The sequence below is a fragment of the Fontimonas sp. SYSU GA230001 genome (assembly GCF_040066175.1).
Taxonomy (GTDB): Bacteria; Pseudomonadota; Gammaproteobacteria; order Nevskiales; family Nevskiaceae; genus Solimonas.
In genome coordinates this window covers 1-50,626 of record NZ_JBEAAM010000027.1, presented here as the reverse complement: position 1 = coordinate 50,626, position 50,626 = coordinate 1, and the positions used below count along the sequence as shown (strand labels likewise).

Here is a 50,626-nt window from a genome sequence, read left to right as displayed (position 1 = left end):
AGTTGTTCCTTTCCATCAGCAAAGCCCAGCGTCCCGCCGCCTGACAGCCCCTCACTCAGACCCACCCTTCAGGCTCATCTCTGGATTGGAAAGGACTGGCCGCTCGCCGCCATCGTAGGACCGCTCGACGCAGCGAAAGTGCCGTCCACGTCGCACGTCGCTGTCAATGCGCGGCCGCGCTCGCCGGCCAGACCAGCGTCAGATCGACGTGGCCGCCGGCGGCGAGATTCACCTTGCGTTCGATGAGCCGCCCGCCGTCGGTCGTGGCCGCGACGTGGTAGCGCCCGGCGGGCAGATCGACGAACAGGTACGGCCCCGACGAGGTCGCGCACAGCACCGGCGTGCCGTCGTCGCGCCGGATCTCGACGAGGATGTGCGCGAGGAACTGGCTCTTGTCGCCATAGCTCTGCACGAAGGTCATCGCCAGCGGGTATTTCGCACGCTCGCCAAGCATCGCCCGTGCCTCGTCCACGCCGATGCCGCCGGTCACGAAGCGGACGGCGCCGAGCTGCTGCACTTCCGGCAGAGCCTGCGGCGCGGATTCCGGTCCCGGCGCCACGCATCCCGACGCGGACGGCGCCATTTGCTCACCGGCCTCGGCAACCGGCTCCTGCGCGAACGACACACACGACACGAACAACAGCCCAACCGGCCACGTCCAAATCCTGGTCCACATGATCTTCCCCTTATCTGCAGCACACCGCGACATCAGCGTGCGAGGGGCCGGCGATGGCGACATTGATCCACGTCAGTCTCCGCATCCGGTCGCGCCGGCGCGCCGCACGAAACCGACCGGCGTCGCCAGCGCAGCGCAGCCGGCTGCCCGTATCGAGCTGACTCAGATCAACGCAACCGGGGGGACGGCAACGACAAGATGCCGGCGACTCCGGCGCGACGTCGCCGGCGGATACGGAGAAGGCGCCATGCGCGTGGGCGAGTACTGCAATCGCGAGGTCATCGTCGCCGAAAGGACGACCGGGGTCATCGAAGCGGCGCGGCTGATGCGCCGCTATCACGTCGGCAACCTGGTGATCGTGGAGCGCGAACACGACATCGCGCGGCCGGTCGGCATCGTCACCGACCGCGATCTGGTCGTCGAAGTGCTGGCACAGGACGCCCCACCGGCGCAGCTGGCGCTCGACGACGTCATGAGTGCCCACCTCGCCACCGCTTCGGAGGACGACGACGTGCTCGAAACGCTACGCCGCATGCGTTCCCTGGGCGTGCGCCGCATGCCGGTGGTGGACGGGCGCGGCGCCCTTGCCGGGATTCTCGCCGTCGATGACCTGCTCGAACTGATGGCGGGTTCGCTGCACGAGATCGTCGGCCTGATCGCGCGCGAGCTGCGCACCGAGGAACAACGCCGCCCATGAACGACCTGCCGACCGCCGGCACGCATCCAGGCGAACCGCCCGCACTCGCCCCGGACCTGCTCTATCGCCACTGCGATCCCGCGGCACTCGACTTCCTGACCACGACCGATCTCGCCGATGTCGAGGATGCGATCGGCCAGCAGCGCGCGACCGACGCGCTGGAGTTCGGCGTCGGCATCCGCCACGACGGCTACAACCTGTTCGTCGTCGGCTCACCGGGCCTGGGCAAGTCGCCGACCGTGCGGCGCATGCTGGAACAGCGCGCGGCCGGCGCACCGACTCCGCCCGACTGCTGTCTGGTCCACAACTTCCGCACGCCGCACAAGCCGATCGCGCTGCTGCTGCCACCGGGCACCGGCGTGCAGCTGCAGCGCGACATGCGCAACCTGATGCGCGACCTGATCGCCGCGATTCCCGCGGCCTTCGACAGCGACGACTACCGCGCACGCACCCAGGAGATCACTGACGAGTTCAAGGATCGCGAAGAGCGGATCTTCGCGGCGATCGCCGAGGACGCGATGGGCCGCAACATCACGGTGATGCGCACGCCCGGCGGCTACACGATCGCGCCGATGAGCAACGGCGAGGTGATCGGTCCCGACGAGTTCGCCAAGCTCACGGATGCGCAGAAGCAGGAGATCGAGCGCAACTCCGAGGAAGTCCGCCAGAATCTGCGCCGCGGCGTGCAGGAGTCCAGCAACCTGCAGCGCGAACACCACGAGCGCATGGAGCGGCTCAACGGCGAAGTCGCCAGCCGCTGCATCGAGAGGCATCTCGACCCGCTGCTGCAGCGCTACCGGCCGATGGCGGAGGTCGGCGCCTACCTCGCGCAGGTGCGCGACGACATCGTCGAGAACGTCGATGACCTGCGCAAGTTCGCGGCCGAGAACAAGGGGCTGCCGCGCCCGGAGCAGCGGCTGACACCGTTCAACCGCTATTTCGTCAACGTGCTCGTGGACCGCAACGGCAGCCGCGGCGCGCCCGTGGTCTTCGAGGATTACCCGACCTACCAGAATCTCGTCGGCCGCATCGAGCACCTGGCCCACTTCGGCACGCTGCTGACCGATTTCACGCTGGTGAAGGCCGGCGCGCTGCTGCGCGCCAGCGGCGGCTATCTGATCCTCGACGCACGCAAGGTGCTGATGCAGCCGTTCGCCTGGGAGGCGCTCAAGCGCGCGCTGCGCGCACGCGAGGCGCGCATCCAGCCACTCGAGCAGATGCTGAGTCTCGCCAGCACCATCACGCTCGAACCGGAGCCGGTGCCGCTGGATCTCAAGGTCGTGTTGACCGGCGATCGCGCGCTCTACTACCTGCTCAGCGCGCTGGACCCCGACGTCGCGCTGCTGTTCAAGGTGCAGGCCGATTTCGCCGAGGACTTCGACCGCAGCCAGGACAACACCTCGCAGTTCGCGCGTCTGATCGCAACGCTGCAGCGCCAGGAGAAGCTGCGTCCGATGGATCGCGGCGCGGTGGCGCGCATGATCGAACATGCGTCGCGGCGCAGCGACGATGCCGAGAAGCTGTCTCTGCACCGCGAGGATCTGCTCGACAATCTGCGCGAAGCCGACTACTGGGCGCAGCGTGCCGGCAGCGATGTCGTGCAGGCGAGCCACGTGTCGCAGGCCATCGACGCGGCCGCGCGGCGCGCCGATCAGCTGCGCGAACGCATGCACGAATCGATCCTGCGCGACATCCGCCGCATCGCCACGAGCGGCAGCGCGGTCGCGCAGATCAACGGCCTGGCCGTCGTGCAACTCGGCAAGCACGCCTTCGGCCATCCGTCGCGCATCACCGCGACCGCGCGTCCGGGCGACGGCACCGTGATCGACATCGAGCGCGAGGCCGAACTGGGCGGCGCGATCCACTCCAAGGGCGTGCTGATCCTGAGCAGCTTCCTGGCGCAGCGCTACGGCCAGCGGCAGCCGCAGTCGCTGACCGCGAGCCTGGTGTTCGAGCAGACCTACGGCATGGTCGAGGGCGACAGCGCCTCGGCGGCAGAGCTGTGCGCGCTGCTGTCGGCGCTGTCCGGCCTGCCGCTGCGCCAGGACCTGGCGATCACCGGCTCGGTGGACCAGTCCGGCGCGATCCAGGCGATCGGTGGCGTCAACGAGAAGATCGAGGGCTTCTTCGACATCTGCAAGGCGCGTGGCCTGTCCGGCTCGCAGGGCGTGCTGATCCCTGCGGCCAACGTCAAGCATCTGATGCTGCGCGCCGATGTCGTCTCCGCGGCCCGCGACGGACGGTTCCGGGTGTGGGCCGTGGACCGCATCGATACGGCGATGCAGCTGCTGACCGGTGTCGAGGCCGGTGTGGCCGATGCTGACGGCGGCTTCCCGCCGGACAGCGTCAACGGCCGTGTGCAGCAGCGGCTGCGCGAGTGGGCGGAACTGCTGCAGCGCTTCGCCCACCCTCGCGAGACCGGACGAGACCATGTCCGAAGCGACGATCAGCCGGCGGACTGAGACTGCGGGCGACCCGGGCACGTGGTCGGCACGTGCCGTCACGCTCGCAGTCGATGCCGCCGAGCCGCCGCGGGATGCGATCGCGCTGGCGCTGCGCGTCGCCCGTCACTTCACGGCCGCGCTGTCCGGCGTGCTGGTCGAGAACGACGCACTGCTGCGCGCGGCCGGCCTGCCGTTCACCACCGAGATCAACCGCCACAGCGGCACCGAACGGCCGTTCGACGCCGGGACGCTGGAGCGACGCTACCGCCATGCGGCGCGCGAGCTGCACGACCTGCTCGGCGCGCAGGGCGCCACTGCCATCGACGTTCGCGCACGGCGCGGCGAGCCGGCTCGGGTCGTCAGTGAATGCTTCGCCGTCTCGGACATCCTCGTGATCGGTCGCACGCCACGCTCACGCTGGAGCACCCCACCCGAAACCGCACCTCTGCGCCTCGACCGGCTGGGCACCGATCGACGCCGTCTCGACGCGGTGGCCGCGGCGCTGCAGGCCGCCGGCCGGCCGTGGCCCTGGCAGACGCTGCGGCACGACCGCGACACGGTGCTTGCGGCGCAGCTGCGCGAACGCCGGCCATCCCTGGTGCTCGCGGACCTGGGCGAGTCCGGTGCGGACGAACAACTGCGGGCGCTGCTCGAAGCACTCGATTGCCCACTGGTGCTGCTGCGCTGACCTGCGTCGCGGGCAGGCACCCGGTGCTACCGACCGCCGCAGACTTCAACGACGCATTGCGCGATCCACTGGCCGAGCGCGTCGCGCCAGGTGCGCAGCTCGGTCGGCGTTGCGCCCTTGACCTCGGCCGCGGGACGATGGCGTGCGGGATCGAGCGCCTCGCCCCAGGCGGTCGCCGCGAGCTGCTGGCCGACGATCTGCACCTCGAAGCGCGAGAACAGCATGCGCCGGTTCGCCATCTCGAACACCAGCGCATTGAGCCAGTCCACCAACAGCCGTTCGCGATCCGCGCCGCGGCAGTCGATCGCCACCGGCTGCTGCGCGCGCACACCCGCGGGATCGGTGATGACCGCGGTGAGCGCAAGCGCGGCCTGCTCGAAGGCCTGCTCCAGGCTGTTGCCGATGCCACGCACGCCGATGTCGGCCCTGTGCTCGAAATGTTCCCAGCGCGGCAGTACGGCGGCGACGTCCGCGGCGCGCAGGTCCATCACGAGTGCGTCCCGCATAACTGCCACGCTGCATCCGCAACTGGCGCGATTCCCGCGACCGTCCGCACTGCCCGAGGCATCTGCTCGCTCCGCCGCCGCCCGATGACCACGCTGCGCCCATTGCGCAGTTTCATGCTCGCGCTGCCGGGCTGCCGGCACACTGACCTGCGTCAGCATGCGCGCAGCCGGCGCCGCTTGACGCAGGTCAAGGTGGCGGACCGGGCCGCCGCGTAGAAACTGCGCGACGGATATCCCCGCCTGCGTGTCGCCACCTGGCGCCCATGGAACCTGCCGCGACGTCTCAATCCGCGCCACCCCCGCGCCGCTGGCCGGCGATCGCGGCGCTGCTGTTCGCGCTGGTCTGGCTCGCCTGTGCGTGGAAGCCCTGGTTTCCACAGGACTGGGCGCTGGAGAACGTGCTGTCGCTGCTGACCGCGTGGTGGCTGCTGCGCCGCCACCGGCGCGCGCCGTTGAGCGACCTGTCCTATGCGCTGCTGCTGGCATTCGGCATCGCCCACGAAGTCGGCTCGCACTACACCTACGCCGAGGTGCCGTACGACGCATGGCTCCAGGCGCTGTTCGGTGCGCCGCTCGGCCCCGCACTGGGATTCGAACGCAATCACTACGACCGGCTGGTGCATTTCCTGTTCGGCCTGCTGTGCTACCGGCCGTTGCGGGAACTGCTGGCCAGCCAGCTGCCGACGACCTCGGCGGCGTCGCGCTGGGTTCCGGTCACGATTGCCGGCACGATCTCGCTGAGCTACGAGATCGTCGAGTGGTTCGCGGCGGTGCTGTTCGGCGGCGACCTGGGGCAGGCCTATCTGGGCACGCAGGGCGATGTCTGGGACGCGCAGAAGGACTCCGGGCTCGCCCTGCTCGGCGCGCTCGTCGCCGCCGCGCTCGGCATCGTGGCGGACCGGGTACGGCGGCATCTGATCCAGGTCAGTGCCGACGCGCAGCGACCGCCCTAGCGTGGATGCACACGATCCGCCGACCGAGAACCGCGATGGCCCAGACGCCCGCCGAGAAGTACGCCGAACTGTCGATCAAGCTCAAGCGGCGCTACCAGCGGCTGTGGCGCGAGGTCCGCAGCGAACTGGCGCGCGCCGACGCCGAGAACTACCAGGACACCGCCGGCGAGACGCACGATGCCGGCGACCAGTCGGTCGCCGACGTCGTGGTCGATGTCAATCTCGCCGACGTGCACCGCGACATCGGCGAGATGCGCGAGATCGAGGCGGCTCTGGGCCGGCTCGTGGAGGGCAGCTACGGCACCTGCATCGACTGCGGCGGCGAGATCCCGGTGCAGCGGCTCTACGCCAATCCGGCTGCGGCGCGCTGCGCACCCTGCCAGACCCGCTACGAACAGCTGCACGTGCCGTCGGTGGGTCCGAGTCTGTAGCGGAGTGCGGCGATGCGCTTCAAGAACCGCGCGGAAGCCGGACGCCTGCTCGGCGCGATTCTCAAGAACCACGTGCACAAGCCGGCGATCGTCTATGCGCTGCCGCGCGGCGGCGTGCCGGTGGCCATCGAGGTCGCGCGCGCACTCGATTTGCCGATGGACCTGGTGATTCCGCGCAAGCTCGGCCATCCGTGGCAGCCGGAGTACGCGATCGGCGCCGTCACCGAAACGGGCGAGCCGGTGTGCAACGAGGACGAACTGCGCCACGTCGATCGCGAATGGTTCAAGGCCAAGGTCGCCGCCGAACGCGCCGAGGCGCACCGCCGGCGCGCGCTGTATTGCGGCGGCCGGCCGCGCATGTCGGCCAGGGACCAGTGCGCGGTGCTGGTCGATGACGGCGTCGCCACCGGCCTGACGCTGCAGGCCGCGGTGCAGGAGGTCCGAGCCGACCATCCCGCGCGCCTGATCGTGGCCGTGGGCGTGGCGCCGGCCGACACCGCCGAGCGCTTCCGCACGCTGGTGGACGACTTCGTCGCCGTGCAGATCCCCGAGTACTTTCAGGGCGCCGTGGGCGCCTACTTCGAGGATTTTCACCAGCTCAGCGACGACGATATGCTCGATGCGATGAAAACGCTGCGCGCGAACACCGGGGGCGATTCGAGATGAGCGCAACCGCGACGGGCGTCCGCATCGAACTCGCCGACGCCACGCTGGCCGGTGATCTGGGCCTGCCCGATCGCGCGCGCGGCCTGGTGGTGTTCGTGCACGGCAGCGGCAGCAGCCGCCACAGCAGCCGCAACCGCTTCGTCGCCTCGACCTTGGTCGATCGGGGCTTCGCGACGCTGCTGTTCGATCTGCTCACCGAAGCCGAGGACCGCGATGACGAGACACGCTTCGACATCCCGCTGCTGACACGGCGCCTGCTCGGCGTCACCACCTGGCTGCGCAAACGGGACGACGTCGGCGCGCTGGCGCTCGGCTACTTCGGTGCCAGCACCGGCGCGGCCGCGGCGCTCCATGCCGCAGCCACGCTCCAGTCCGAGGTCCGCGCGGTGGTCTCGCGCGGCGGCCGCCCGGACCTCGCGCTCGACAGCCTGCCGCGCGTCACCGCACCGACGCTGCTGATCGTCGGCGGCGCCGACGAGGAGGTCATCCACCTCAACCAGCAGGCCTATGCCGCGCTGCACTGCCCGAAAGAACTGGCGGTCGTGGCCGGCGCGACCCATCTGTTCGAGGAACCCGGGGCGCTGGATCAGGTCGCCGAACTGGCCGGCGACTGGTTCGGGCAGCACTTCTCCGGAGTCGCGCGCCCAGGCTGACCGATGCCGGTGCGCAACGCCGACATCGCGGCGGTGTTCGACGAGATCGCCGACATCCTCGAAGTCGAGGGGGCCAATCCCTACCGCATTCGCGCCTACCGCAACGCCGCACGCACGGTCGGCGCCTACGGTCAGGACATCGCGGCGCTGCTCGGCGGCGGCGGCACGCTGCCCAAGCTGCCCGGCATCGGCGCCGACCTGTCCGCGAAGATCGCCGAGATCGCGGCAACCGGAACCTGCGCGCTGCGCGAACGCCTGCGCAGGGAAATACCGGCGACGCTGGTCGCACTGCTGCAGGTCGCCGGCATCGGACCCAAGCGCGCCAAGCTGCTCTACCACGACCTGGGCATCGAGACAGAGGCACAGCTGCTGGAGGCCGCGCGCGCCGGTCGCCTGCGGCGCGTGCACGGCTTCGGCGAGAAGACCGAGCGCAAGCTGATCGACGCGCTGCAGACCCGGCTCGCATCGGACCGGCGCGTACCGATCGGCCACGCCGCGGTGGCGGTCGATGACCTGCTCGCCGCACTGCGCGCCTGCAGCGGTGTGCGCAGCATCACCGTCTGCGGCAGCTTCCGGCGCATGCGCGACACGGTCGGCGACATCGACCTGCTGGCGGTCAGCGAACGACCCGCAGCGGTGATGCGCTGTTTCACCGGACACGCCAGCGTGCGCGACGTGCTGGCCCAGGGGCCGGCGCGCGCGACCGTGGTGCTGCGCTCCGGCCTGCAGGTCGATCTGCGCGCGATCGCACCCGAATCGGCCGGCGCGGCGCTGGTCTATTTCACGGGTTCCAAGGCGCACAACATCGCGGTCCGCCGCATCGCACAGCAACGCGGCCTGAAGCTCAACGAGTACGGAGTGTTCCGCGGCACGCGCCGCATCGCCGGCGAGACGGAAGCGTCGGTCTACCGCGCGCTCGGCCTGCCGCTGATTCCGCCGGAGCTGCGCGAGAACCGCGGCGAGATCGAGCTCGCCGCGCAAGGCCGTCTGCCGGAGCTGATCGGGCGCAAGGATCTGCGCGGCGACCTGCACGTGCACACGCGCAGCAGCGATGGCACCGCCGACCTCGCCGTCATGGCCGAAGCCGCGCGCAGCGCCGGGCTGGAATACCTGGCGATCACCGATCACTCCCGGCACCTGCGCATCGCGCACGGACTCGACGAGAAGCGCCTGCTGCGGCAGATGGCCGAGATCGACGCACTCAACGCGCGTCTCGAGGGCATCACGCTGCTCACGGGCGTCGAGGTGGACATCCTCGAAGACGGCCGCCTCGACCTGCCGGACCGTGTGCTCGCGCGTCTCGACGTCGTCGTCGGTGCCGTCCACGATCATCTCGGCCTGCCGCGCCGCCGGCAGACGCAGCGCCTGCAGCGTGCGCTCGCGCACCCGCATCTGCGCATCCTCGCGCACCCGACCTGCCGCCTGATCGGCGAACGCGAGCCGATCGACGTGGACATGTCCGTGGTCATCGCCTGTGCCGCCGAGCACGGCCGCTGGCTGGAACTCGATGCCCAGCCGCTGCGCATGGACCTGACCGACCGCGACTGCGAACAGGCACACGCGCAGGGGGTACGCATCAGCATCGCCAGCGACGCACACGGCCCGCGCGACTTCCTGTGGCTGGACTACGGCGTCGGCCAGGCGCGGCGCGCCGGCCTGCGCGCGAGCGATGTCGTCAACACCTGGCCGCTCGCGGCGCTGCGCAAGGCGCTGCGTTGATTGATCCAGGTCAGTGCGGGGCTGCCGGTGCTGCGCTGAACATCGAGGCGCAGCGCGGCCATGGGCTGTGCCGTTGTTCGTTTTCCGATTCCGGGAGGCTGCCATGTCGCATCACAAGCCCCATGCGCACCGGCGCACGCGCGCCGCCCGATCCGCAGCGACGCCGCCGGATCGCGTGGACGACACCGAGGCCTCGGCGCAGGCCACCGGGCCTGGCGCCCGGCCCGACGGCGAGCTGCGCGAACGCATGATCGCCGAGGCCGCCTACTACCGCGCGCTCAACCGCGGCTTCAACGGCGGCGACCCGAACGACGACTGGTTCGCGGCCGAGCGCGAGATCGACGAACGCTTCGGCATCGAGCGCTGACCGGGCGCAGGCCGCGCCACGTCCATCAGCAGCGCCGTTGCGCGACATGAACCGGTCGCCGACCGGCGTCAACGGAGAATCGACATGGCCATGAACAAGTTGCGGGACTATCTCGACGCACATCATGTCCGTTACGCGGTGATCAGCCATTCGCCGGCCTACACGGCGCCGGAGATCGCCCAATCGGCGCACGTTCCCGGCAAGCAGCTGGCCAAGACCGTCATCGTCAAGGTCGATGGCCGCCTGGTGATGGCGGTGCTGCCCTCGACCCAGCACGTGCACACCGAAGCGATGCGCAAATCCATCGGCGCGCAGGAAATCGTGCTGGCATCCGAATCCGAGTTCGCGGGCCGCTTTCCCGACTGCGAACCCGGCGCGATGCCGCCATTCGGTCATCTCTACGGCATCGAGGTGTTCGTCTCACCGCGCCTGGCCGAGGACGAGATGATCTGCTTCAACGCCGGCAATCACCGCGAGCTGATCCGCATGAGCTATGCGGACTTCGAGCGGCTGGCGCAGCCGGTGCCGCTCACGTTGTAGAAGCCGTCATTCCCGCGAACGCGGGAATCCAGGGTTCATGCCGTGTTCCCTGGATGCCCGCCTGCGCGGGCATGACGGCTACGTCAGATCTTCTCGACACGCACCGCAGTGCGCTTGTACTCCGGCGTGCCGACCAGGCGGTCGCGCACCGGCGAGGTCAGGCGGTTGACGAAACGCCGCGCGTCGTGGAAGGACGCGAACAGCTCCCCCGGTTTCACCGTCGCGCTGACCCGCAGCGGCAGCTCGACCGCACCGTGACGGCTGATCACGCGCACGGTCTGTCCGTCCACCAGCCCCATCCGCTGTGCATCTTCCTCGCCGATGTCGAGCACGTCGGTCGGCTGCAGCGCGGTCTGCGGCGTGCGCGCGCTCATCGTGCCGGCGTTGAAGTGATACAGCGTGCGGCCGGTGTTGAGCAGCAGCGGGAAGTCCGCGTCGCACTGCTCGGGGCTGGGCACGTGGTCGATCCGCCGCAGCGCGGCGCGTTCGAAGCCGGCGAATCGGTCGATGTGCAGCACCGGCGTGCCCGGATGCTGCTCGTCCGGGCACGGCCAGTGCGGATTCTCGCGTTCCAGCCGCGCATACGACAGGCCGGCGCCGCCGGGCCAGACCGCACGCACCTCGTCCCAGATCGCCTGCGGCGACGCGAAGTCGAAACCCGTGCCATCGCCGACACGGCGCGCGAGCTCACGCAGGATCCACCAGTCCGGCCGCGCCTGGCCCGGCGCGTCGAGCGCCTTGCGGATACGCTGCACGCGCCGGTCCGAGTTCATGAACGTGCCGTCGCGCTCGATCCACGATGCGGCCGGCAGGAACACGGTGCCGAATGCCTTCGCCGTCTCGTTCAGGTACAGATCCTGGACGATCAGCAGATCGAGCTTGTCCAGCGCCGCGGCGGTGGCCTGCGCATTGGCCAGCGTCAGGTAGATGTCGTAGCCGAAGGCCCATAGCGCGTGCAGGCGCCCGTCCGCCGCGGCGTCGATCATCTCCATCAGGTTGAGGCCGCGGCGCGCCGGCAGCGGTCGGCCCCACACGGCTTCGCAGCGCGGTGCGCCCTGCTGGAACGACTGACCACCGGGCAGTGTCGCCGGGTCACAGCCCATGTGCGCGCCGCCCTGCACGTTGTTCTGGCCGCGCAGCGGATTGATGCCCGCGCCGGGCCGGCCGAGATTGCCGGTCAGCAGTGCGAGGTTGATCAGGCACATCACGCCTTCGGCACCCTGCAGGTGCTCGGTCGTGCCCAGGCCGTGGAAGCACATCGCCGGTCCGTGGCTTGCGTAAAGCCGCGCCGCGGCGCGGATCTGTCCGGCCCCCACGCCGCAGCGCTGCGCGACCCGTTCCGGCGCGTAGTCGCGGATGAACGCGGAGAAGGCGTCGAAGTCATCGACACGCGCGCTCAGGTAGGCCGCATCGACCAGGCCCTCCTCGACGATGGTCGCGGCCAGCGCGTTGAGCAGCAGGACATTCGTGCCCGGCGTCAACGCCAGATGCAGCTCGGCGTAGTCGGCCAGCTCGATGCGGCGCGGGTCGATGACGATCAGGCGCGCACCGCGGCGCACCGCCTGCTTGATGCGCGCGCCGACCACCGGATGGCACTCGGTCGGATTGCAGCCGCACAGCAGGATCGTCGCCGCCTGCTCGATGTCGTCGAAATGATTGGTCGCCGCGCCGGTGCCGAGCATGTCCTTCAGCGCCTTGGCCGAGGGCGTGTGGCAGACGCGCGCGCAGGTATCGACGTTGTGGGTGCCGAGCGCGACGCGCGCGAGCTTCTGCATCAGGTAGTTTTCCTCGTTGGTCGCGCGCGCCGAACCGAGCAGGCCGATCGCATCCGGACCGGCACGATCGCGGATCGCGCGCAGCTGCGCGGCGGTGAAGTCCAGCGCCTCGTCCCAGGATACTGGCTGCCACTCACCCTCGCGGCGGATCATCGGCGTGGTCACACGGTCCGGCGCGGTCACGAATTCCCAGGCATAGCGTCCCTTCACGCACAGGTGCCCGCGGTTGACCGGCGCGTCCGCGGGACGGATCTGCACGATGCGGTTGTCGCGCGTGCCGACGTCCATCTGGCAGCCGACGCCGCAGTACACGCAGGTGGTGCGGGTCCAGCGCTCGGCGTTCTCGACGCTGCGCTTGTCGTGGAGCGCGCCGCTCGGGCAGGTATCGACGCAGGCGCCGCAGGCGACGCAGCCGGACTCGATCAGGGTCTGGCCGACGCGCGGCGCGATGCGTGTCTGCGGACCGCGCCCCCAGATCTGCCACACCGACTGGCCCTGCACCTCGTCGCAGATGCGCACGCAGCGGTCGCAGTGGATGCAGCGCGTCATGTCCACGCCCAGGTACGGGTGCGTGTCGTCCACGAACCGCGTCGCACCCGTGGGTACCGATCCGCCGACCTCGATGCCGTAGCCGGTCAGCAAGCGATGCAGCGGCAGCTGCGGTTCGGCCTCGACCGCCGCCGCCGGATAATCCACCGCCAGCAGTTGCAGGTTGGTGCGCCGCAGCCGTTCGAGCGCCGGCGTATGCGTATGCACGACCATGCCTTCCACGGCCGGCTCGGCGCAGCTCGCCACCGGACGCGCATGCCCCTCGACCTCGACCACGCACAGCCGGCAGCTGCCGTAGGACTGCAGGCGCGCGTCGTGGCACAGATGCGGCACGCCGACACCGGCCGCCTCCAGTGCCGCAAGCAGGGTCTGCCCGTCGGCGCAGACGACCTCGCGGCCGTCGATGGTCAGGCGAGGCATGCGCGCAGCTCCTGCGGAAAGTGGCGTTCCAGCGACATGGCGAACTCGGCGAGCCCGCGGCCGTGACCGCACAGGCTCGTCGCCGCCAGCGCCTCGATGCGCGCCGCGTACTCGCGCGCGTCGCCGCGCACGCCGCCCGGCTCGCGCTCGAACATTGCGGCGATCCGCGGCGTGCCGCGGTGACAGGGCACGCAGCGTGCGCAGGACTCGGACGCGCCGAAGCGGAACACCTGCGCGGCGATCTCCGCGATCGCGCTGTCGTCGGCAAAGGCGATGACGCCGCCGTGACCGACCGCGCCGCCCACCGCCGCCATCTCCTCGAAGCCCAGGCGCGTGTCCAGCAGCGCCGGCGGCAGCAGTCCGGCCAGCGGCCCGCCGACCATCAGCGCGCGCAGCACGCCGCGCCGCAGCCCGCCGCCGATGTCCTCGACCAGTTCGCGCAGCGGCAGACCGAATTCGACCTCGACCACACCCGGCGTGCAGAACAGCGAGTTCAGCGACAGCAGCTTGGTGCCGCGGCTGCGCGAGAAGCCGAGCGCGGCGTAGGCCTGCGCGCCGTGCTCGACGATCCACGGCACCGCACACAGGGTCTCCACGTTCTGGACCAGGGTCGGCGCACCGAACAGGCCGCGTTCGGCGACGCGCGGCGGCTGCAGCCGCGCCTGCGCGCGGCGGCCCTCGATCGAGTTCAGCAGCGCGGTTTCTTCGCCGGCGACATAGCTGCCCTGGCCGATCACCAGCCGCAGCTCGAAGCCGGCGAGCCATCCGGCCGCCTGCGCCTCGTCGATCGCGGCCGTCAGCACGCGGGCCGCGCGCGGGTATTCCTTGCGCAGATACACATAGCCGCGCGGCGCGCCGATCGCGTGCGCGGCGATGCTCAGGCCCTCGATCAGCCGGAACGGATCGTGCTCGATCAGCGCGCGGTCGGAATAGGCCCCGGCGTCGCCTTCGTCGGCGTTGGCAACGACCACCCTGTCGGCGGCGGCCTGCGCGGCCACCGCGGCCCACTTGCGTCCGGTCGGAAAACCGGCACCGCCGCGGCCGCGCAGACCGGACGCCTCAATGCACCCGATCAGCGCGTCGGCGGCCAGCGCCCGTGCGCGCTCCAGCGCGCGGCCACCGCCGAGCCGTCGATAGGCGTCTAGGTCGGTCGCGCCGCCGGCGAGGATGCGCTCCAGCAGCACCGGCGCGCGCGCGCGCACGCGGATCGGCGCTTCCGCGCCCGCCGCGTCGGCCGCGGCGGGCGCACGATGGCACTGACCCAAGCAGTACAGGCGCGGCTCGCGCTGCGCGGCCTGCCAGCGCGCGGGATCATCGGTGCGCGCGGCGAAGCAGGCCAGCCCCGCGCAGGCGTGCGGATGGCCCGGCCGCTCGTCGCGCAGGTGGTAGAAGCTGGCGACGTGCGCCGGCTCGCCGGTCGAGACCGTCATGGCCACAGGTCGCGAGCTAGTGACGCCGGCGCCGCATGCGGCCGGTCGGCCGCGCATACAGTGCCTCCACGGCCGGTGACTGCTCCAGCAGCTCCGCCGACAGCAAGGCCGGATCCGGCCGTGCCTCGGCCTCCGGCTCTGGCGCAGCGGTGTCGCCGCTGCGGCCATAGGGCTCGTTCCAGTCTTCCGGGCTCATGTCCGTCTCGGTCGCGCCCAGGTCATCGCGCGCGATGCCATCGAACGGTCCGGTCCAGTCCTGCGGCGCCTCGCAGCGCTCGAGCTCCTGGCCGACGAACTGCGCCAGGCGCAGCTCGTCCACCGTGCCGTCGAAGTACTGCACCTCGACCGCGCCGTCGCGCTCATCGACGGCCACCACGACGAACGCCTGCTCCGTGCCGGCGCGCCGGTACCACTGGCCCACTTCGGGGTAATCCTGTGCCATGGCTGCATGCTCGCTCGGATCTCCGCTCCGAACTTACGCCGGCCCGCGCGCGGCACGCGTTGATGCGGATCAACCCGCGCGCCGTGCGCGACCAAGCGCCCAGGCCCGGCGCATCCACTTGTGAACCTCGACCACGGCCAGCAGGACCAGCGCGAACGGCAGCAGGTCCAGCCACAGATCCAGCGTCAGCGGCTGCACCCCGAGCAGCGTGCTGAGGCCCGGCGTGTAGAGCGCGCCGACATGCAGGCCCTGCGCCGCCACGACACCGCACAGCAGGAGCGGATTGCGCAGCGGGCTGTGCGTGAACACCGAACGGGTCTCCGAGCGGCTGTTGAACACCTGCACGTTCTCGAACAGCACCATCAGCATCAAGGTCGCGTTGCGCGCCTGTTCGACGGCGTGCCCCTGCGCGAGCAGCAGCGCGTAGCACGCAAAGCCGAGACCGCCGATCACCGCGGCGGACAGCACGACGCGCTCGATCATCAGCCGGTTGAAAATGCGCTCACGCGGCGGTCGCGGCGGCTGCGACATCTCGTCTCCTTCGCCCGGCTCGAAGGCCAGCGAAACGTCCTGGATGCCGTTGGTGACCAGATTGAGCCACAGCAACTGCACCGCCAGCAGCGGCAACGGCAGGTTGGCGATCAGTGCCAGCGCGAACAGCGCGATCTCCGCCACGCCGGTGGAGATCAGCAGGAAGATCACCTTGCGGATATTGCCGTAGGCGATGCGGCCTTCCTCGACGCCGGCGACGATCGAAGCGAAGTTGTCGTCGGCCAGTACCAGGTCGGCGGTCTCGCGGGCGACGTCGGTGCCGCCCAGGCCCATCGCCACGCCCACCTCGGCGGCGCGCAGCGCCGGCGCATCGTTGACGCCATCGCCGGTGACGGCGACGAAGTGACCGGCTCGCTGCAGCGCATGGACGATCTCCAGCTTCAGCGCCGGATCGATGCGCGCGAACACCCGCGCCGCGGCCACGCTGCGGTCGAAGGCGGCAGGATCCGTCTGCAGCAGTTCCGCGAGCTGCACGCCGGTGACGACCTCCTCCGGCCGGCGCAGCAGCCCGAGCTCGGACCCGATTGCCGCAGCGGTCGCCGGATGATCGCCGGTGACCATCGTCACGACGATCCCGGCACGCCGGCAGGCCGCGATCGCCGCCACTGCCTCCGGGCGCAGCGGATCGGTCATCGCCACCAGCCCGACGAAGCACAGTCCACGCAGGTGCTCGGCGGACAGCACCTCGCCGTCGCCGAGTTGCAGCGGCGCCTCGGCGACCGCCAGCACGCGCCTTCCGGCCGAGGACAGCAGCCGCGCCTGTTCGAGGATGTCGTCCGCGACCAGCGGCGGCTCGCCGTCCACCGTCGCCATGCGCGTGCACATCGGCAGCACGGTCTCGACGGCGCCCTTGACGGCCACCCGCGAGCCGCCCGCATAGCGGTTGAGGCTGGCCGCGTAGCGGGACTCGGATTCGTAGGGGATGCGGGCGATCTCCGGGGCCAGCGCCAACGCCTCGCCGCGCCGCACGCCGGCCTTGTGCGCCAGCACCAGCAGCGCGACATCGACCGTGTCGCCGCGGCCGATCCAGGCGCCGTCGAGCTGGGCCAGCGCGGCTTCGTTGGCCAGCGCGACCGCGCGACACAGCCGGTCCAGCACCGCGGCGTGCTCGATCAGCTGAGCGCCACTCGGCAGCACGAAGGTGCCCTCGGCATCGACGCCCTCGCCGGTGACTTCCCACACCGGCTGGTCCGGCAGCTGCAGCTGGCGCACGGTCAGCTGATTGATCGTCAGCGTACCGGTCTTGTCCGAGGCGATGCAGGTGCACGAACCCAGCGCCTCGACCGCGACCAGGCGACGCACGATGACGTTGCGCCGGGCCATGCGGCGCATGCCGACCGCCAGCGCGATGGTCAGCGCGACGGGCAGACCCTCCGGAATCGCCGACACCGCCAGCGCGACCGCCATCGTGAATACTTCGGCCAGCGGCAGCCCGCGCGCGAGCGACACCGCCGCCACGGCCAACGTCGCCACGCCGACGGCAATGGCGATCAGCCGCGCGAAGCGCTCCATGCGCAGCAGCAGCGGCGGACTGGCCAGTGCCTGGCCGAGCACGGTCTCGGCGATGCGGCCCAGCTCGGTCGCCATCCCGGTGGCGACCACGACGCCGCTGCCGCGGCCGCTGGCGACCATCGTCCCCGCCAGCGCCATGTTGACGCGCTCGGCAACCGGCTGCGCGACATCCAGGACCACGTCCGCGGACTTGGCGACCGGCAGGGATTCTCCGGTGAGCAGCGATTCGTCGATGCCGAGGTTGTGTCCCGCCAGCAGCCGCAGATCCGCCGGCACGCGCGCACCCGGCTCCAGCAGCACGATGTCGCCCGGCACCAGCTGCTCGGCATCGGCGATCACGGTCTCCGCATCGCGCAGCACCAGCGCACGGGCGCTGATCAGCCCCTGCAGAGCCTGCGCGGCGCGCGCCGCGCCGTGCTCCTGCCACGCCCCGATCGTGGCATTGAGCAGCAGCACGACCAGGATGAATCCCGCGTCGGACCATGCGCCGGCCGCGAGCGACACCACCGCGGCCGCGAGCAGCACGTAGATCAGCGGACTGCGGAACTGGCGCAGGACGGTCGCAAGGAGGCCGGGCACCGGCGCGCGCGGCAGCGCATTGGGCCCGTAGCGCGACAGACGCGCACGCGCCTCTTTGCGATCCAGACCCTGCGCGGACGCGTGCAGCGCCTGCAGGATCTCCGTCGCCGCCCTGGCGTGCGGCGCGTCCACGGCGCGTTACTCGGGCATCGCCGGTTCGCGCGCTTCCTTTTCCGGCAGCTCGGTGATCGTGGCCTCGGTCAGCAGCAACACGCTAGCCACCGACACCGCGTTCTCCAACGCGATGCGCACGACCTTGGTGGGGTCGATGATGCCGGCCTCGTACATGTCCACGTAGCGGTTCGCGGCGGCGTCGAAGCCGGTGTTGTTGCTGTCGGCCAACATGCGCTGCACGACGACGCCGTCATCGACCGCCGAGTTGTCGGCGATGGTACGCGCCGGCGCTTCGAGCGCACGACGCAGGATCAGCAGGCCGGTACGCTCATCGCCGGTCGCCTCGGCTTCGAGCCTGGCGACCGCCGGCACCACGCGCAGCAGTGCGAGACCACCGCCCGGCACGATGCCTTCCGCGACCGCGGCCTTGGTCGCCGAGATCGCATCGTCGAGCGCGTCCTTCTTGGCCTTCATCTCCGCCTCGGTCGGCGCACCGACGCGGATCACCGCGACACCGCCGGAGAGCTTGGCCAGTCGCTCCTGCAGCTTCTCCTTGTCGTAGTCGCTGGTCGCCTTGTCGATCTGTGCGCGGATCTGCTGCATGCGCGCGTCGATCGCACGTTTGTCGCCGGCGCCGCCGATGATCGTCGTCGATTCCTTGTCCACCACCACGCGGTGCGCACGGCCGAGCTGACTCAGATCCACGCTCTCCAGCTGCAGCCCCAGATCCTCGGAGATCACCTGCGCGCCGGTCAGGATGGCGATGTCCTGCAGCATCTCCTTGCGGCGGTCGCCGAAGCCCGGCGCCTTGGCCGCGACGCTGCGCAGCACGCCGCGGATCTGGTTGACGATCAGCGTCGCCAGCACCTCGCCCTCGACCTCCTCGGCGATGAACAGGATCGGCTTGCCGAGCTTGGCGACCTGCTCCAGCAGCGGGATCACGTCCTTGAGCACGTTCATGCGCCGGTCGGTGACCAGCACCAGCGCCTCGTCGAGCACCGACTCCATCTTCTCGGCGTCGGTGGCGAAGTACGGCGAAACGTAGCCGCGGTCGAACTGCATGCCCTCGACGACATCCAGCACGGTCTCGGTGGTCTTCGATTCCTCGACCGTGATCACACCCTCGCCGCCGACCTTCTCCATCGCCTGCGCGATCAGCTCGCCGATCTCCGGGTCGTTGTGCGCCGAGATCGTCGCCACCTGCGCCTTCTCCAGCCGCGTCTTCACCGGCCGCGAAATGCCCTTGAGCGCCTCGACCGCCGCCTTGAGTCCGCGATCCAGCCCGCGCTTGAGATCGATCGCGCTGGCGCCGGCGACGACGTTGCGCACGCCATCGGCGAAGATTGCGTGCGCGAGGATCGTCGAGGTGCTGGTGCCGTCGCCGACCGCATCACCGGTCTTCTCGGCCGCCTGACGCAGCATCTGTGCGCCCAGATTCTCCTCGGCGTCCTCCAGGTCGATCTGCTTGGCGATGGTCACGCCGTCGTTGCAGACGATCGGCGAACCCCATTTCTTGCGGATCAGCACCGACTTCGATTTCGGCCCGAGCGTGATGCGCACGGCATCGGCGAGTTGCGTGGCCCCGCGCAGCACCTTCTCGCGGGCATCGCTGCGGAACAGGATCTTGGTATGCGCCATCGTCCACCTCCGTGGTGAGCGCCAAGATGCCGCCGCGCCCGACGGCCAGCGTTGATGCAGGTCAATCGCCGCGGGCTGCGCGGTTGAATCCGCCGAACCCGTCCCCAACAATGATCCAGCCCCCGCCGATGGCCCTGGTGTGAACGACACCCTCCCCTCCTCCGGGCCGGCCGTTCTGGCCGATCCGGTCCCCTTGTCGGATGCCGCGTTCCGGCTCGTCGCCGAAGGCGTGCGCCGGCTGTGGGCACGCATCGTCGCCGCCGACCCGGCGGCCGATAGCGGGCCGCTGCTGCTGAGCTACGACGTCCACCCGACGCCGGGCGGACCGGTGCTGATCGAGGTCAACACCAATGCCGGCGGCGTGCTGTCCGCGATCAGCGCCGCGCGCGCGGTCAACAACTGCTGCCCGGACTGCGAGCAGGACCGACTGCGCGCGCGCCTGCTCGAACTGTTCAAGCGCGATCTCCTCGGACCCGATCCGGACCACTGCGGCATCGTCGCCATCGTCGATGACCACCTCGCGTCGCAGCCGCTGCTCGGCGAGATGCAGGCGCTGGCCGCGCTGATGCGCCCGCACGCCGACGACGTGCGCGTGCTCGATGCCGGGGAACTGCGCTACGAGGGCGGCCGCCTGCGCCACGGCGCGACGGCCATAGACCGCGTTTACTGGCGCAGCACGGACTTCACGATCGAAGACCCCGAACACGCCGCCGTGCGCCGCGCGCTCGACGCCGGCGCGATCACGCTCGCGCCGTCGCCGGACGCCTGGCGCGCCATCGCCGACAAGCGCCGCTTCGTCGAGTGGTCGCACGCGCCCGAACTGTCCCGCGATGCCGGCAGCGGCCTGACGTTCCGCATCGCCCAGACCGTGCCGATGGCCACGCAAACGCTCGACGCCTGGTACGCCGAGCGCCGCGACTGGGTGTTCAAGCCGGTATCCGGGCACGCCAGCAAGGGCGTGTATGTCGGCAAGAGCATCAGCCGTTCCAGGCTCGCCGAGCTGCCGGCCGGGGACTACCTCGCCCAGCGCTACGCACCGCACCCGGTCATCGACCGCAACGGCCAGCCGTGGAAGTACGACGTGCGCTTCTTCGCCGACCGCGGCGAGATCATCGGCGCCGCCGCCCGCGTGTTCCAGGGCCAGGTCGTCGGCCTGCGCACCCCCGGCAGCGGCTTCGCACCGGTGCGCATCGGCGACACCTGCTGCCTGACCGGTGCACTACTGGACGTCGCTGCTCGATGAGTTATACCCCGTAATCACGGACGGTTTGAAAAGAGCTGAAGACATCGACTCTGACTCTGCGTCTCAGAGCCGCATTCCGGGGCGGTGGCGCGAAAGGACTCGCGGCGACGACCGCTACCGCACGGTGAAACGCACCGGCGGGGTCGTCAGCGGCGCGTCGCCGGCATCGACGCTGGCGTAGAGCACGTGTTCGCCGCGCACGAGCGGCCATGGCCAGCGCGGCTCGCGGCTCTCGCCGGCCAGCCGGCCATCCACATACCAGCGCACGCGCTGCGCGGGCTGCGCCCAGGCGAGTTCGAACTCGATGGCTTCGAGCACGTCGGGAATGCGCGGATCGCGGGCGAGCTGCAGGCCGTCGTAAGGCTGCACCAGCTGCGGCCGCTGCGGCAGGCGCGGATCTTCGGCGGCAGCCAGCGCCGGGACATCCGGACGCTCGGCGCGCACCGGCGCCGCCTCGCCCAGCCGCGCGAGCAAGCTGCGCGCGAGCAGTGCGGGTCCGCGTGCGCCGCTGACGCCGTCGGTGGCGCGGCCGGACAGATCGCCGATCCAGACGCCGACCAGGTACTGGCCGTTGTAGGCGAGGGTCCAGGCATCGCGGTAGTCGGACGAGGTGCCGGTCTTGACCGCGGTCAGTGCCGGATAGCGCAGCACGCCGCCGTCGCCGAACTCGAGCCGGCGCGCGGCCGGGTCGGACAGGATGTCGTTGATCGCGCGCGCGGCCGTTGCGGCGATCACGGCGCGTTCGACGCGCGGCTCGCGCCCGTCCTCGAACAGCGTCAGCGGCAGCCAGCGCCCTTCGCGGGCCAGCGCGCTGTAGGCCTGCACCAGTTCGTAGAGCGTCAGCTCGCCGTTGCCGAGCGCGAGCCCGTCGCCGTAGATCGCGGCGCCGCGGTCGAGGCTGGTCACGCCCAGCGCGCGCAGACGTTCGAGAAAGCTGCCGGCACCGACGAACTGCAGCGCCTTCACCGCCGGGATGTTCAGCGAGTTGCCGAGCGCCTCGCGCACACTCAGCTCGCCGTAATGGATGCGGCTGTAGTTGCGGTATTCATGCAGGCCGTGATTGACGCGCTCGGCCAGCGGCGCGTCAGCGACGCGCGTGTCCGGCCCCCAGCCGTGTTCGAAGGCCAGTGCATACAGCAGCGGCTTGAGCGTCGAACCGGGCTGGCGCGGCGCAGTCACGGCGTCGATGCCGACGGTGTCCGGATGGCGCGGATCGGCGACCACCCAGGCGCGCACGCGGTTGTCGTCGAGATCGACGACCAGCAGCGCGCCCTGCGCCGCTCCCTCGCCGCGCAGGTCACGCACGCGTTCTTCGAGAAAGCGCGCCGCGTCGGCCTGCAGCGCGGCGTCGAGGCTGCTGCGCAGCGGCTCGCGCAGCGGCAGACCGAGACGCGCGGCGCGTGCGCGCACCGCAGCCGCGAAATGCACCGCGCGCAGGTCGGCCGGTGCGCGCGCGAGGACCAGCGCCGGCACCGCATCGACGGCGTTCGCCGGCAGAACCCCCTGCTCCACCAGATGATCCGCGAGCCGCGTGACGCCGGCCGCCAGCTGCGCCGGCTCGCCGCGCGCGAGGCGCGAGGGCGCGCGCAGCAGCACCGCGAGCGCGAGCGTCTCCGCCGGCGCCAGCGTGTCGAGGCTGCGGCCGAAGTAGTACTGCGCGGCCTGCGCGACGCCGCGGCGGTTGGCGCCGTAGGGCACCTGGTTGAGATAGAACTCCAGGATTTCCGGTTTCGAGTAGCGCGCTTCGAGCCGCAGCGCCTCGAAGCCTTCGACCCAGCGCGACCACAGGGTGCGCGGCCGCGGATGCAGCAGGCGCACGACCTGCTCGCTGATCGTGCTCGCGCCGCGCAGGCTGCGCCCCGCCCGCAGGTTCTGCCAGACCGCGGCGGCGCGGGCGCGCCAATCGACACCGTGATGCGTCCAGAAGCGCCGGTCCTCGGCGCCGACCACGGCGGCGCGCAGCAGCGGCGGGATGCGCTCCAGCGGCAGGCGCGCCGGATTCCAGTCGCCGTCGTGGCGCAGCGGCAGCAGCTCGCCGCTGCGGTCGAGGATCGGCGGCGCGGCGCCCTGGTCGGGCGGTGCGAGGCGATCGGGCAGCGGGCGCTGCGCGATCAGCGTCGCCAGCAGCAGCGCGAGCAGCCCGACGCCGCAGGCACGCAGCAGCGCGCGGCTGCGCCCGGTCACGGCGCCGCCTCCTCGACGATCAGCCGCGCGGACACGCCGTTGCCGAAGACGTCCGGATCGTACATCTGCTCGGCGTGCGGACGGCCGATGGCAAATTCGCCGGTCGCCACCGCCTGCCCGACCCAGACCAGCCGGTGCCGGCCCTGCGGCAGCCACTCGGCGTAGTGGCGCACAGCGTCGAAGCGCAGCTCGCGGTGGTAGAACGGATACGGGTAGGCGCTGCCGGACGCGAGCGCCTGCGCATCGATCCCGGACGCCGTGGCCAGATCCGGGTTCAGCGGCTCGATGCCGCCGGGCACCGGGTCATCGACGACGACATAGGTCATCCACGCCGGCGCATCGACGGTGAGTTCGACCTTGAGCAGCTCGCCGCGCCGCAGCCGCAGCGGCGGCTCCAGCGTCTGCCACCGGCCGTCGCGCTGCACTGCGTAGCTGCGCTGCATGCCCAGGCCGGCACTGAGCGCAGGCCGGTCGTCGGCTTCGACGTACTGCACGCGCGTCGTCAGGTACGCACGCCCCTGCCCGTCGGCGGTGACCGCAACCTGCTGCGGCGCAGGTCCCGCCGTATCGAGTGGGTGTGTGAGCGTCTGCACCGGACCGGGCACGACGCGCACCGTGCCCAGCGCCGCATCGCCGAGCCTCGCGTCGATGCGCAGGTCCGGCGGCTCGGCCTCGTAGGCATTGGCGTAGTCGAGCAGCGCACGCGCGCAGAACAGGTTCTCCTGAGTGTTGGCCCAGTGCGTCTTGGTGCCGCGCGCGGACAGCACGTGGCGCACCAGCTTGAACGGCAGCTCGCCGAGGCCCGGACGCTCGTCGTCGGCGATCAGCGCCGACAGCGCCGCGCAGTTGGAGCGCATCGCGCTGCCGAGCAGCCAGTTCCAGTCCGCGTCGCGCTCGTCCTGCAGCGACATCCGGCCCGCGGACTCGTTGGCGCGCGACAGCACGCGGTTGCGCGCCGCCTGCGCCGCGGCGCCGCCGTTCTCGACCTGCTGCGCGGCGCGCAGGAACAGCGCCTCCCCGAACAGGCCCATGCGCGGCAGCTGCGGCGCATGGCGCGCGATCTCGCGCGCATCGACCGCGCCGCGCGCCGCCAGCGCGGCGAGCACGACCGCGCGCAGCTGCGCGCGCGCCTCGCCGCTGCCGTAGCCGATCGCCGCCGGCTCCTCGCGCAGCAGGCGTTGCAGATAGGCGTCGAGCTTGTCCCACACTGCCGTCGGCGGCCGATGGCCGAGTGCCTGCATCCAGCCGAAGGCCAGCCCGGTGAACGCGGACAGGTAGGGACTGACGTAGGCGTCGCCGGGGACGAAGAACGCCATGCCGCCGTTGGGCGCCTGGAACGCCGCGGCCTCGTCGAGCGTGGCCTGCGGCAGCGCATCGGCCTGCGGCCAGTCGAAGACGGCGCCGAAGCGCGCGCGCAGCGGTCCGTAGTGCGCCGCCATCACCGCCTTGCTCAGACGCTGCTCCCAGCACAAGTAGGGATAGTCGCGCAGGTAAGCGAAGGCGCCGTCGAGCGGACCGACCAGCGTCGGCGCGATCTGCAGCTCCAGGCGCCGCGACCGCGCGTCCGCCGGCACCGCGATCGCCTGTTGGATGCGCGCACCACCGGCCAGGCTGGCGAGATCGGCGGCGCTGGTCGACACGCGCGGCGCGCGCACCGGCACGGTGTGCGCGAGGGCATCGCGGTCGCCGGCGTCACCGGCACGCGCGGAAAAGCGCAGCGGTTCGGCGCCCACCACCTCGACCGGCAGGCTCACGGTCTGGCGCTCGAAGGACTCCAGCGTCACGCTCCTGCGCAGCCGGCCTTCGGCGCCGCCCTGCACGTCGATCTCGACGTCGAGCGTGCGCCGCTTCGCATCGCGGTTGAGCAGCGTGAACGCGGCGTCGAAGCGGTCGCCGGCCGCGACCAGGTTGGGCATGGCCGGACGCAGCTCGGTGGGCTTGGACACCTTCACGCCGTTCTGTCCGAGGCCCATGCGGTCGGTCGGCGTGGTCGCCAGCGCGAGCACGCGCCAGCCGGTGAGCTGGTCCGGCAGCGTGAACGAGAACCGCGCGCGGTTCTGCGCATCGGCCGGCAGTGCGGGATTCCAGTAGGCGACGAAGCGCTCGATCGAGCGCAGCGACAGATCGGCGCCGCCGTCGCCGCCGGGACTGGCGCCCTTCTTCTCGAACTTCTGCCGGCCGACCAGCCGCGTCAGCAGGCTGTAGTTGGCCAGATCGAGCGGGTCGAGCGTCGTGAAGCCCTTGAGCGGATCGAAGTGGTCGGCGCCGCCGCGGATCAGGTCGAACACCGCCTCGTCGAGCACCGCCACGGCGAACTCGATCGGCTGACCGTCCGCATGCAGCGGCCGCGCCTGCAGCGCGACCTCGACGGTCTCGCGCGGCCGGTAGAGCGCGCGCGCCGGCTCGACGTCCACGGCGATGCGCCGGTACGGCTCATCGACGGTGAGCGTCGCGTAGCCAAGGCGGAAGGTCGGCTTGCCCAGATCGACGGCGCCCTTGAGCGGCGGCTCGACGCGCGGCGAGACGACGACGACCGAGACGTAGCCGCCGGGCACGAACTCCGGCTTCACCGGGATCTCGATCACCGGCGCCGGGCCGCCGAGCAGCTGCACACGCTGTTCGAGCACGCCGTAGCGCTCGACGCTGATCAGCGCACGCGCGCCGGGGAACGGGTTGCGGACCATGAAGCGTGCGGTCTCGCCGACCTTCCAGCGCGCGCGCTCGGCGCGCAGCTCCAGGCTGTAGTCCGGCCGCTCCTCCCACAGCACTTCGCTGCGGCCCTGCGCGTAGAGCCAGCTGCGCGACTCGTGCAGCCGGTCCTGGCTGTCGCGCACCAAGGCGATCACGCGGTACTCGCCGGCGGCGTCCGGGATGAAGCGGCAGATCATGCCGTCGCGCGTCGAGCGGCCCTTGCAGGTTTCGACGCGGATCCATTCGTGGCTGTAGCGCGTCAGATAGGCGTTGCCGGCGCCCTTCACGCGCGCGCCGCGCGTATGCTTGCGCTCGATCTTGACGTAGTACGGCACGCCGGCCATCGGCGTGCCGCCGGCGTCGATCACCAGCGCGCCGACCTCGGCCGGCCGGCCCTCGCGCGCGACCCAGGTCTCGTCGCGCAGGCCGATGTAGCGGTCGCGGCCCTGGTACGGCAGGCTGCCGGTCGCGGCGATGCTGCGGCCGCGGTCGTCGAACACGCTGCCTTCGAGCACGATGCGGCCATGGCGCACGGCGCTGTCCGGCGGCACGGCCAGCGCGCCCTGCCACTGCCCCTGCGCGTCGAGCCGGTCGGCGCGGTCGAGCAAGGGCGCGGGCTCGCGCGCATCCGGCGCGAACACGTCGTACTGGTAGGTCCTCGCCAGCGGATGCTCGACGTTGAGCGGCGTCGCCTCGATGCGCGCGAGCACGCGCAGCCTGGCGTTGGCGAACGGACCGCCGCCGTGCAGCCGTGCGGAGACGGCGGCCAGCGGCGCATCGCCGGGCCGCGCCACGGTGGCGCGCAGCTCGGCGCCGACGCGGAACGGCGCCGGCACGAAGTCGGCGACCAGCACGCGCAGCGGTTCGAGCGGGGCGTCGCTGTACGAGGGCGTGAGCGCGAAGCGGTACCAGCCGACCGCAGCGCCCTTCGCCAGCGTGAACTCGCCGTCGAGCGCGCCGAAGCGGCTCAGCACCACGTCCTTGCGCTCATGCACCACCGTGCCGGTCGGATCGGAGACGCTCAGCGCATAAGTGCCGGACGGCGGCGCGGCGAGCGTGCGGCCAGCGTCGTCGCGCACGTAGAGCTTGTACTGCACGGTGTCGCCGGCGCGGTACACGCCCTGCGCGGTCGTGCCCCAGGCGCGCAGGTGCCCGTGGCGTTCGCGCCGCCACGCCGAGATCTGCTCGCGCGACGCGCGCCAGGTATCGACCGAGAACTCGTATTCCAGCGGCAGCAGCGCGAAGTCGCCGTCCTTGCGCACGCGCACCGCCAGCGCCTCGTCGCCGCGCTTCCAGGCGCGGTCCAGCGCCGGGTCCAGTTCCGCGCTGCCCGGCAACAGCGCGAGGCCGTCGGCGTCGGTGCGTCCGCTGGCCTTGACCGCGTCGCCGAAGCCCTCGATCACCGCGACCTCAGCATCGGCCACCGGCGCGCCGTCGTCGAAGCGCGTCACCCACACCAGCGTGTTGGCGTGGCCGAACTTGGCGTGCACCTGCCAGGGCGTGACCTGCGCGAAGAACTCGCGCGGCGGGCCGTCCGCGGGCTGCGCCGACAGCTCGCCGCGCACTGCACCCGATGTGCCGCCGCGGGCGCCGACCATGCCGCGCACGTCCAGCGGCATCGCGAACGCGAGGTTGCGCACCGGCGCGACCGGCACGCGCGTCTCCTGCCCCGCCTCGATGCCGGCCGCAGTCATGCGCGTGTAGCGTGCGACGACGGCCTGCAGGTTGGTGACGATCGCCGGGACTTCGGAGTCGATCCCGCTTTCGAGCACGGCATTGCCGTGCTCGAACACGAAGCGCGGCCGACGCGCGCCGGTGGTGATCCGCGCCTTCACCGGTGCGTCGAGGCGGCGGCCGAAGCGGTCGGTCACGCCGGCGGCGATGTCGAGCGTGTACTCGGTCTCGGCCGCCAGCGCGAACGGCAGTCCGACTGGATAAGTCCGGCCCTGACCCCGGATCACGATCACCGGGTTGTCACCTGCGTCTTCCCACGCCGCTTCTGCACCGGCGCCGCGGCCGGCGAACGGGTCCGGATCGATGCGCAGGCGCGGCCGCAGCTGGTTGGCGTCCACCGGCGCGCTGAACACGACGCTCAGACGCTCCAGCGGCGCGCAGTCCTGCACCGCATCACCGGGCGCGAAGCGGCGCAGGCCATCACCGACCTGGCAGTCGATGCCCAGATAGCGCAGTGCCGGAAAGGTCCGCACGGCGAACTGCGGATCGGCGGCAATCCCGCGCGCGCGCCCGAGCGCCGACTCCAGACCGGCCTGGACCACGAGGCGGTACGCACTGTCGGGCTTGAGCGGCGCGCGCGGCCACACGCGCCAGCTGCGCCGTGCTTCGCCGTCCGGCGTGTAGAACGGTGTCTGCCGGTCCATGAACACTGGACCGACCTCGACCGCGCCGCCCAGGCGCAGCGCCGCGGCGACCGACTTCGCCGTGACCGGCTGGTTGAAGGTCACCTGCAGCTCGGGCTGCTCCGGGCCGCGCCAGTCGGCGACATGGGCGTAGCGCAGCGCCGGGCGCTCGGTGACGAAACGCAGCGTCGCACCCTGGCTCAGCTTCACGCCGTCGAAGGATTCGAGTTCCGGCCGCACATCGACGCGGTATTCGGTCGCCGGCAGCAGGCGCGTGTCCGGTGGCAGGTTGCAGGCCAGCAGCTGCGGATCGAGCCAGCGCCACTGGCAGGACGGATCGGGCGTGATCGTCACCGGCACTTCGGACGCCGCGCGTTCCATGCGCCCGAGCGGCACGACGGCGCGGTCGAAGCCGATCGTGATCTGGCCTTCGTTGCGCACGTCGTCGCCGGATGGCGTGATGCGCGTGACCTGCAGTTCGGCGCCCAGCGCGATGCCGGGCACGGCGGCGAGCAGCGCCACGACCGCGGAGCGGGTCCTACTCATGGCGCACCTTGATCCGCGCGAACAGCGCGCCGTTGGCGTCACCGATCATCTGCACCTCGCGCAGACCGGCGAGATCGCGCCAGACCAGACGCTGCGCCTCGTTCTGCGCGTCGGACTGCGTCGGCTCGGTCACCGGCAGGCCGAGGCGCGCGAGCGTCGCGGCGTCGAGCGGATGGCGGCCGTAGCCGAGCGGCACGGTGAGCCAGTCGGCGCGGCCGTCGATATAGATCACCTCGACGCCGTTGGCATAGCCGCAGCGCTCGCTGTCCAGCGCGCGCTCGCAGGACTGCGGCTGGCCGAGCACGGCTTCGGCATTGGCGCGCGGCTGGCCGGCGAAGGCGCGGACGTCGAGGTCCGGCGTCGCGCCCGTGTCTTCAGGCAGATTCTCGAAGGCCGCCGCGTAGTCGTAGCGGTCGCCGCGGCCGACCCCGTAGCGCCAGGCCAGCACCGCGGCGACGATGCCGACGACGAGGATGCCGGCTGCTTTCCTGTTCATATGGCTGCGTCCGCCCTTCCGGTGCGCCAGCATAGCGCCCGGACCGCGGTGCGTCCGTGAAATAATGCGCGCCCGCCAGGTCTGTCCGCCATGCACGCCGTTCTGCTCGTCGCCACGCTCGTCGCCCTGCTATCCGGGCCCGTGCTTTACGCCGTCGCGCAGCGGCGGCCGGCGCTGCTCGGCTTTCTCGACGGCTTCGTGCTGGTCAGCATCGCCGGACTCGTGCTGCTCGAGGTGCTGCCGGATGCGTTCGCTTCCGGCGGCTGGCTCAGCCTGGCCTTCCTGCTCGCCGGCCTGCTCGGCCCGACCGCGCTGGAACACGGCCTGACGCGCGCTCGACGCGAGGCGCATCTGCTGGCGCTGGCGCTGGCGGTGCTGGGCCTCGTGCTGCACAGCATCGGCGACGGCACGGCGCTGTCCGGCGTCGGCGGCAGCCATCGCGACGACGCGCTGGCGCTGGCCATCGCGATCCACAGCGTGCCGGTCGGCCTGGTCGTGTGGTGGCTGCTGTACCCGGTGTTCGGCGCGCTGCTGCCGGGGCTCGCACTGCTGGCGATGGGTGCGGCGACCGCCGCCGGCTTCCTGTTCGGCATCGAACTGGGCGGCCTGCTCGGCGAGCGCGGCTGGGCCTGGTTCCAGGCGCTGATGTCCGGGTCGATCCTGCACGTGATCTTCGGCCGGCCGCATCTGGACGAGACCTCGGAACATCACCATACGCCGCCGCCCTTCGAGGGACTGGGCAATCTCGGCGCACTGGTGCTGCTGGCAATCCTGGCCGCTGCGCACGAACCGGACGCAGCGGTTCCGGATCTCGCCACCATCGTGCTCCAGCTCGCCGTGAAAGCCGCGCCGGCGCTGCTGCTGGCCTACCTGTTCGTGGGCGCGCTGCTCTGGCTGGGATACTGGTCACGAAGTCAGCGACTGCGCCCGAGCCTGGCGGCAGCGGCCTTTGCGTTGATGCTGCTGGCGTCTGAGCGACTGTCCGTCGAGCTGACCAGCGCCGGTCTGCTCGCGCTGCGGACCGTGTGGCTGGCCGGCCTGCTCGCCCTGACGGGCCTGCCCGAGACCAGTCCCGCCCGACGAACCCCCACCGCCGCGCTGCGCTTGGCCTGTGTCGAGGCGGTGGATCGCCATGCGGCGTGGATTCTCGTGGGCTTCGGACTGGCCGCCGCCGTGGATATGCAGCTTGCACCGCAGGGCCCAGAGGCCGCGATGCAGGTGACGGTGCTGGAGTGGGCCAGCCTCGCGATCGTGGGCGGTCTCTACGCTGCCGCGCTGTTACGCCGTGGCCTGCGCGCGCTGTTCGCCGATCTGTTCGAGCTGCGCGATCCGGCCGTCGGCTGACCCTGCCGGCGACCGCGGCGGCCATGCCCGGTCCGGCCGGCAGGCACGCGGCTGCTCGGGATTTCCGCGTGCGCAGCAAGGACGGCGCATGCGTCAGCCCGCGACACGCACGATCTTCATCGCCAGTTCCAGCGCCTGCTCGTAGTTGAGGCGTGGATCGACGCTGGAACGGTAGGCGCGTTCGAGATCGGCGTGCGCGAGGTTGCGCGCGCCGCCGGTGCACTCGGTGACGTCCTCGCCGGTCAGTTCCAGGTGCACGCCGCCCAGGCGCGAGCCGCAGGCCTTGTGGATCGCGAAGGACTGTTCGACTTCCGACAGGATTCGGTCGAACGGCCGCGTCTTCAGGCCGTTGGGCGTGCTGATCGTGTTGCCGTGCATCGGATCGCAGATCCACAGCACGCGATGCCCGGCATCGCGCACCGCCTCGATCAGGCGCGGCAGGTGGTCGCCGACCTTGTCGGCGCCCATGCGGTGGATCAGCGTCAGGCGGCCCGGTTCGTTGTCCGGGTTGAGCACGCGGCACAGGCCGAGCACCCAGTCCACCGTCATCGACGGACTGACCTTCACGCCCATCGGATTGCGGATGCCGCGGCAGTATTCGACGTGCGCGCCGCCGATCTCGGCCGTGCGCATGCCGATCCATGGGAAATGCGTTGACAGGTTGTACCAGCCCGGCTTGCGCGGCACCTGGCGCGTCTGCGCCTGTTCGTACCAGAGCAGCAGCGCCTCATGCGAGGTGAAGAACTCGACGCGCGAAAACTCGCCGATCGGCTGGCCGGCGAGCGTCTCCATGAAGCGCACCGAGTCGCCGAGCGCATCGACCATCGCCTGGTAGTCGGCGGCCAGCGGCGAGTGCTGGACCCAGTCGAGGTCCCAGTATTCCGGGTGATGCAGGTCGGCGAAGCCGCCGTCGATCAGGCCGCGCACGAAGTTGATGGTCATCGCCGAACGCGCGTGGCCTTCGAGCAGGCGCCGCGGATCGGGGATGCGCGCGGCCGCGGTGAACTCGGGCGCATTGACCAGGTCGCCGCGATAGCTCGGCAGCGTCAGGCCGTCGCGCGTCTCGGTGTCGGCCGAGCGCGGCTTGGCGTACTGGCCGGCGAAACGGCCGATGCGCACCACGCGCGAACGCAGGCCGTGCACCAGCACCAGCGACATCTGCAGCAGCACCTTGAGGCGGTTGGTGATGATCTCCGGCCGGCAGTCGGCGAAGGACTCGGCGCAGTCGCCGCCCTGCAGGATGAAGCCGTCGCCGTCCTGCGCGCGCGCCAGGTGCTGCTTGAGCGTCTCGACTTCCCAGGAGGTCACCAGCGGCGGCAGGTGACGCAGCTGATCGAGCGCCTCCGCCAGCCTGGCGGCGTCCGGGTACTGCGGCTGCTGCACGGCGGGCCGGGTCTGCCAGGATTCGGGGGACCAGCCGGAGGGGGACTGCGCGTTCACGGAAACGGACGGGGACAGGCGATAATCGCGGGCCGCAAGTATAAGCCCGGCGCCTGCTCCAGCCCCGATGACCGCCAGCCCGTTCAGCGACCACACGCCGCTCATGCAGCAATACCTGGCGATCAAGGCCCGGTTTCCGGACACGCTGGTGCTGTTCCGCATGGGCGATTTCTACGAGCTGTTCTACGACGACGCGCGCAAGGCGGCGAAGCTGCTCAACATCACGCTGACCAGCCGTGGCGAGTCGGCGGGCCAGCCCGTCATCATGGCCGGCGTGCCACATCATGCGCTGGAGCAGTACCTGGCGCGGCTGATCAAGGCCGGTGAGTCGGCGGCGATCGCCGAGCAGGTCGGCGAGGTCGGCGCGGAGAAGGGGCCCGTCCGGCGCGAGGTCACCCGCATCGTCACGCCGGGCACCGCGACCGACGACGCCCTGCTCGACGCGCGCACGCAGACCCTGCTCGCCGCCGTGTGCCAAGTGCGCGAGCACTACGGCCTGGCCTGGCTGGAACTCTCGTCCGGGCGCTTCTGCGTGCTGCAGACCGCGCAGGACGGCGATCTGGCCGCCGAGCTGCAGCGCCTGCGCCCCAGCGAACTGCTGATTCCCGACGGCGAGACGCTGCCGGTCAACGCCGCGAACGGCCGGCCGCGGCCGATCTGGCATTTCGACCCGGCCTCGGCCTACCGCCTGCTGATCGACCAGTTCCAGACTCGGGATCTGCGCGGCTACGGCGCGGAAGGACTGGACGCGGCGATCGCCGCCGCCGGCGCGCTGCTGCAGTACCTGCAGGAGACGCAGAAGTCGGCGCTGCCGCATGTCAACGCGCTGCGCGTCGAAGCGCCGGGCGAGGCGCTGATCCTCGACCCGGCGACGCGGCGCAACCTGGAGATCGACCGCGCGCTGTCCGGCGCGCACGAGTTCACGCTGCTCAAGGTACTGGACCGCTGCATCACCGCGATGGGCGCGCGTGCGCTGACGCGCTGGCTGACGCGGCCGCTGCGCGACCCCGCGCAGCTCTCCGCGCGTTACGACGCCGTCGCCGCGCTGCTCGACGACGACGGCCGCGCCGCCGGCTTCGAGCGGCTGCGCGACGCGCTCCAGGACATCGTCGATCTGGAGCGTATCCTCGCGCGCGTCGCGCTGCGCTCGGCGCGACCGCGCGATCTCGCCGGACTGAGTGCGAGCCTGCAGCGCCTGCCCGGTGTCGCTGCCGCGCTCACGGGCGTCGAAGCACCCTTGCTGCGTACGCTCGCCGGCCAGCTCGGCGATCACGCCGATCTCGCTGCACATCTGCAGCAGGCGCTGGCGGACGAACCGCCCCTGCTGGTCAAGGACGGTGGCGTGTTCCGTGCCGGCTTCGACCCCACGCTCGACGAGCTGCGTGCCCTGTCCACCAATGCCGACGGCTACCTGACCGATCTCGAAGCGCGCGAACGCGCGCGCACCGGCATCGACACGCTCAAGGTCGGTTACAACCGCGTGCACGGCTACTACATCGAGGTCGGCAAGACGCACGCGGCCAAGGTGCCCACCGACTACACGCGCCGGCAGACGCTGACCAACTACGAGCGCTACATCACCGAGGAACTGAAGAAGTTCGAGGACCAGGTGCTGTCGGCGCGCGACCGTTCGCTCTCGCGCGAGAAGCAGCTCTACGACGCGCTGCTCGACCGCCTCAACGCCGAACTGCGGCCGCTGCAGGCGGCGGCGCAGGCGCTCGCCGAGCTCGACGTGCTCGCCTGCTTCGCCGAGCGCAGCCGCGCGCTGAACTTCTGCCGCCCGCAGCTCGCCGAGGAGCCGTGCATCGAGATCCGCGCCGGCCGTCACCCGGTCGTCGAGCAGACGCTGGACAGCCCCTTCGTGCCCAACGATCTCGCACTGTCCGACACGACGCGCCTGCTGGTCATCACCGGCCCGAACATGGGCGGCAAATCGACCTACATGCGCCAGACCGCGCTGATCGTGCTGCTCGCGCATACCGGCTGCTTCGTGCCGGCGGAATCGGCGCGCATCGGCCCGATCGACCGCATCTTCACGCGCATCGGCGCGTCCGACGACCTCGCCTCGGGCCAATCGACCTTCATGGTCGAGATGAGCGAGACCGCGAACATCCTGCACAACGCGACCGCGCAGAGTCTCGTGCTGATGGACGAGATCGGCCGCGGCACCTCGACCTACGACGGCCTGTCGCTGGCGCGCGCGGTCGCCGAGCATCTGGCGACGCAGGTGCGCGCGTTCTGCCTGTTCGCGACGCACTACTTCGAGCTGACCGCGCTGGCCGACAGCCTGCCCGGAATCGCCAACGTGCACCTCGACGCCGCCGAGTACGCAGGAGCGGACGGCGAGCGCCTGGTGTTCCTGCACCACGTCAAAGCGGGACCCGCAAACCGCAGCTACGGCCTGCAAGTCGCCGCGCTCGCCGGCGTGCCGCAGCCGGTCATCCGCGCCGCGCGCGCGCATCTGGCCGAACTGGAACGCAAGCCGACGCCTGCGCGTTCACAAACCCAACCGCAGCTGTCACTGTTCGCGCCGCCGCCCTCGCCCGCGCTGAAGCTGCTCGACGAACTCGATCCGGACGCGCTGTCACCGCGCGAGGCGCTGGACCTGCTGTACCGGCTCAAGACTGCCCATCGGCGGAACTGAGAGCTTGCGCACGGTCTGAGGAGTTATCCGGCTTCCCCCCCCCCCCGGATTTTGATAGGGTCGCCTGCAGCTGCGACACGACGGTACAGGTCGCAGCACGACGTCCACATTGGGAAGGGAGTGAACAGCATGTACAAGGATTGGCTTGCGGCCTGCGTCTGCGCCGCTTTCGTCGTTGGCTGCGGCGGTGGTTCCGGCGGCGACGACTCGAACAGTCCGAACCCGACGCCCGGCCCCACGGCGACACCCCTGCCGACACCACCGCTTTCGCAGTTCACGTGCAGCCCGGTTGGGGGCGGCGATGCGACCATCCAGAGCATCTGCACCACCTGCGCAGACGATGCGGTGACCGATAACGGCAAGGCCATCGACACCGATCTCGCCAGCGCCGCGACGGTCAAGCTGTACAACTCGCCGGGCTTCGATCCTTCCAACCCAACGTCCGGTAACGTCAATAATCCGGATACGAGAAACGTACTGCTCACGGCGACAGCGCAAACCGGCGTCGTCTTTCCCACCGGCGGCAAGGCCGGTGTGATCTTCGGCCTGCCGGAGTCCTTCCTCGTTCCGTTCAGCGGCACGCTCTCGACCTACCAGGACGACACGCCGATCGACAGTCTGGCGTTTACCTCTGACGAATTCCTCGGCAAGGAAGGCGAGAAGATCTATCTGGGGCTCGACGGCACCAGCGACACGTTCAACGCCGTGCAACTGACCCTGACGCAAGCCGGCGGCAGTCTCGAAGAACAGCTATTCCGCGTCTATGAGTTTTGCAGCGACGGCGCCGCGCGTTTCCGGTAACCGGCAACGAACACGGGCGTTATTTCCGGCTGCGCGGAAATGACGTCTCCTGCGCGCGTGCCGCCTTAGCCTTTTCGAGGATCGCGCGCACGATGCCGGCCATTGCCACGGCCATCATCAGGCCACCGGCGACGATGGCGATGAGATCGATATCCGGCACCGCGACCACCCGCGACAGCAGCGGCATGTCGCCCACCCGTTCGGCCACGCCCAGCGCCACCAGCAGCGCGCCGATGCCGTCGAGGACCAGCAGCAGGGGCGGGAACGGCAACGCGGGTTTGTCGTTCACGACGCGTCGGCCTGCACGCGCCGCGCCTGTTCGTCCGGCACGAAGCGTTCGAGCACGGCCTTCTCCAGCAGCCGCGGCGGCAGCAGACCCTGCGCGAGCACGAAGTCGTGGAAGCGCTGGCGATCGAATTGCTCGCCCAGCGCGAGCTGCGCGCGCTGGCGCACCGCCATCAGCGCCTGGTAACCGACGAAGTAGGACGTGGCCTGCCCCGGCGCGCGGAAGCTGTAGCGGTCCGCCTCCTGCTGCGCCATGCCGGGCGACAGCACCACTTCCTGTTCGAGAAACGCGCGCGCCTGCTCGGGCGTGATCTGGCCGAGGTTGAGCATCGGGTCGAGGAAGGCGCGCGCGGCGCGCATCATGCGGTGCTGCAACCCGATCAGCTGGCCGTCGAGCGGAAAGTCCGGCTTCATCTCGGCCTCCGCGTACAGCGCCCAGCCTTCGACGTTGACGCTGTTGAACGCGAACACCGCGCGCGCGGTAGACACACCGTTCTCGATCATCGCCGCGAACTGCATCTCGTGGCCGGGCCGCGCCTCGTGCACGGTCAGCGTCCAGGTCGCCGCGTCGAAGCTGAAGTCGTCGGTCTTGAGATCCTCGCGCCCGGCCTTGCCCGGCACGTTGAGCGGCAGCACGAACTCGCCGTATTCGCCGGTGTTGCCGATCAGCCGCGGCGGACTCATGTGCGGCGCCGGGATCATCGCCGACTCGGCCTCGCTGGCGAGACGGATCACCGCGTCGCGTTCCGGCACGCTGACCACAGCGTGCTCGCGCAGCAGCCCTTCGATGGTTTCCAGACGCTTCCTGTACAGCGGGAGGATGGCTTCGCCGGTGATCTGCTTGCGCTTGAGCGCGCGGATCACGTCGCGGTAATCGCTCGCCGGGATGCCGGCCTGCTTTGCCACCAGCGGCGCGAGCGCCTGCATCTCGTTGCGGATCTCGGCAAAGCTGAGCAGCGCGCGGCGGATCAGCTCCTCGGGCGCGACATCGACGCCGAACTGCTTGAGATTGTCGGCATAGAGCTGCGGCGGCAGGCGGTGATCGTCGCGCGCGCGCACCAGCACGGTGGTGCGCACCCACTCGGAATAGGCCGTGAGCTGCTCGCGCAGCCGGGCGAGTGCGTCGTCGTACCCCTGCTGGCCCGATGCGGCGAACAGCTGGGCGATGCCTTCGATATAGCGCGGCGCGTCGGCGAGATCCTGCTCGACCTCGCCGCGGTACGGACCGATCAGCTTGCGGTTGCCGAACTTCTCGGTCGTGCGCGCCTTCGCCAATTCCGTGATCGGCTCACTGCCGGGTGTGAGCCCCGCATAGGCGCGCAGGCGCTCGACGGCCGCGGCCTGGCGTTGCTTGGGGATGCGCGGGTCGAGCAGCGCCTTGATGCCGGCGAACACGGTCAGCGGCACGTTGACATAGGGCAGGAGCAGCTCGTTCTGCAGGCGCTGCGTCTCCAGATTGTCCTGTGCGGCGCGGATCAGGATGTCCAGATCCTGCTGAACCAGCGGATCGGTTTCCGTCTTCGCGCGCTGCTGCAGCTGCCGGAGCACCTCGCGCGTCGCCGCCTGGCTGCGTTCGAAGACCTTCGGCCGCAGGTCGATGACCGCGGTGTCGAAGCCGTCGACACCGAGTTGCCCGGCGGCTTCCGGGTTGAAACGCGCCATGACCTGCAGCAGCAGGTCCGCGTGGCGATTGCTGGCTTCGACCCAGGCCGGCGGCGCTGCCGCCGCGGCCGAGAACGACAGCATCATGCCGGCCAAGCCGGACAGTGCGAGACGACGCATGTTTCGCTCCGTTGTCGAACAGCGGCGGCCGTCTGGCCGCGAGATCACATTCCCGCGCTGCGCAGCGCGATTTTCACGGCGATCCACACCACCAGCACGAACAGCACCGTCATGATCAGGCCAACGGCGATGAAATGCCCGGCCTTGCCCTTGGTGAAGTCGCGCTGGCGGTGCTTCGAGCTCTGCACGCCGAAGAACGACGCGGCGACGCTACTGATGGTCTGCAGCCATCCCTGCCTCGGCGGGGCGGTCCGGTTCGTCTCGTCTTGCGGTGTGGACATGGATACGCGCCGGGATCAGTAATCGGCGAGGATGCGCTGGGTCGTCGCGACGTCGTTGTCGGCCTTGCTCATGATGTCATCGACGGTCAGCTTTTCGAGCTTGCCGCCGATCAGCGGAATGCCGCAGGTCACGGTCCACTTCAGGTAGTTGGCCGAGCCCTTGCCCTCGTCCTTGAGCGTCATGTCGCAGGCGACCTTGACCGGCGTGTTCTTGATCTCGACATCCAGGCGCCCGGTCTTGCGCGCGATGTCCCAGCTGTCGGTCTGCGTGATGACCGCGGTCGCCGGAATGAACTTCTTCGCGAAGTCGGGAATCGCGACGGTGTTCTTCGCCGTGTAGCAGACCTTGATGCGGAACTTCGAATCGCTCTTCTCGTGCTCCAGCACCTCGATCGCGGTGAAACCGAGTTCCTTGTACTTGCGCTCGAAGTAAGCGCGGTCGGAGAACATCCGGATGACGACGTCGGACGGCTTGTTGAAGCTGTGCTTGTTCTCGAATTTCATGAGCGGTTTCCCCCGTTAACGAAAAAGCCGCCGGGCACGCCCGGCGGCTTCAAATCTACACGACTGTGCCGTGAAATTCTTACTTCGTGGTCATCTTCTGCACGGACGCGGCCGTGAAGTAGTCCGGCTTGAACGACACCGTCAGATCGAGCGGCTTGTCCTCGTTGAATGTCGCGGTGATGAAGTAGCGTCCGGAGGTGAAGTGGTAGATCACTTCCGGCACCGTCGTCACTGACAGGATGTTGTAGCCGAAGATCACGTGGCCTTCCTGGAACTGGTAGAGCTGGTCGCGGTTGTCGTAGTCGTCCACCATCGCGATCGTCCAGCCGTCCTCGTCCACATAGAAGCGGCGCTTCTTGAAGGTGTGGCTGGTGCCGGGCTTGATGTCGGCCTCGACGATCCAGACGCGGTGCAGCTCGTAACGGGCCAGGTCCTGGTTCAGGTGCTTGGGCTTGACCATGTCCTTGTACTTGGTCTGCGCGCCGGCGATGCGGTTGGCGTTGTACGGGATGTACATCTCCTTCTTGCCGACCAGTTTCCAGTTGTAGCGCTCGAGCACGCCGTTGAACATGTCCACCTGGTCGTAGAACTGGTGACCGTCGGTACCCTCGTAGGGGTTGTCACAGCACACCGTCGGCGCGCGGCGGATGCGCTTGAGGCCCGGCGAGTACAGCCAGGCGGAACGGCCTTCCGCGCCGGTGCCGGCCTTCTCGTGCACCAGGATGAAGGTGCCGGCCAGCCGCGGCGGGGCCACCGTCTTGGACAGGTACTTGAGGAACTCGCCGGAGTTCTTGGTCAGCGGCACCGGATTCTTGATCGACGCATAGCCGAACTGCACGTCCTCGATCAGCTTGGTCAGCTGATACTCGCCGTTGGGCTGCACGATCATCTGGTTGTTGTAGCGCGTCACCGCTTCGCCGCGCCACTTGAGCTTGTGGTTCCAGATCGGCTCGGCGCCGGTCTTGGGGATCGGAAACGGGAAGCCGAGCTTGCAGTTGTCCGGGGTGTCGGGGTCGAGCAGCGCGCAGTTGGTCGCATTGACCTTGGTCGCCGCGAAGATCTCGTCGGGCCAGGTCATCACGCGATGCGACGGATAGACGTTCATCTTGTAGCTGTCGTAGGTGCTCAGCAGACGCTTGTGGCCTTCCGACAGCTTGTCCGCGTACTCGGCCATGTTGGCCTTGCTGATCGTGAAGATCGGCTTCTCGGCGTCGATCTTCGGATCGTTCGGGTACTCGCCGGACAGCGCGCCGCGGCGCTGCGCGGGGGTCCACTCCGGAATCGTGCCCTCCTTGTTGCCGGCCTTCTCGGCGCCGACCGGGGTCAGATCCTTGCCGAGGCGCGCCGCCTCCGCGGCGTCCACCTTCGCGCCGGCCTGTCCCGCCATCAGGGTCAGGGCCAGCGCGCCAGTCAAAACTGCGAGGCGCTTCTTCATGGGGATGATTCTCCTCTTCAACAGATTCGGGACGACGGACCGACCGAGCCGGGCACCGGGATTCGGTCGGGCATGCTACCGAATCCGCCGTGCACTGGCCAGCAAGGATACGCGAGCCGCCCACGCGATGAATCGTTCATGAATCGGCCGCGCGCCGTCACGTCTTGCCGGCACGCTCGACATCCGCCAGGGCCTGCTGCAGCAGCTCGCGCGTCGCCAGTTCGCAGCGCAGCGTCGCCAGCATGATGAACACGCCGGCCAGGCGCCGGTGCAGGAACACGATCTCGCGCGGCGGCACGCGGAAATACAGCGACAGGGCGTTGGTCGCCGCGATGCGGCCGGCGCGCATCGGCAGGTCCGAGTCGCCCCAGCGGTAGGCGCCGCGCGGACCCCGCAGGCGTTCGGGGGTGCGCGGATCGCCGGGCGCGTTGAACGGCTCGACGATCATCTCGCACATCGTCGCGAAACCGTCGAGCACGGACCTGGGGAAATCGTGCTGCATCAGGCCGATCGCCTGCGCGCCGCGGAAGATCATGTCGCGGTCGCGCAGCAAGGCGCCGCGCACGATCTCGGCGTAGCTGTCGATGAAGCCGTGACCGAAGATGCGCGTCGCGCCGAAATCGAGCAGCACGATGCGGTCCGGTTCACCGCCCTGCCCGATGCGCACGCGGTAGTTGCCGAAGTGCGGATCGGACTGGACCATGCCCCAGCGGAAGAACTCGGTCAGGAACAGTTCGAGGAATCCCAGGCCGAGTGCGTTGCGTCGTTCCTGGGGCAGGCCCTGTACGTCGTCGTGGCGCACATGCAGGCCGTGCTCGTAGGTCGTCGTCAGCACCTGGTCGCTGCAGTAGTCGCCCAGCACCCTGGGCACGACGAAGCGCGGATCGCCTTCCAGCCGGTGCGCGAAGGTCTCGGTGAAATGCCGTTCGGTCTCGTAATCGACCTCGCGGTGCAGCATCTCGCGCACTTCGTTGAACACCGGCGTCAGGTCCAGGCCCTTGGGCGTCAGCCGCGTCACCAGCAGCAGGCGCGACAGCGTGCGGATGTCGCTCTCGATCGCGTCGGCGACACCGGGATACTGGATCTTGACGCAGACTTCGATGCCGTCGCTGCGGCGGCGCGCGCGGTGCACCTGGCCGAGCGACGCCGCCGCCATCGGCCGCTCGTCGATGTCCAGCTCGCGCATACGGCTGCGGCCGAGCGCGCGTTCCAGCACCGGACGCACCACTTTCCAGTCCACGGCCGGCGTGTCGTCCTGCAGCGACGACAGCACCGTCACCGCCTCCTCGGGCAGGAAGTACTGGCCGTAGAGCGACAGCATCTGCCCGGCCTTCATCACGCTGCCCTTGAGCTTGCCCAGTTCGTCGGCGAGGATCTGCGCCTGGCGCCGGTAGAATTCGCGGTTGGCCTCGTCGCGCTCGATGCCGCCGCGGAAGATGTTGGCGACCGAATGGGCCACGATCTTTGCGCCCGCGCCCATGCCCAGGCGCGTCAGCGCGATGCTGCGCTCCAGCGGCTTGGTCTTCAGCGAGGAGATGCTAGGCTTGGCGCCGTGGTCGTTGTCTGAGGAATCGTTCAAGTGAAAACCCTGGCCGAGATGCTGCTCGCTCCGCACCGACACGATGCGGTCGTGGACGACGCGGTGCGGCTGATCGAAACGCACGTCGGCAGCCGCAGCGGCCTGCGCGGCATCAGTCTGAAGACCGGGCTCGCCATGCTCAAGACCGCGAAGCCCGGCATTCTGAACCGGGCGGTGCGGCGTTTGCTACCGGAATTCCTCGACGCGCTGGAACCGTTCCACGCCGAGTTCCGCCGCGGGACCCAACGCGATTTCAGCCGGTTCCTGCAGGAGCGCGACGCGCGCGTGACCGCGGCGCTGCTGACGGTCGCCGACACCCGGGTGCGGCAGGCCAGCCCGGCCGTGCGGTCGAACTACGCGCGGCTGCGCGGCACCGCCGAAGCCGAAGTGGGCGCGGTGGTCCCGGCGCTGGGCCGGCTGATCGACGCCTACCTGGAGTGAAGCGGCGGCGCTCAGTGCGCCGCCTTGATCCCGCCGCTGGCGGCCGGGGCTGCGCCCTGGGCCACCGCACTCGCGGTCTCCGAACGCAGCTGCGCGAGTGCGTCGCGGGCCGCTTGCTGCACCTCGACACGCTGCTCGGCGCGAACCCGCTCGATCGCCTGCGCCAGCGCCGGACGCTCCGGGTCCGGCCTGGCACCTTCGCCGCCGGCCTGCACCGCCTGCGACACAACCCCGGCCCACAGACCGGCCATCACCAGCGCCACGTGCTTGTTCATCGCCCCGCCTCCTGCTCCTGACCCCCGTTAGATGCAGGCAGGCGCGATTTGGTTGCAGGGTTCTTCAGCGGCCGTAGCGGGCCTTGACCGCCGCCGGCAGGAACTCGCCTTCGCGCATCGGCAGATCGTACTGCGGCGGCGGGTCTTCGGCCGACAGGCGGCTGGCGAAGTAGCGGCCGTCCTTGAGGTCGTACACCAGCATCGGCGCGGTGTTGGCCGCCTGGATGTCGTAGAACGGCAGCAGGTGCCCTTCCTGGAAGCGCCACAGCTGGCCGTTGCGGTCCTCGTTCTCGACCAGCACGACGTTCCAGCAGTCCTCGTCCACATAGAACGTGCGCTTGCCGAAGCTATGCTTCTTGCCTTCGCGCTCGGTGGCCTCGATCACCCAGACCCGGTGCAGCTCGTAGCGCGTCACGTCCTGGTTGAAGTGGTAGGGCTTGAGCAGGCCGGCATATTTCTGGCTGCCGTCGCCGATGCGGAAACCGTTGTAGGGGATATACAGCTCGCGCTTGCCGACCAGTTTCCAGACATAGCGGTCGAAAGCGCCGTTGTACATGTCCACCATGTCGATGAACATCAGGCCCTCGGCGCCGGGGAATGGCTGGTCGTAGCCCACCGGCGGGATGCGGAACATGCGCCGGATCTTCGGCGGCAGCACCCAGATGTCGCGCTCGTCCTGCAGCGAATTGGCCGTCTCGTGCACCAGCGCGAGGAAATCGACGTCGTTGCGCCCGCTGCCGAACCAGGTGAGGTAGTAGAGCAGGATGTTCTTCCTGGCGATGTCCACCGGATCGCTGAGATTGCCGTAGCGGAAGTACACGCGCTCGGTCTGCTTGAGGTACAGCGGATCGCCGCGCGGCGCCACCACGGCCTGCGTGGTCTGCGCCTCGACCGTGTTGCCGCGGAAGCGCGTGCGGTGGTTCCACATGATCTCGACGCCGGAGCGCGGCTTGGGGAATGGCACGCCCAGCTGCGCGCCGGCCAGCGCATCGGCACCGAGCAGCTTGGCGCGGCCGACATTGGCCTGGCTCGCCTCGTAGATCGCCTGCGGGTAGGCGACGCTGCGCCGGCTCTGGTAAACGGGCATGGCGTAGCTGGGATAGCGCGCCAGCAACGCCTGGTGGCCCGCACTCAGCCGCTCGCGGTAACGCGACACATTGCCCGCGGTGATGGTGAACAGCGGCCGGTCCTGGGCGAACGGATCCTGCAGCCGCTGGCCTTTCTTGAAGCCGGCGGGCCAATCCGCCGGCTTGAGTCCGCCGGTCCACGGCGGAATCGTGCCGTCGCGATTGCCGCCGGCCTCGGCGCCGATCGGGGTCAGACCCTCGACGGTCGCGCGTGGCGCGACAGCGTCCTGCGACGCCCCACCGAGGCTGATGACCGGACCGCCGAACAGTCCTCCGAGCACCACGCCGTCGTCCTGGCGCCGGCGCCGCTCGGCCGCGGCCGCCAGCGCCTGCTCGCGCGCCTGGCCGCTCTCCAGGTACTTGACCCATTCGGACGCGCTCTTGCGCGTCGCCGCCTGCGACGCGGCCTCGCGGAACGCCGACAGTGCGCCCTCGATGTCGGCCTGCTGATAGCGCGCCAGGCCCAGGGCCATCAGCGTATTGCCGTCACGTGCGCCGCGGCCCAGGGCTGCTTCCAGCGCGCGCGCCGCTTCAGGGTATTCCTCGCGGTCCATGTGCAGCTGGGCGCGCTGCTGGTATAGCTCCACCGAAGGTGCGAGCCGAATCGCCTCGTCGAGCGCCGCCAGCGCCGGCTTGCGCTCGCGCGCGGCGCTCCACAACGAGGCCAGCAGTTTCCAGTTGTCGGCGCTGGCCGGCACTTCCTTGCGCTCGATCATCGTCGTCAGCGTCGAGGCCGCCTCGAACGGCGCACCGAGCTGCGCGGTGAGCGTCACCAGGCGCAGGCGCTCCTCGGCGGATTGCAGGAATCCGAGCCTTCCGGCCAGTTCGAGGACCGCCGCCGCGCGCGCCTTGTCGCCGGCCTTGAGATGGATCGCCGCCAGGCGCATCCAGTCGTCACGCTGCGACGCATCCTCCTGCAGCAGCTTCTCCAGCTGCGGCAGGGCCTCGCGATCGCGGCCGGTCGCCAGCAGCGCCGCCGCCAGCGCGCGCCGCCAGGACGGATCCACGCGCTGCTTGCCGGCCTCGGCGCGCTGCACCGCCTGCTGCAGCAGCGGCAGCGCGTCGGCGGGACGCTTCTGGTCGAGGTAGGCCGCCCCGAGGGCCATCAGCGTCTCGATCGTCGGATTGCCCGCCTTGACCTGCGCCTCCAGCTGCGGGATGAGCTTCTTGTAGTCACCGCTGGCCAGATACAGCTCGCGCAACTGGTCACGGATCTGGTCCGCGGCGACGCCGGACAGCGCCTTCTGCGCCAGCGCCTGTTCGAGCAGCTGGGCCGCCTTGCGCGCATCGCCGGCCTGCGCCGCCTGCACCGCGAGATCACGCAGCAGCAGCGCCTTGGCGTAGGGATCGGTGGTCTGCTGCAGCAGCTGATCGGCGCTCTTCTGCTGCACCGGTGTCGGCACTTCCTTGAGCTCGCGCGTCTCGCTGCGGTACTGGTCGGGGGCGGCCGTGGTGGCGACCAGCCCCAGCAGGAAAGCTAGAGCGTGTATTGAAAGTCGCGGCCATGGATGGCCGCTTCTTGTGCAGGACGTACCAGCCCTCATTGCCAGTTGTACGCGCAGTCGGCGGGGTCCATGTCCACCCGCTGCTTGACTTCGCGCGCCCTCGGATAGGACTCGTAGATCCAGTTGGCGACGCTCTCGATCGCCGCCGCCTCGAACACGCCGCGCGGATCGGCATCGACCAGCCGCACGTTGGTCACCTTGCCGGTGGGCAGCACGGTGAACACGACTTCGACCCAGCCACGGATGCCCTGCTTGCAGGCCCACTCCGGCATCTGCGGCCGCGCGGTGGACAGCGGAATCAAGGTGCTGCCCCGGAAGCCCTGGCCGGTGCCGTAGCCGGTGCCACCGCCCTTGCCGCCGCCGGCAAAACCGCCGAACGCGCCGCTGCTGCCGAGCTTGAGGCCACCGCCGGACAGCTTGCCGGGCAGCACCACCGGACCGGCGTCCAGCGGCACCGCGCTGACGCTGGGCACCGGCAACGCCGCCGTCTGCGGCTGCGCCAGCGCCGGCGGCGCGGCCGGTGGCGGCGGCGGTGCCGCGTCCGGGCTGGCCAGATCCTGCTGCGGTTGCTCCGGTGCCGGGCGCACAACCTCGATGTCCGGCACGACGCGACGGAATTCGTCCGGCCCCTGCGGCGGCCGGATCAGCCACTGCATCAACAGGAACAGCGCCAGCACCACGGCGAGCGCGGCGAAGGGCGTCAGGTACCAGCGCATGTCCGTCAAGCGGTCGCCCTCATGGATTGGCGATGACCTGGACATCGTCGATGCCACTGCGCTGCAAGGCATCGAGCACCGGAATCAGCACCGTGCTCGGCGCCCGGGCATCGACGACCAGCCGCACCGGCCGGCGCGCATCGCCGGCGCGCAGCGCAGCGACATGGGAACCGACCTCGCCAACCGCGAGGCGGCGGCCCTCGACCACGACCTGCCCCGCATCGACGATGCGCAGCTCGATCGGTGCCGGCTCGCGCATGCGCCAGCCGAGCCAGGCGAGCGCGACGACCAGCACGACGGCCTGGACGGCGTGGCGCCAGTGCCAGCGTGCCGTCATGGCTGCTCGGCCGCGACGGCCACATCCCTCACGCCGGCCAGGCGTGCCTGATCCATCGCCTGCACCAGCAGGCCGGCGCGCGCGTCGCGGTCGGCCTGGATGATGACCGCCGCCTCGGGGTTCTCCGACTTGAGCTTCTGGATGATGCCGCGCAGCTCGCGGATATCGACGCGGCGCTTGTCGATCCAGATCTCGCCCTGCGGCGAGATGGCGACGAGAATGTTGGTCTGCTCCTGCTTCACCGCGGTCTTCGCCGCCGGCCGGTTGACCTTGATGCCGGCCTCGCGCACGAAAGTGGTCGTGACGATGAAGAAGATCAGCATGATGAAGATCACGTCCAGCATCGGCGTGAGATCGATGCCGGTGTCCTCGGGCACCACGGAGTGGCGACGGACCTTCATGCGTAGGCCAGCTCGTCGCCGAGCCGCTCGGATTCGACCTTGACGCGCTTGCGGAAGCGGTTGATCGACAGCAGGCCGGAGAGGCCGATCACCATGCCCGCCATCGTCGGGATCGTCGCGCGCGACACGCCCGCCGCCATCGCCCGCACGTCCGAAGTCCCCTTCAGCGCCATCACGTCGAACACCTCGATCATGCCGGTGACCGTGCCGAGCAACCCCATCAGCGGACACATCGCGATGAGGACCTGGATCAGCGGCAGCGTCACCGCCATCGCCGCCGACTGCTGCGAGATCAGCGTCTCGCGGATGCGTCGCGCCGCCCACGAGCGCCGCTCGGGCCGCGCCATCCACGCCTGCTGCGCCTGCGCCCGGTGCCGCGGCCAGACGCGCAGGAAGAACCAGTAGCGCTCCAGGATCAGGGTCCACAGCACCGTGGCGAGTCCGAAGATCCACGGCAGCACCGGCCCGCCGGCCGCCATCAGCTCGGCCACCGGCCGCAGCGGCGCACCGAACGCGGCCCAGAACAGGTCAAGCACGCTGCGCCTCCAGCCGTTGCGCCAGCAGTCCGGCGGACTGTTCGTCGAGGATCTGCACCAGCGCGCGCGAGCGCGTGCCGAGCAGCGCGTTGATGAACAGGATCGGGATGGCGACGACCAGGCCCTCCACGGTCGTCACCAGTGCCTGCGAGATGCCGTCCGCCATCAACTTGGGATCGCCGGTGCCGAACACGGTGATGGTCTGGAAGGTCACGATCATGCCGGTGACGGTACCGAGCAGCCCCAGCAGCGGCGCGGCGGCCGCGAACAGCCGCAGGATCGACTGCGCCCGCTCCAGCGGCGGCACTTCGCGCAGGACCGCTTCCGACAGGCGCAGTTCGAGCAGCTCGGGATCGTCGTCGCGGTGCGCCGGGTCGTCGCTGAACACGCGCAGCACGCGGCCGAGCGGGTTGTCGGCGCTGGGAACGCGCAGGTTGCGCAGCTGCGCGCGCATGCGGCGGCCGACCCGTTCCAGATAGACCATCTGGCCGAGCGCGATCAGCACGCCGACGACGCCGATGGCGATGATGACGTAGCCGACCAGTCCACCCTGGCGGATGCGCTCGCCGAGCGTCGGCTTCTCGCCCTCGATCAGCAGCAGGCTGCCGCGCGAGGGATCGACGAGCACCGGCGCGACAGCATCCGTGGAGGCGGCGAACTTGCGCGCGATGCGCTGCAGCCCGGACGCGGGCTGCCGTGGCAGCGCCGCCAGCAGGCGGCCGCCGCTGCTCGTCGTCAGATACTGTCCATCGGCGAACGCCGTGAAGCTGCCGACGCGGATCACCTCCGCCTGGCGCCGTGCACCCTGTTCATCGACGATCTCGGCCGGGAAGCGGACCACCTTGCCGCTCTCGGCCATCTGCTGGGTCAGCGTGAACCACAGTTCCTCGAGCTCGACGAGGCTCGGCAGATCGCGGCTCGCCGCGAGCCCGTCGAGAAAGGCCATGCGCTCCGGGAACTGGGCCGTGATCAGCGAGTCGGCCGCGGTGCCGCGCAACTCGCCGGCGAGCTGGCGCACCGCCGCATTCACCTGGATGTAGTCTCCGGCGCGCTGCTGCAGCTGTGCCTTGAGGGCGGCGATCTCGCGCTGCTGCGCGTCGAAGCGTGCGCGCGCGGCGTCGGCGCGGCTCTTGACCGTGGCCAGCTCGCGTTCCGCCTGTTCGACCAGCCCGGCCTGCTCGTTCTTGTTGCGCAGGAAGCGCTGCTCGCGCTCCTGGCTGATGCGCGCGCTCTGCGCCTGGCCCTCGCGCACCTGCTTGAGCAGGGCGTCGAGCCCCGCGTTCTGCGCGTGCGCCAGCGAGGACACCGCCAGCGCCATCACCGCGACGACGCGCCTCATGGCTGCTCTCCGGTCGCCGCCGCGGCGGTCGGCATCGGCAGCACCAGCAGGCTCGCCGCGGCCGTCTCACGTGCAATCTTCAGCCCGTCGCGCAGGCTGGAGATGTAACGTCCCGGCAGCGGCTGCCAGCTGCGGCTCGTGGCGTCCCAGCGCAGCGCGCTGTCCGCGTCCAGCGCGACAGCGAACAGCGCCGCGCGGCCGACACGCAGCTGGTCCATCAGCCGGCCGTCGATCTCGATGCGTTCCGCGCCCAGGCTGTTGCCGTAATCGACCTCGATGCGGTAGGCGTCGAGAATGCGCCGGAACTTCTCGGCCGTGCTCGTCTCGGAGTCGGCCATCATGCGGCGCAGGTCGGCGACTCGACCCTTGCGCTCTTCGAGCAGGAACGGCAGATCCAGACCGACGAAGCTCTCCAGGCTTTCGATCATGCGCAGCATCAGGGGCAGCAGTTCGCGCTCGACCCGCTCCATCTCCGCGATCTGGCGCAGCAGCGATTCACGCTCGCTGCCCTGGGTGCGCGACAGCTCCTCGATCTGCGTGGCATAGACCTTGAGCTGCTGTGCCTGCCAGACCGCGGAGCGGTATCGTTCGAGAAGCTGGCGCGTCTCCGCGTCCAGACGATCCACACGCTGCTGCGAGGCCGCAGCGGCGCGCTGGGTCTGCTGCACCGTGTCGATGGCACGCTCGACCGTGGCACTCGGAGCCGTGGCCTGGGCCAGCGCCGCACCGGCCACCAGCATCGACGCCGAGGCCGCGATCCGGACGACCCGTTCAATCCGCATGGCGCGTCCTCTGCTGTCTCTGCTCGATCGGGCGCAACCAGCCGCAGATCGCATGCATCATCTCTTCCGTCTCCTCGTCGTCGATGACCCAGTGCCCGCGCTCGGGGTAGTGGCGCAGTGCCGCGCCGGGATACTGCGCGGCGGCCTTGCGCACCACCGCGGCGGGCGTCAGCCGGTCCTGGCCGCAGCTGACCACATAGACCGGGCAGTTCACCTCACCCGAACGGACTTGCGCGGCGCGCGCGAAGTCCAGCCACCAGAAGGCGATCTCGGCGGCCGCCCTGCCAGATTCGTGGACCAGCGCCTCGTACATCGGGCGCTGGCGGTCCGCCGGCACCCCGTTGAACAGGTCGCGGATTGCGGGCGCGAAGCCCGGCTTGTAGGGGTTGCGCCAGAACCGGCCGCCGATCAGCCACGGCGCGAATGCCCGCACGTTGGCGACGCTCAGACCGTTGATGCCCCAGTGGGGCGCCGGGGTCAGCAGCACCAGCGCCAGCGGCGGCACACGCAGCGCGAGCTGCTGCGCCAGCAGCGCGCCCATCGAATGGCCGATCAGCACCGGCGGACGATCGTAACGCTGTTCCGCAACGACCTGCGTCAGCGCATCCAGATAGTCGCGCAGGCCCAGGCGTGCCACCTGCAGCGGCTGGTCCGGCACCGGCTCGTGTCCCGGCAGCGTCGGCGCCAGGCAGGCATAGCCGCGCGGTTCGAGCACCGCGCGCACGCGATTCCAGTTCGCGCCGGTGCACCACATGCCGTGGATCAGGACGACCGGCGTGGCCACCTCAATACCCCGAAACCTTGCGCGTGGCGTAGCGATTGAGTCGGGCCGGCAACAGCTTGTTGCTCAGCGCGAGCAGCCGCGTCTGCAGCCCGGGATACCAGTGCACGCGGCGCCAGCCGCGCCAGTGCGCCGCGTCCCACACGGTCTGGGCGATATCCCCGGGCTGCAGGCGCACACCCAGGCGCGCGATGCTCGCCGGCTGCTCGATCGCCGTCACCATCGCGGTGTTGACGAACAGCGGCAGCACGTCCATCACGCGGATGCCATGGCGCTGCCACTCGATGTCGAGCGCCTCCGACAGTCCCTTGACCGCGAACTTGGACGCGGCATAGGTCGCATACGACGGCGCTCCGTAGATCGCCGAGGCGGACGACATGCTGATGACCCGACTGTCGGGCGTGCGCAGCAAGTGCGGGAACGCCGCGTGGCAACCATTGATCACGCCTTTGACGTTGACCTCGACGATGGCGTGGTGGCGCGCCAGGCCGATCGTCTCGAACTCGCCGACGCTGAGGATGCCGGCGTTGTTGAACAGCACGTCGAGCCGGCCACCACTGAAGCCGACGAAATCCTCCAGCGCGTGCGCGAAGGCGCCGGCATCGGCGACATCGAGCCGGCCGCAGACCGTGTTCGCACCGAGTTCGACGCGCAGGCGCTCGACGGCCTCGTGGTCGATGTCGTACAGGCCGACTCTCCAGCCACGCGACGCGAACAGCAGCGCAGTCGCGCGCCCGATGCCGGCCGCCGCACCGGTGACGAAGATCGCAGGTGATGACATGGGGAATCACGAAGCGGAAACGGACGTAATCTAGCAGCCCGGCTTGCCCCGCTCCACGGAGACATCGATCATGGCCGATCACTCCCCCGCATTCGTGGCCCTGGTGGACGCTGCCCGCCAGCACGTCCGCGAAATCGATGCGCACGCCGTTCCGCAGCTGCTCGAGCGCAGGCCGGGACTGCGCTTGATCGACGTGCGCGAACGTTGCGAATTCGACGCCGGACACGTCCGTGACGCCGAGTGGATCGGCAAGGGCATCATCGAGCGCGATATCGAACAGCACCATCCGGACCGGAACGAGCCGCTGTATCTCTACTGCGGCGGTGGTTATCGCTCGGTGCTGGCCGCCGAGAGTCTGCAGAAGATGGGCTATCGCAACGTGTGGTCGATCGCCGGCGGCTGGCGCGCGCTCAAGGACCTCTTACCGGTGGCGTAGCGAGTGCTTGTGTTGAACGCCGGGACCACTGCGGCGGATCAGACGAGAGTCCAGTGAACTCTCGTCCCGCCGACCGGCCCCGGCTGGCGCAGGATGCCGCCCCACGAGATCGGGATAGGGGACGCCGAGGATACCCTCAGCGTTCCCCTCCCACACCACCGGACATGCGGGTCCGCATCCGGCGGTTCGAGCGGTTGAGGTTACGC

At 70.2% G+C, this 50,626-nt stretch carries 44 protein-coding genes; 17 read left to right on the top strand and 27 right to left on the bottom strand.

Features of this window, described 5'->3' with window-relative positions:
- Positions 1–163: 163 nt before the first annotated feature.
- A complete protein-coding gene (locus tag AAG565_RS13435; protein WP_348820130.1) occupies positions 164–676 on the bottom strand; it encodes a carboxypeptidase regulatory-like domain-containing protein in 513 nt (170 codons plus the stop codon).
- A gap of 247 nt (positions 677–923) precedes the next feature.
- Here AAG565_RS13435 and AAG565_RS13430 point away from each other — a divergent pair, with 247 nt between their 5' ends.
- The 3 genes from AAG565_RS13430 to AAG565_RS13420 are packed head-to-tail and all read left to right on the top strand — an operon-like array spanning position 924 to position 4,505.
- A complete protein-coding gene (locus AAG565_RS13430) occupies positions 924–1,373 on the top strand; it encodes a CBS domain-containing protein (protein ID WP_348820128.1) in 450 nt (149 codons plus the stop codon).
- The gene (locus AAG565_RS13425; RefSeq protein ID WP_348820126.1) at positions 1,370–3,835 is read left to right on the top strand and encodes an ATP-binding protein; all 2,466 of its coding nucleotides are present in this window, start codon (positions 1,370–1,372) and stop codon (positions 3,833–3,835) included. Before AAG565_RS13430 ends, AAG565_RS13425 begins: the two co-directional genes overlap by 4 nt.
- Positions 3,804–4,505, top strand: a complete 702-nt coding sequence (locus tag AAG565_RS13420) for a hypothetical protein (protein ID WP_348820125.1) — start codon at positions 3,804–3,806, stop codon at positions 4,503–4,505. Before AAG565_RS13425 ends, AAG565_RS13420 begins: the two co-directional genes overlap by 32 nt.
- A 26-nt stretch (positions 4,506–4,531) precedes the next feature.
- Here AAG565_RS13420 and AAG565_RS13415 read toward each other — a convergent pair whose 3' ends face one another.
- Complete coding sequence (locus AAG565_RS13415) at positions 4,532–5,011, bottom strand: archease (RefSeq protein ID WP_348820134.1); 480 nt, start codon at positions 5,009–5,011, stop codon at positions 4,532–4,534.
- Between the two features lie 84 nt (positions 5,012–5,095).
- Here AAG565_RS13415 and AAG565_RS13410 point away from each other — a divergent pair, with 84 nt between their 5' ends.
- The 8 genes from AAG565_RS13410 to AAG565_RS13375 all read left to right on the top strand — a co-directional run bounded on the left by AAG565_RS13410 (position 5,096) and on the right by AAG565_RS13375 (position 10,340).
- Positions 5,096–5,227, top strand: a complete 132-nt coding sequence (locus AAG565_RS13410) for a hypothetical protein (RefSeq protein ID WP_348820124.1) — start codon at positions 5,096–5,098, stop codon at positions 5,225–5,227.
- 47 nt (positions 5,228–5,274) lie between these two features.
- Positions 5,275–5,964 (top strand): DUF2238 domain-containing protein, encoded by a 690-nt coding sequence (locus AAG565_RS13405; RefSeq protein WP_348820123.1) that lies wholly within the window; start codon positions 5,275–5,277, stop codon positions 5,962–5,964.
- Positions 5,965–5,999: 35 nt separating this feature from the next.
- Complete coding sequence (locus tag AAG565_RS13400) at positions 6,000–6,395, top strand: TraR/DksA family transcriptional regulator (protein WP_348820122.1); 396 nt, start codon at positions 6,000–6,002, stop codon at positions 6,393–6,395.
- A 12-nt stretch (positions 6,396–6,407) separates the two neighbouring features.
- Positions 6,408–7,061 carry a phosphoribosyltransferase family protein gene (locus AAG565_RS13395; protein ID WP_348820121.1) on the top strand — a complete coding sequence of 218 codons (654 nt, stop codon included), beginning with the start codon at positions 6,408–6,410 and terminating at the stop codon, positions 7,059–7,061.
- Positions 7,058–7,714: a dienelactone hydrolase family protein gene (locus AAG565_RS13390; RefSeq protein ID WP_348820120.1), complete on the top strand. Its 657-nt coding sequence runs from the start codon at positions 7,058–7,060 to the stop codon at positions 7,712–7,714. Before AAG565_RS13395 ends, AAG565_RS13390 begins: the two co-directional genes overlap by 4 nt.
- Before the next feature lie 3 nt (positions 7,715–7,717).
- A complete protein-coding gene (polX, locus tag AAG565_RS13385; RefSeq protein ID WP_348820119.1) occupies positions 7,718–9,433 on the top strand; it encodes a DNA polymerase/3'-5' exonuclease PolX in 1,716 nt (571 codons plus the stop codon).
- Positions 9,434–9,536: 103 nt separating this feature from the next.
- Positions 9,537–9,800 carry a DUF2934 domain-containing protein gene (locus AAG565_RS13380; protein ID WP_348820118.1) on the top strand — a complete coding sequence of 88 codons (264 nt, stop codon included), beginning with the start codon at positions 9,537–9,539 and terminating at the stop codon, positions 9,798–9,800.
- 84 nt (positions 9,801–9,884) lie between these two features.
- Positions 9,885–10,340 (top strand): YbaK/EbsC family protein, encoded by a 456-nt coding sequence (locus AAG565_RS13375; RefSeq protein ID WP_348820116.1) that lies wholly within the window; start codon positions 9,885–9,887, stop codon positions 10,338–10,340.
- Between the two features lie 83 nt (positions 10,341–10,423).
- Here the strand turns inward: AAG565_RS13375 and fdhF are convergent, their stop codons facing one another.
- The 5 genes from fdhF to groL all read right to left on the bottom strand — a co-directional run bounded on the left by fdhF (position 10,424) and on the right by groL (position 19,351).
- Positions 10,424–13,084 (bottom strand): formate dehydrogenase subunit alpha, encoded by a 2,661-nt coding sequence (gene fdhF, locus AAG565_RS13370; protein ID WP_348820114.1) that lies wholly within the window; start codon positions 13,082–13,084, stop codon positions 10,424–10,426.
- Positions 13,072–14,514 carry an NADH-ubiquinone oxidoreductase-F iron-sulfur binding region domain-containing protein gene (locus tag AAG565_RS13365; RefSeq protein ID WP_348820133.1) on the bottom strand — a complete coding sequence of 481 codons (1,443 nt, stop codon included), beginning with the start codon at positions 14,512–14,514 and terminating at the stop codon, positions 13,072–13,074. Before AAG565_RS13365 ends, fdhF begins: the two co-directional genes overlap by 13 nt.
- Before the next feature lie 16 nt (positions 14,515–14,530).
- Positions 14,531–14,956: a DUF6763 family protein gene (locus tag AAG565_RS13360; RefSeq protein WP_348820112.1), complete on the bottom strand. Its 426-nt coding sequence runs from the start codon at positions 14,954–14,956 to the stop codon at positions 14,531–14,533.
- 69 nt (positions 14,957–15,025) lie between these two features.
- The gene (locus AAG565_RS13355; RefSeq protein ID WP_348820111.1) at positions 15,026–17,731 is read right to left on the bottom strand and encodes an HAD-IC family P-type ATPase; all 2,706 of its coding nucleotides are present in this window, start codon (positions 17,729–17,731) and stop codon (positions 15,026–15,028) included.
- Positions 17,732–17,737: 6 nt separating this feature from the next.
- Positions 17,738–19,351: a chaperonin GroEL gene (gene groL / locus AAG565_RS13350; protein ID WP_348820110.1), complete on the bottom strand. Its 1,614-nt coding sequence runs from the start codon at positions 19,349–19,351 to the stop codon at positions 17,738–17,740.
- Positions 19,352–19,490: 139 nt separating this feature from the next.
- Between groL and AAG565_RS13345 the strand changes: the two genes are divergently transcribed.
- A complete protein-coding gene (locus AAG565_RS13345; RefSeq protein ID WP_348820108.1) occupies positions 19,491–20,594 on the top strand; it encodes a hypothetical protein in 1,104 nt (367 codons plus the stop codon).
- 114 nt (positions 20,595–20,708) lie between these two features.
- Here AAG565_RS13345 and AAG565_RS13340 read toward each other — a convergent pair whose 3' ends face one another.
- From AAG565_RS13340 to AAG565_RS13330, 3 genes are read right to left on the bottom strand one after another with little or no spacing between them, the layout of a single operon-like run.
- Positions 20,709–22,778, bottom strand: coding sequence for a transglycosylase domain-containing protein (locus AAG565_RS13340; RefSeq protein WP_348820107.1), 2,070 nt, complete (start codon positions 22,776–22,778; stop codon positions 20,709–20,711).
- Positions 22,775–28,372 carry an alpha-2-macroglobulin family protein gene (locus AAG565_RS13335; RefSeq protein WP_348820106.1) on the bottom strand — a complete coding sequence of 1,866 codons (5,598 nt, stop codon included), beginning with the start codon at positions 28,370–28,372 and terminating at the stop codon, positions 22,775–22,777. The genes AAG565_RS13340 and AAG565_RS13335 overlap by 4 nt, the downstream gene beginning before the upstream one ends.
- A complete protein-coding gene (locus AAG565_RS13330; protein ID WP_348820105.1) occupies positions 28,365–28,868 on the bottom strand; it encodes a hypothetical protein in 504 nt (167 codons plus the stop codon). Before AAG565_RS13330 ends, AAG565_RS13335 begins: the two co-directional genes overlap by 8 nt.
- Positions 28,869–28,958: 90 nt before the next feature.
- On the opposite strand from AAG565_RS13330, the gene AAG565_RS13325 reads away from it, so the two are divergent.
- Positions 28,959–30,212: a hypothetical protein gene (locus tag AAG565_RS13325; protein WP_348820104.1), complete on the top strand. Its 1,254-nt coding sequence runs from the start codon at positions 28,959–28,961 to the stop codon at positions 30,210–30,212.
- Between the two features lie 93 nt (positions 30,213–30,305).
- On the opposite strand, the gene AAG565_RS13320 is transcribed toward AAG565_RS13325, so the two are convergent.
- A complete protein-coding gene (locus tag AAG565_RS13320) occupies positions 30,306–31,670 on the bottom strand; it encodes a 3-deoxy-7-phosphoheptulonate synthase class II (RefSeq protein ID WP_348820132.1) in 1,365 nt (454 codons plus the stop codon).
- A gap of 49 nt (positions 31,671–31,719) precedes the next feature.
- Here AAG565_RS13320 and mutS point away from each other — a divergent pair, with 49 nt between their 5' ends.
- Together mutS and AAG565_RS13310 are read left to right on the top strand one after the other, a co-directional pair.
- Positions 31,720–34,296 (top strand): DNA mismatch repair protein MutS, encoded by a 2,577-nt coding sequence (mutS, locus tag AAG565_RS13315; RefSeq protein WP_348820103.1) that lies wholly within the window; start codon positions 31,720–31,722, stop codon positions 34,294–34,296.
- 129 nt (positions 34,297–34,425) lie between these two features.
- A complete protein-coding gene (locus AAG565_RS13310; protein WP_348820102.1) occupies positions 34,426–35,097 on the top strand; it encodes a hypothetical protein in 672 nt (223 codons plus the stop codon).
- Positions 35,098–35,116: 19 nt separating this feature from the next.
- On the opposite strand, the gene AAG565_RS13305 is transcribed toward AAG565_RS13310, so the two are convergent.
- The 6 genes from AAG565_RS13305 to AAG565_RS13280 form a co-directional block, all read right to left on the bottom strand.
- Entirely contained in the window at positions 35,117–35,386 is a 270-nt protein-coding gene (locus tag AAG565_RS13305; protein WP_348820101.1) for a hypothetical protein, read from the bottom strand.
- A complete protein-coding gene (locus AAG565_RS13300; protein WP_348820100.1) occupies positions 35,383–37,164 on the bottom strand; it encodes a DUF885 domain-containing protein in 1,782 nt (593 codons plus the stop codon). Before AAG565_RS13300 ends, AAG565_RS13305 begins: the two co-directional genes overlap by 4 nt.
- Before the next feature lie 44 nt (positions 37,165–37,208).
- Positions 37,209–37,445, bottom strand: a complete 237-nt coding sequence (locus AAG565_RS13295; protein ID WP_348820099.1) for a DUF2970 domain-containing protein — start codon at positions 37,443–37,445, stop codon at positions 37,209–37,211.
- A 15-nt stretch (positions 37,446–37,460) separates the two neighbouring features.
- Positions 37,461–37,949, bottom strand: coding sequence for a DUF2505 domain-containing protein (locus AAG565_RS13290; protein WP_348820098.1), 489 nt, complete (start codon positions 37,947–37,949; stop codon positions 37,461–37,463).
- A 79-nt stretch (positions 37,950–38,028) separates the two neighbouring features.
- The gene (locus AAG565_RS13285; protein ID WP_348820097.1) at positions 38,029–39,384 is read right to left on the bottom strand and encodes a DUF1329 domain-containing protein; all 1,356 of its coding nucleotides are present in this window, start codon (positions 39,382–39,384) and stop codon (positions 38,029–38,031) included.
- Positions 39,385–39,541: 157 nt separating this feature from the next.
- The gene (locus AAG565_RS13280; protein WP_348820095.1) at positions 39,542–40,963 is read right to left on the bottom strand and encodes an AarF/ABC1/UbiB kinase family protein; all 1,422 of its coding nucleotides are present in this window, start codon (positions 40,961–40,963) and stop codon (positions 39,542–39,544) included.
- Here AAG565_RS13280 and AAG565_RS13275 point away from each other — a divergent pair, their 5' ends adjacent.
- Positions 40,964–41,404: a hypothetical protein gene (locus AAG565_RS13275; protein ID WP_348820094.1), complete on the top strand. Its 441-nt coding sequence runs from the start codon at positions 40,964–40,966 to the stop codon at positions 41,402–41,404.
- 11 nt (positions 41,405–41,415) lie between these two features.
- Here AAG565_RS13275 and AAG565_RS13270 read toward each other — a convergent pair whose 3' ends face one another.
- The 10 genes from AAG565_RS13270 to AAG565_RS13225 form a co-directional block, all read right to left on the bottom strand.
- Complete coding sequence (locus AAG565_RS13270; protein WP_348820093.1) at positions 41,416–41,679, bottom strand: hypothetical protein; 264 nt, start codon at positions 41,677–41,679, stop codon at positions 41,416–41,418.
- A gap of 64 nt (positions 41,680–41,743) precedes the next feature.
- Positions 41,744–44,350 (bottom strand): DUF1329 domain-containing protein, encoded by a 2,607-nt coding sequence (locus AAG565_RS13265; protein ID WP_348820092.1) that lies wholly within the window; start codon positions 44,348–44,350, stop codon positions 41,744–41,746.
- Positions 44,347–45,027, bottom strand: coding sequence for a TonB family protein (locus AAG565_RS13260; RefSeq protein WP_348820131.1), 681 nt, complete (start codon positions 45,025–45,027; stop codon positions 44,347–44,349). The genes AAG565_RS13265 and AAG565_RS13260 overlap by 4 nt, the downstream gene beginning before the upstream one ends.
- A gap of 19 nt (positions 45,028–45,046) precedes the next feature.
- On the bottom strand, positions 45,047–45,364 hold the full coding sequence (locus AAG565_RS13255) for a biopolymer transporter ExbD (RefSeq protein ID WP_348820091.1): 318 nt from the start codon (positions 45,362–45,364) through the stop codon (positions 45,047–45,049).
- On the bottom strand, positions 45,361–45,765 hold the full coding sequence (locus AAG565_RS13250) for a biopolymer transporter ExbD (protein ID WP_348820090.1): 405 nt from the start codon (positions 45,763–45,765) through the stop codon (positions 45,361–45,363). Before AAG565_RS13250 ends, AAG565_RS13255 begins: the two co-directional genes overlap by 4 nt.
- Positions 45,762–46,301 (bottom strand): MotA/TolQ/ExbB proton channel family protein, encoded by a 540-nt coding sequence (locus AAG565_RS13245; protein ID WP_348820089.1) that lies wholly within the window; start codon positions 46,299–46,301, stop codon positions 45,762–45,764. The genes AAG565_RS13250 and AAG565_RS13245 overlap by 4 nt, the downstream gene beginning before the upstream one ends.
- Positions 46,294–47,640, bottom strand: coding sequence for a MotA/TolQ/ExbB proton channel family protein (locus tag AAG565_RS13240; RefSeq protein ID WP_348820088.1), 1,347 nt, complete (start codon positions 47,638–47,640; stop codon positions 46,294–46,296). Before AAG565_RS13240 ends, AAG565_RS13245 begins: the two co-directional genes overlap by 8 nt.
- Positions 47,637–48,422 (bottom strand): DUF3450 domain-containing protein, encoded by a 786-nt coding sequence (locus AAG565_RS13235; RefSeq protein WP_348820087.1) that lies wholly within the window; start codon positions 48,420–48,422, stop codon positions 47,637–47,639. Before AAG565_RS13235 ends, AAG565_RS13240 begins: the two co-directional genes overlap by 4 nt.
- Positions 48,412–49,206: an alpha/beta hydrolase gene (locus AAG565_RS13230; RefSeq protein ID WP_348820086.1), complete on the bottom strand. Its 795-nt coding sequence runs from the start codon at positions 49,204–49,206 to the stop codon at positions 48,412–48,414. The genes AAG565_RS13235 and AAG565_RS13230 overlap by 11 nt, the downstream gene beginning before the upstream one ends.
- Position 49,207: 1 nt before the next feature.
- On the bottom strand, positions 49,208–49,984 hold the full coding sequence (locus AAG565_RS13225) for an SDR family oxidoreductase (RefSeq protein ID WP_348820085.1): 777 nt from the start codon (positions 49,982–49,984) through the stop codon (positions 49,208–49,210).
- Between the two features lie 70 nt (positions 49,985–50,054).
- Here AAG565_RS13225 and AAG565_RS13220 point away from each other — a divergent pair, with 70 nt between their 5' ends.
- A complete protein-coding gene (locus AAG565_RS13220; RefSeq protein ID WP_348820084.1) occupies positions 50,055–50,420 on the top strand; it encodes a rhodanese-like domain-containing protein in 366 nt (121 codons plus the stop codon).
- Positions 50,421–50,626: the final 206 nt, after the last annotated feature.

Coding starts and splice junctions, on each gene's coding strand:
- AAG565_RS13255 (WP_348820091.1), bottom strand. CDS start 45,364: ATGACGGCACGCTGGCACTGGCGCCACGCCGTCCAGGCCGTCGTGCTG.
- AAG565_RS13420 (WP_348820125.1), top strand. CDS start 3,804: ATGTCCGAAGCGACGATCAGCCGGCGGACTGAGACTGCGGGCGACCCG.
- AAG565_RS13365 (WP_348820133.1), bottom strand. CDS start 14,514: ATGACGGTCTCGACCGGCGAGCCGGCGCACGTCGCCAGCTTCTACCAC.
- AAG565_RS13405 (WP_348820123.1), top strand. CDS start 5,275: ATGGAACCTGCCGCGACGTCTCAATCCGCGCCACCCCCGCGCCGCTGG.
- AAG565_RS13300 (WP_348820100.1), bottom strand. CDS start 37,164: ATGCGTCGTCTCGCACTGTCCGGCTTGGCCGGCATGATGCTGTCGTTC.
- fdhF (WP_348820114.1), bottom strand. CDS start 13,084: ATGCCTCGCCTGACCATCGACGGCCGCGAGGTCGTCTGCGCCGACGGG.
- AAG565_RS13290 (WP_348820098.1), bottom strand. CDS start 37,949: ATGAAATTCGAGAACAAGCACAGCTTCAACAAGCCGTCCGACGTCGTC.
- AAG565_RS13430 (WP_348820128.1), top strand. CDS start 924: ATGCGCGTGGGCGAGTACTGCAATCGCGAGGTCATCGTCGCCGAAAGG.
- AAG565_RS13310 (WP_348820102.1), top strand. CDS start 34,426: ATGTACAAGGATTGGCTTGCGGCCTGCGTCTGCGCCGCTTTCGTCGTT.
- AAG565_RS13260 (WP_348820131.1), bottom strand. CDS start 45,027: ATGCGCTGGTACCTGACGCCCTTCGCCGCGCTCGCCGTGGTGCTGGCG.
- AAG565_RS13325 (WP_348820104.1), top strand. CDS start 28,959: ATGCACGCCGTTCTGCTCGTCGCCACGCTCGTCGCCCTGCTATCCGGG.
- AAG565_RS13270 (WP_348820093.1), bottom strand. CDS start 41,679: ATGAACAAGCACGTGGCGCTGGTGATGGCCGGTCTGTGGGCCGGGGTT.
- AAG565_RS13410 (WP_348820124.1), top strand. CDS start 5,096: ATGACCACGCTGCGCCCATTGCGCAGTTTCATGCTCGCGCTGCCGGGC.
- mutS (WP_348820103.1), top strand. CDS start 31,720: ATGACCGCCAGCCCGTTCAGCGACCACACGCCGCTCATGCAGCAATAC.
- AAG565_RS13390 (WP_348820120.1), top strand. CDS start 7,058: ATGAGCGCAACCGCGACGGGCGTCCGCATCGAACTCGCCGACGCCACG.
- AAG565_RS13295 (WP_348820099.1), bottom strand. CDS start 37,445: ATGTCCACACCGCAAGACGAGACGAACCGGACCGCCCCGCCGAGGCAG.
- AAG565_RS13225 (WP_348820085.1), bottom strand. CDS start 49,984: ATGTCATCACCTGCGATCTTCGTCACCGGTGCGGCGGCCGGCATCGGG.
- AAG565_RS13240 (WP_348820088.1), bottom strand. CDS start 47,640: ATGAGGCGCGTCGTCGCGGTGATGGCGCTGGCGGTGTCCTCGCTGGCG.
- AAG565_RS13285 (WP_348820097.1), bottom strand. CDS start 39,384: ATGAAGAAGCGCCTCGCAGTTTTGACTGGCGCGCTGGCCCTGACCCTG.
- AAG565_RS13235 (WP_348820087.1), bottom strand. CDS start 48,422: ATGCGGATTGAACGGGTCGTCCGGATCGCGGCCTCGGCGTCGATGCTG.
- polX (WP_348820119.1), top strand. CDS start 7,718: ATGCCGGTGCGCAACGCCGACATCGCGGCGGTGTTCGACGAGATCGCC.
- AAG565_RS13415 (WP_348820134.1), bottom strand. CDS start 5,011: ATGCGGGACGCACTCGTGATGGACCTGCGCGCCGCGGACGTCGCCGCC.
- AAG565_RS13380 (WP_348820118.1), top strand. CDS start 9,537: ATGTCGCATCACAAGCCCCATGCGCACCGGCGCACGCGCGCCGCCCGA.
- AAG565_RS13395 (WP_348820121.1), top strand. CDS start 6,408: ATGCGCTTCAAGAACCGCGCGGAAGCCGGACGCCTGCTCGGCGCGATT.
- AAG565_RS13250 (WP_348820090.1), bottom strand. CDS start 45,765: ATGAAGGTCCGTCGCCACTCCGTGGTGCCCGAGGACACCGGCATCGAT.
- AAG565_RS13220 (WP_348820084.1), top strand. CDS start 50,055: ATGGCCGATCACTCCCCCGCATTCGTGGCCCTGGTGGACGCTGCCCGC.
- AAG565_RS13265 (WP_348820092.1), bottom strand. CDS start 44,350: ATGAGGGCTGGTACGTCCTGCACAAGAAGCGGCCATCCATGGCCGCGA.
- AAG565_RS13400 (WP_348820122.1), top strand. CDS start 6,000: ATGGCCCAGACGCCCGCCGAGAAGTACGCCGAACTGTCGATCAAGCTC.
- AAG565_RS13360 (WP_348820112.1), bottom strand. CDS start 14,956: ATGGCACAGGATTACCCCGAAGTGGGCCAGTGGTACCGGCGCGCCGGC.
- AAG565_RS13375 (WP_348820116.1), top strand. CDS start 9,885: ATGGCCATGAACAAGTTGCGGGACTATCTCGACGCACATCATGTCCGT.
- groL (WP_348820110.1), bottom strand. CDS start 19,351: ATGGCGCATACCAAGATCCTGTTCCGCAGCGATGCCCGCGAGAAGGTG.
- AAG565_RS13425 (WP_348820126.1), top strand. CDS start 1,370: ATGAACGACCTGCCGACCGCCGGCACGCATCCAGGCGAACCGCCCGCA.
- AAG565_RS13330 (WP_348820105.1), bottom strand. CDS start 28,868: ATGAACAGGAAAGCAGCCGGCATCCTCGTCGTCGGCATCGTCGCCGCG.
- AAG565_RS13335 (WP_348820106.1), bottom strand. CDS start 28,372: ATGAGTAGGACCCGCTCCGCGGTCGTGGCGCTGCTCGCCGCCGTGCCC.
- AAG565_RS13435 (WP_348820130.1), bottom strand. CDS start 676: ATGTGGACCAGGATTTGGACGTGGCCGGTTGGGCTGTTGTTCGTGTCG.